Below are 57671 nucleotides of genomic sequence, written 5' to 3'. Positions count from 1 at the left end.
CTCCCGATCTGATCGACCCGCCTGCGGGATGTCCGTTCCAGGACCGCTGTCCGTACGCGTTCGGCAAATGCTCGGAGCTTCCGCCGATGGCGGACCTTGGTGAAGGCCACCGCTCCTTGTGCTGGCTCGTGCAGGACAAAAGCACGCTGAAAGAAGCGCTCGGGGAGGAGGAAACCGGTCAATGAACGAACATATCATGGTTGATGTGCGCAACCTGAAGAAACATTTCACGAAAGGCGGCGAAGTGCTGAAAGCCGTCGACGGCGTCAGCTTCCAAATCCGCAAGGGCGAGACGTTCGGCCTCGTCGGCGAATCCGGTAGCGGCAAATCGACGGTCGGACGCTGCCTGATCCGGCTGTACGATTATACGGAAGGGGAAGTGTTTTTTGACGGGCAAAACCTGTCCAAGCTGCGGGACAAGCAGCTCAAGCCGTTCCGCCGGCGGATTCAGACGATTTTTCAGGACCCGTATTCCTCGTTGAACCCGAGCATGAGCGTGCTGGATTTGATCGGGGAACCGATGGATATCCACGGCATATATAAAAAAGCGGATGAGCGCAAGGAGTTCGTGGCGGGGCTCTTGGAAAAGGTCGGGCTCAAACGGGAGCATCTGTACCGTTACCCGCATGAATTCAGCGGCGGGCAGCGGCAGCGGATTTCGATCGCGCGGGCGCTTTCCGTCCGTCCGGACTTCGTCGTATGCGACGAGCCGATCTCCGCGCTGGACGTGTCCGTGCAGGCGCAGGTGGTCAACATGCTGGAGGATTTGCAGGCCGAATTCGGGCTGACGTACCTGTTTATCGCGCATGATTTGTCCATGGTGCGCCACATTTCCGACCGGATCGGCGTTATGTACAGAGGCCGCCTGGTCGAAGTGGCGGAAAGCGACGAGCTGTACGACAACCCGCTGCATCCGTATACGAAGGCGCTGCTGTCGTCCATTCCGATTCCCGATCCGCGCGCGGCCAACGAAAAAATGGCGGTGAAATACGAGGTGCCCACGGCCGGTGACGGCGTGGTGCCCGAGCTGCGTGAAGTGAGCCCGGGCCATTTCGTGGCAGACCATTAAAAGATTAGAGGTGCTGATTGAAGCATGGAGAAAAATGAGCGCGTCAAACTATCCCAATGGGATGCATTAATGCTGGAAGGCCTCCGCGCATACGGCTGGTCCGACGAAGAGCTGCTGCGCAGAGTCCGCGAGCGCGATTTGCCGAAGGATACGAGCATGTTTGAGTTCGATTATCAGGCCTTGGCCGAATGGGCCGCGGCCGAACCTGAGTTGTTCCGGTCTGCGGTAACGAACGGTTATTCCATCAAGTACAACACGCTTGGCGGCCTCCGCTCCTGGATTTTGGTTGCCTGCGGCTTCGAGCCGGAGGTCATTCGCGAGCCGGGGCACGAAGCGGTGATCGCCGAGCTGACTCCCGAACAGAAGGAACGCCTTGCGTCCGTCATGTCGTTCGGCTGGGTCATTCGCGAAGAAGCCGGCAAGCCTGGCGTGTACCGAATCGAGCCGCTGCAAAGAGGATAAGGACGCAAACCGCAAAAAACCTGCTCATAGGCGAGCAGGTTTTTTGTGTGTTTAAGCAGGACGAGTTCCCGGTGCATGCGGACGTCCAAGCATCGCTCCTTCGCTTTTATGGGACATCGACTTCGACAACCCGATCCTTGGCGTTGTTTGCGAAATCGGTAAAGCTGCTAAGCGCAATCCGGAATTTGCCGCCGGACTTAAGCTGGTTTTCCATGAAACTCGGCTTTAATATGATCGCAAATGCAGTATCGCCGTTGGAGACGCCGTAGAGGTAATCATCTTCAAATTTCAGATCGGGGAGCGAGTCCGTGATGACTCCATCGGGAGCATATTTTATACCGATTTGCGGGTAGATGCCATTGTATTGCCACCATACGGGCTCGCTCAACGACAGGCTGATTTTCCCGTCCCCGTAAGTCGCGCCGGTCACGGTCGGAGCTTCCTGGTCGAAACGGATCGGCAGCGATACGATGCTGGTAACGGTACCGTTCTCGTACAGCTTGAATACAAGGGACGCGTTGTCGGGTTGACTCTTGGGTTTTACGATCAGTCCGGCGTTGCCGCTTGCGTCTTTTTCGACCGCAATATTCGCCGGATCGGATGATTCGATGGCGATGAAGCCGACCGTTTCGTCATTTTTGATTAGTTTGAAAACGCCTTGTTCCGGGTCGTAGGAATGGACGTAATCCAAATTTTCGCTTTCTCCGCGGGTGATCTGGATCAACTTTTTGATATTCCTTTTATTGTAATATTCGGGATCGGAGCTTGCACCAATGTACACGCCGGTATCCGTCCCGTTCAACACGAACCCGTCTGCCGCGAGCTTCAGCGCCAACGGCCGAACCTGGGCGTTGTTCAGCTCGATAACGGTGGTTTGCAAGCTGTTGTAGGCGTTCGCGATCGTCTCTGCGTCCGCTTCGGGATTCGCATTCACTTCTTTGGCATGGGCTAGTTCTTCATTCAAGTGTTCGACCGCGATTTCGGGATATTTCCCGGTCGTCTCCCCGACGTTCTCCTTCGCGTGGTCGTACAACGCTTGCGCTTCCGCAATAAGATTGCCGAACAGCTGTTTATCCGAAGCAAATGCCGCTTGAACATGATCGAAGGTTGCGGCCAGTTTGCCGGATGTGCTCCGGATCGAGGCATCCGGCGACTGCGGATGGTAGGACACTTCATAGACATCCCCCATTCTCAGCGGTGAATCCGTGATGATTTGCACCGTTTTGCCTGCGACGGCGACCGATTTGACGGCTCGCTTAAAGGAAGAGGAACCTTCTTTCGCATAGATGTGGAAATCGGCTGCGGAAGGAACGCGATTCGAATCCAGCTCTTCGTCATAAGCAAGCACGAGGGTGTCGCCCTTGGCAAAAGAAATCGCCGGCATGCCGAGCGCATGGGATTGAAGAAGGATTTTCGCGGAAGGAGCGGATACGTTGCCGGCCGGGTCCACGGCGTACAGCTTGTATTCGCCTTCGAACAATGCCGATGTCGGGACGGCGGTTTCCGTGTTGGCGGCGGCGGAGGCTTTGGAGGCCATATTCACGCTGACCAAAGAGTCCAACAATTCCCGGCTGGTCGGGTTCTGGCCGAAAGGCACGAGATAGATGCTGCCGGCTTCGCTGCTTTTCGCGATCACGTTTTGGCCGATCTGCACAGGAGAAGCGGAGACGAGCGTTACGGTCGGCGCGGCGGTATCCGGTTGGATCGGCGTGCTTGGGCCGGAGTCGCTGCCGCCGCCGGACGAACCCGGATTCGTTGGCGTAGGGGACGGCTTTTGATTTTCGGGCTGCTTAACTGGAGGTTTTTCTGGAGGTTGGGATGGCGTCGTTCCGTTGTTCTTGATCTGTTCCTGAGCTTTAAGGAGACGGCTTGCCACCGCCGCAACGGCTTGCCTGTCCGCGCTTCCCGTCGGATTGAAGGCACCGTTTGCGTCTCCCTGCAGCAGGCGGAGCTCGACGGCCGCGGCTACGGAATCTTTGGCGTAACCGGCAATTTGGTCTCTGTCCGAAAATTGAAGAGACCAGCCTTTGCCCGCCGTTTCGACGTAGCCCATGGACTCTAGTGCCCGCATGAACAGGACGGCCATATCTTGACGGGTGAGATTCTGGCCGGTGCCGAACTTGCCGTCGCCCATGCCTTTGATGATCCCTGCTTTTACGGCCGCTTCCACGAAATTGTAGGCGTAATTCGAGGCGGGCACATCCGAGAAAGTCGCATTGGCCGGCCCCGATGCCGTTTCAAGCTTCAACGTTTTGGCCAGAAGAATGGCGAAGTCCTGTCTTTGGATCGCTTCCGTCGGATTAAACTTTCCGTCTCCTTTGCCATTGACGATTCCTTTGGCGGCAAGCTCCAGAATCGCGTCTTTGGCATATGAGCCGCTAATATCGGTAAATTCGGCCGGCGCGGCTGTGACCGGCAATGCGGCGGCACTGAGCAGCGCAGCCGTGGTCATGACTTTGAAGATGAACGTTTTCTTCATTTTTTCCCCTCTTTAGCCCAGAATAAAACCAAGATTTCCCATGCGGATGGATTGGTGACTCTATCATATATGCCGGTATATGCCTTGGCAATCGATTTTTTTTCGCCGGGAGAACGGCATGATTCGGAGCTGGTAAACCGAGGTGGCGGAAGAACGGAAACAGCTGGATGAAATGCATGCCGGATTTGATATATTTCTACCGGTTTATCATTTTCCACATCGCTTAAAACGTTGATATACCGCCATTTCTTCGGGTTTTCCGCCTAAAACGGACGCAAATTCGAAGGCGGGGGAAATCATGGGGTTTACCAATTTTGAAAGCGTTTTTATGATGGAATCCAACGGGCAACAGTCAGACGAATGGGAACAACGGCGGCAAATGCCTGGAGCATGCACCCGACAAAACGAGGAGGAAAAAAAAGAATGCCAAAAAAGCGGATCCGTATGTCTGTCATCCTTTCCGTGCTGATGCTCATGCTCAGCGCCTGCGGCGGAGGAGGTGGCAAAGCCCCCGCTGAAGATCAGGCCGAGGCGCCTGCTTCCAATAACGAACCCCCTGCTGCCGCCAGCGCTGCGCAATACGGGGATACCGGGGGGCTTAAGCTTCCGTTGGTGGACGAACCGACAACCATCAAGTTCATGCTGCCCAGCAATTCCTCCAAGATCGGCGACGACAAGCTGATCGTTCAGGAGCTGCTGAAGCGGACGGGAATCAAGGTAGAGTTTCAAACCTATTCGCCGCAAACCTATCAGGACAAATTAAAGGTGGTCGTCGCCTCCGGCAAGCTGCCCGATATTTTTATCGGACTGAAGCCGGCGGAGCTCAAAAAAATCGGCCAGCAAAAGGGCGTGGTCGCCATCAACGAATACGCCGACATGCTGCCGAATTTCTCCAAGCTGTATTTGCAGGAAAACGACTGGGTCATCAAGTCCTACGGCGACCAAAACGGGAATATCTATACGTGGCCGATCTATGACCTCAACCGGGAAGTCAATCACGGCTTCCTGTACAGGAAAGACATTTTCGATAAAAACGGCATCAAGGAATGGACCAATACCGAAGAATTTTATCAGGCGCTGAAGAAGCTGAAAGAAATTTATCCGGATTCCTATCCGTATGCCTCGAAAGGGCTGGCCCACATTTTCGGCGACTGGTCCTTCGGCTGGGGGCTCGGGAATAACGACAATTATCCGGCCTATTACGACGAGAAGGACGGGACCTGGAAATACGCCTCCGTGCAGCCGGAGCACAAGGATATGCTCGATTTCATGAAAAAGCTGTACAACGAAGGCTTGATGGATCCCGAATTTTTGACCGATACCCAAGATTCGTGGACCACGAAAATGACGACCGACAAGTCGTTCGTCACATGGGACTGGATCGGCAGACTGGACTTATTCTACAACCAGGTCAAAGAGAAAAATCCGGATTACAACCTGAGATATGCCAATCCGATCGGACCTACCGGCCATGTCCGCACGCTGCCTAAAGTTTCCGACTTCAGCGTGGCCGTTGCCAACAACAAAAACAAGGAAGCGGCATTAAAGCTGCTGGACTATTTGACGAGCCCGTCCGGGGGCGAGCTGATGACCGTCGGCGTGGAAGGCGTCAACTTCAATTGGGGCGAGGACGGCCGGCCGGTGTATCCGGAGCTGAAAGACCTGCCGCTGGTAGACATCGGCGTGCTCGAGGACCGTTACGGCATGTGGCTGGAAGGCGCTTATCTCAGACCGGACAAACGCAGCGTGTATTACAAGTTTTCCGAGAAGGAGCAAGAGGCCCAGGACAAAATCATGAAAGAGGACAAACGGGAGCCGTTCGATCCGATCCTGAACTTTACCGACGACGAAATTTCCACGCTGGCGGAATTGCAGACTTCGCTGCAGAAAGCGTCCGAGGAGTTCAACGCGAAGTATATTCTGGATAAATCTTACGGGGACGCACAGTGGGAAGAGTTCAAAAAGTCGATCTCCAAGCAGGGGATGGATGACCTGATCAAAATCTACAACGACGCCCAGAAGCGGTACGACGCGGCCAAGTGATGAAACGGGGAACGACACATGATGAATAAACCGTTAAAATCCCGGTCCAAGGAGATGCTGAGGCATATCCGGCGGGACCGGGAGCTGCTGTTACTGTTTATCCCGTGCATCCTTTTTTACGTCATTTTCCGTTACGGTCCGCTGTACGGACTCATCATCGCCTTCAAGGATTACAGCGTGTTTACCGGCGTGCTGGGGAGCGATTGGGTCGGGCTGAAGCATTTCATCAAGTTTTTCGGCAATCAGGATTTTTGGATGCTGTTCCGCAACACGCTGCTGCTCGGCTTTTACACGCTCGTATTCGGATTTCCGTTTCCGATCCTGCTGGCCGTATTGCTGAACGAGGTCCGGGTTCAATGGTTCAAAAAGTCCGTGCAAACGCTGAGCTATCTCCCGGCCTTTTTATCCGTCGTCATCATCAGCAGCATGATCATCGATTTCCTCTCGCCCACGAACGGGCTGCTCAACCAGCTGCTGGCGGCGCTCGGGTTCGAGAAAAAATATTTCCTCGCCGATTCCGGGTGGTTCCGGCCGATTTACGTCATCTCGGAAATTTGGGGCACGGTAGGGTACGAATCGATCATTTATCTTGCGGCGATCGCCGGCATCAGTCCGACGCTGTACGAGGCGGCGAAAGTGGACGGGGCAACGCGGTTTCACATGATCCGGCACATTACGATTCCGGGGCTGATGCCCACCATGCTGATCATGTTTATCCTGAAAACCGGTTCCATGATCCGCGTCGGGTATGAAAAGGTGCTGCTGCTGTACAATCCGATGACCTACAACGTAGCCGACGTGTTTTCGACGTACGTTTACCGGAAGGGCCTGCTCGAGTCCAACTACAGCTACGCGGCGGCGGTCGGAATGTTCGAGGCGCTGGTGGCCATGGTGATGCTGCTGGGCGCAAACGCCGTCAGCCGGAAGATCGGAGGGAAGGGATTATGGTAGGGGCACGCAGATTATCCGTTTTTGGCGTCGTCAACGCCCTGATCCTGGCCTGCGTCGCCATCGCGACGCTGTATCCGGTATGGTACATTGCGGTCACCTCGTTAAGCGATACGGCTTCGGTCGTCCAAGGGAAGGTGTTATTGTTCCCCAAGGGCTTTAACTTCGACGCCTACGCGGAGGTGCTCAAAAACAAATTGATCCCGCGGGCGTATTTGAACTCCGTTTACTACACGTCGCTGGGCACCTTCATCAATCTGTTGTTTACGGCGGTGGCGGCCTATCCGCTCTCCCAGAGAACGTTTTTCGGCCGCCGGTTTTTCATGCTGGCCATCGTGCTCACGATGTTCCTGAACCCCGGCATCATTCCGACGTATCTCGTGGTCCAGAAGCTGGGACTGACGGATTCGGTATGGTCGCTCGTGCTGCCGAACGCGATTTGGACGATGGAGCTGATCATTTTAAAAAGCTTTTACGAAAACATGTCCTCCCAGATCCGGGAGGCGGCCCTCATCGACGGCGCGTCGGAAACGAGGATTCTTTTCAGCATCGTCATCCCGCTCTCCAAACCCGCGCTGGCTTCCATCGGTTTGTTTTATTTCATGGGCCATTGGAACAGCTTCTTCCTGCCGCTCATTTATTTGAACGACAAGGACATGTATCCGCTGCAGGTCGTTTTGCGGGATATGCTCATCTTCAACACCGAAAATGACGCCGGGCTCGTGGACCGGGCGGCCCTGGCGCCGCAGGCGCTGAAAAACGCGACGATCGTGCTGTCGATGATTCCGGTGCTGCTGATCTATCCATTTGCCCAAAAATATTTCGCGAAGGGGGTTATGCTGGGGGCGGAGAAGGGTTAGGCGGCGGAATGTGGAATAGTTGTCATCATGAGAGGTGACGCCAATGAATCGGTTAATCGCAAGCCGGGGACTGCTGCAAATCTTTTTCTCTCTGCTGCTGGTCATCGTGATCATGTCCGTGTCCAACTACGTCGTTTACCGCAATTCGATTTCCGGGATTTACGAAAAAGTGACGCAAAACAATCGGTTGGCCGTCAAAAACATCATTCAGGCGTTCGACAGCAGCCTAACGACGGTGAACAACCTCATTTTCACGATCCACGGACTTCCTTACGACCGCTTGAAATCCGGGGGAAGCTCAACCCTCGACATGTCCCAGGTGTATTCCCTGCAGGACAATTTGGCCAGCCTGGTGTCGTCGGTGGATTACATTGAGGACGTGGTTGTGTTCTACGATCAGGTGGATTTGGCGATTACCGCGAGCGGGACCAGCGACATGAAGCTGCTGTTTCAGAATAAATACAGGCATGACATGTACAATGCGGCCTACTGGAGGAATTTCGCCAAGTCCAAACGTCCGTTCACCGTTTTCCCGGCTTCCGATTTCTATGCGCAGGCCGAAGGCTCGAAGCCGAGAAGCGAACGGCTGATGGTCGTCATGGACGGCAACAAATACAAGCTATCGGACAAAAACGTCATGGTCCTGATCAACGTGGAAAAATGGCTGCAGCACGTGAATCTGCAGGCGATGGTGCCGGGTTCTTCCTTGATCGTGCTGGATGCCGACCGCAACGTCATTCTCAGCACCGACAAAAACCTGGATCTGGTCGAGGTGCTGAACGACGTATACTTCAAGCAGCCGCAGGGGAAATCGCTGACGCGGGGCGACTTCGAGTACAGCTTTTACCAGTCGGACTACAACGGCTTCATCTACATCGATAAAATGCCGTACCAATTCCAAAATATCGACTCCGTGGCGAGCGGAAGCAGGCTCATCATGATCGTGGCGATCGTAAGCGCGGTGGTTCTCGCCGGACTGCTCAGCGTCTATTTGTACCTGCCGGTCAAAGGCATCCTGAAGCTTCTGGGGGGCGGCCGCGTGAAAGGGAACGACTTCCGCAAAATCCACAGCGGCATCGCCAAGGCACAGCGGGAAAACGAAGAGCTCCGGAGACAGATCCAATCCGCGGATGCGGAGCTTTGCCGGGCGGTTTTCCTTCAATCGCTGCTCGAAGGGCGGCACGCCGGGGATGACGGGGCGCAGGCGCGGAGATTTGAACGGTCGTTGTTCCGCGAAAAGCAGTTCGTGATGGCGCTGTTCCAGTTCAAAAGCAAGGAGGAGACCGGGGAAAACGCCGGCCTGAACCCGGAAGACATGGCGGAGGAGATTCGCGGCGGCCTGCAATACGTCGCCGGGCATGCGGCCGTATTTCACGTGCAGGATTTGCGGTTTGCCGCTTTGATCGGCATCGTTCCCGGGGCCGGGAGGAAGGAAATCATCGACGGCGTCCGATCCTTTATGCTCCATGCGGGGCAGGGCGTTTTTGCCGGCTTTACGGTTCGGGCTTGCGTCTCCAAAACGTATGAATCCCGGCTTCAGCAGTGCAGGCCGGCATATCAGGACTTGCTGAACGGGCTTCGCTACCGGAACACCCATGACGAAGCGCAGGCCGTGATCGATACCGAATCGATCCGTTACGTGGCCGACGTCTATTTTCCGCTGGAGAAGATGGATAAGCTGACCCGCTGCCTGACCGGCGGCAGAACCGAGGAAGCGGTTCACATCGTAAGGGACATCATTTCGGAAAATGCGGCCCGGAACATCCACCACTACCATTTGGCCCATGTCGCCAAAAGCATCTTTCTCTATATCATCAAACCGGTCGAAGCGTCCGTATCGGACGACAAGGAGCTGCTGCGGCTCGAAGCCCGGTTCATCCGCCAGGTCGACGAGGCGTTCGGCCACGACGAAATCGGCAACGCGCTGGCCGAGCTCGTGCAAAGCATCGCGGACAAACGGAGCCGGGAGCCGAAAAGCAAGCTGAATCCCGCCTTTATCTCGCAGTATATCGAACTGAATTACATGCACAACTTGTATTTGGACCGGATGGCCGAGGTGCTGGATACCACGCCCAAATATTTCTCCAACTATTTCAAGAAAACGTTCGGCATCAACTACGTCGAATACCTGAACAAGGTCCGGCTGGAGCATGCGCGGGAATTTCTGAAAAATACCGACTTCAATATCGCCGAGATCGGGGAAAAAACAGGGTATGCCAATGCCTCCACCTTTACGACCACGTTTAAAAAATATTACGGCATCTCTCCCAGCGAATACCGGAAAACCGCGGGCGAGGGATAGAAGGAAGGGGTACATGAAAGCCGTCGCCGCTTTTAAAGGAAACATCGTCATTACGGAAACGGAGGAACAAATCACCGTGCCGGAGGGGCATGTGCGGATCCGCACCGAACTGTCGGCCATCAGCCCGGGGACGGAATTGTCCTTTTTGAAACGAGGCCCCGAGATGCCCTCCCTTCTCGGGTACAGCGCCGTCGGAATCATTGAAAAAATCGGGGACCGGGTAAGCGGATTCCGGATCGGCCAGCGGGTGGCCTGCTACGGCGCCCCTTATGTCCGGCATTGCGAACGATTGACCGTGCCGTCCAATTTGATCGCTTCGGTGCCCGATCACGTCCGGCCCGAGGAAGCGGCCTTCGGCGGGTTGGGAGCCATCGCGATTCATGCGCTCCGGACCGCTGATCTCCGGTTCGGGGAATCGGCCGTAATCGTCGGCTTGGGCATTCTGGGACAGATGATCGCCCAGATCGCGGCGGCAGCCTCGTTTCGCGTCATGGCGCTCGACGTGAATGCCAGCCGTGCCGACATGCTGCGGGCTCAAGGCATGGAGCATGTCTTCACCGAGCACGACGGGCTGCAGAACCGGCTTGAAGCCGTTACGGACGGACATGGCGCGGATTGCGCCCTCCTTTGCGCCGGCGGGCCGGGTGAAGAGCTCATTAACCGTTCCTTAAGCTGGATTCGCGACCGGGGAAAAATCGTCGTGGTCGGCGACTTGTCCACCTCTTTTTCCAGGGCGCAAATGTTCGGGAAAGAAGCGCAGGTCCTGATCTCGCGGGCCGGCGGACCCGGCAGGTATGACCCGGGCTACGAGAGGGACAACCGGGATTATCCGATCGGATTCGTGCGCTGGACCGAAGGGAGGAACCTTGAGGAGTACATCCGCCTATTGGCCGAAAAACGGATTTCGATTTTGCCGCTTATTTCGCATCGTTATCGGCTGGACGAAGCCAAGGCCGCTTATGACAACTATTTGAATACGCCGGGTGTCATGGGAACGTTAATCACATACGGGGACTGAGGGAGGAAGTTCGATGCGCAAAACATGGTTTGCGGTTGCAGTCGTCATCGTATTGTTGTCAGGGATTGCCGGTTGGGGAGGTGCGGCAAGCGCCCAGGAAAGCCGCTTGGGGCAGAAGGTCTACGGTCCGCCCGAGGAGCTGCTGCCGCCGCTGAATTACACGGTCTCCGTCTTTAACGGGACGGTCGGCCGGGAGGAAGGGCGTCCGGTGCTGTATACGACGTCCAAGGGCAAGCCGGGCCGGCTGAACGTCATCGATTTGGCGGATTACAAGCTGCTGCGCAGCATACCGATCCCGCCTTCGGAGAGTTCGTGGGCCCATACGGTGGCGCCGGACGGGACCTTGTACGTCGCGGCCGAGGGGGGCGGAGCGAGGCTGTGGAAATACTCTCCGGTGACGCATACGGTGGAGCAGGCCGCGGTGTTCGACGGCGAATCATGGCCGATCTGCGTTACGACGGACGAAGCCGGACGGGTGTACGTGGGCACGTATCCGGGCGGCAAAGTGATCCAGTATGATCCATCTACCGGACAGATCAAGGATTACGGCCGCGTGATCGGCCATATAGCCCAGGAATACGTCCGTTCCATCGCTTATCAAGGGGGCTATATTTATGCGGGGACGGCGCATCATCAGATTGTGCGCGTCAATCTGGCGACAGGAGAAAAAACCGACATCGCCGCGTCCCTCCATGTTCCGGAAGGCGACGATACGGTATACGACCTCGATACGATCGATAACCGGTATTTGTTCGCGCGGTATACGGACGGAAGCGGCGTGCCGGGGCCAGCTTATATCTATGATACGTCGGCGAACGCCTGGCTCGATACGGTCATCGATCATGTGACGGGTCTTCATGAGACCGACTCGCTGAACGGCAAAATTTACTTTATGTCCGATAAAAAGCTGAAGACCTTTGACTTGACGACGCATGAGGTTGCGGAGACGGGCATGGAGTACGGAAGCGGCTTCCGCGGCGCGGATTGGGTAGAGTTTCCGGACAATCCCGACCTGCCCGGCAAAAACCTGGTTACGGTCCGGTACGACGGCGGCGTGGCCATTTTGAACATCGAAACGAAGAAGGTGCATCTATACCCCTCGGTCGTACCGGGAACGCCGGGAGTCGTTAACCGCATACAATCGTCGCCGGACGGCGGACTGTTCGTAACGGGAGTGCAATCCAGCAGGGGGTCGATCATCGACCCGAACGCCCTAACGTCGGTTCCTTTTTCGATCGGCCAGGCGGACAGCGTGTATCCGCTCGGCAACCGGATGTATATGGGAGTCTATCCCGAAGGAGCCCTGTACGGATACGACATGAATCTTGAACCGGGCGCCGAGAATCCGAAAAAGCTGTTTGTTCTGGGAAATCAGCAGGAGCGGCTCGTCAATATGACGTCCGGCGGCGGCAAGCTGTATGTCGCCACGATTCCCGCCTATAATACGTTGGGGGGAGCCGTTACGGAATATGACCCGGCAACGGGGGAAGCCCAGGTATACCGGAACATCGTGCAAGACCAGAGCGTGCTGAGCCTTGCTTACAAGGACGGCAAGCTGTTCGGTTCGACGACGATCCGCGGCGGCCTCGGTTCCGAGCCTGCTGCGGACGAAGCGAAAATCTTCGTGTGGGATACAAAAACGAAACAAAAAATCACGGAGTTCCCGCTGCGGATCATCGGGCTGGATAAACCCGTTTTTATCGGGGATTTAAGCGTCGGGCCGGACGGTCTGATTTGGGGAGCAGCGTACGAGTACGTTTTTGCGATCGACCCGGATACCTATGCAATCGTCAAAAGCAAAAAGATCCAGTCGAACCTCAGCTACACGCAGTGGGCGCATCATCCCATGCGCTGGTCGGACGACGGGTTGTTGTACGTGTTGTTTAACAACAAATTGACCGTAATCGACCCGGAAACGATGGAATCCCGCATGGTCACGACCGCCGCACGGTTTGAGCTGGGCAAAGACGGCCATCTTTATTTTACGGATCAAGCGACCAATACGATTTTATACCGCATTCGGGCGGGCGGAGAGATCGTTGAATCTCCCCCGGGAACTCCGCTGCCGGTCACGAATGCCGGCTTTGAAGAAGCGCTAAGCGGCGGCATGATTCCGGGCTGGGCGTCGCTGTTCGCAGTTGGCTCTGACGTCAACCATGCCGTCAGCACGGATCGCAGCTTCTCCGGCGGCGCCAGCCTGAAATTGGGCGACGGCACGCGGACGGCATCCGTGGCCCTCCAAAGCGATAAAATTCCGGTCACTCCCGGCAAAAAATATACTGCCGGCGTTCAGGTCTACGTCGAGTCCGGCCAGCCGGGAGTCATGCTCCGGTTCTTCGACGCCGGGAACCGCACGCTAAGCACGCTCGAAACGCATTTGGACGAGAGCCGGCTGGCACAATGGCAGGAGGTCACGCTTTCCGGCGCGGCACCGGCCGATGCGGCCTATGCCAGACTCATCGCGGTGGTCAGCCGATATAACATGGCTTCCGCTTACTACGACGACTTTGCCCTTTCAGTGGAAGGGGCGGAACAGCCGAAAGATACGGATGCGCCGGTTTCCGTCGCGGCTATCGTGCCCGACGCGAATGAAGCCGGGTGGGTCAACCGCGACGCAAGCGTTCGGATCGATGCTGCAGACGGCGAGGGCAGCGGCGTTGCAGGCATCACGTATGCCGCCGCCGGAGCGATGCGGCAGGATCCCGTCAGGATCGAGGGGAGTCCAGCATCTTTCGCGATAACCGCCGAGGGCATAACGAAAGTGACGTATTGGGCGGAAGACCGGCAAGGCAACAAAGAAATACCGCGCGAGCAGACGGTAAAGATCGACAAGTCCCTGCCGGACATCGTTTTTGCGGGGAAGGACGTTTACACGTTGGATCAGACGGTGTCGATCCGCTGCGAAGCCTCCGATAGCGTGTCCGGCATCGCCTCGGATACCTGCAGCGAAGTGAATCTGCCCGCCTATGCGCTTCTTCCCGGCATCAATACGCTATCCGCCGAAGCCGTCGACTTGGCTGGGAACATATCTACGAAGGAATTTTCATATCAGATCGCTGCGACCTGTGAGGGCTTGGGCGTGCTTGTCGATTCGTTTGCATCCTCTCCCGGCATCGCGAACGCTTTGGGCGTAAAACTGAAAAATGCAGAGGAATCGGCTGCAAGGGGCAACGAGCAAGCCAAACAGGGACAGCTTCAGGCTTTCGAACACGAAGTGAATGCCCAAATCGGCCGCGGTCTGACGGCGGAACAGGCTGCCGTTCTGCTGAAGTGGGTGAAGGAGCTGTAAACGGGACCTAAAAAGCTCAAGCCGACGCGTTAAAAATCGCGTTCGGCTTGAGCCTTTTTTTGCGAATCGCAGCACTGCGGTTACTTTTTCAGCAGCAAATAGATGAAATACGGCGCGCCGATGAGCGCGACCACGATGCCCGCCGCCAATCCGTCCGGACTCGCGACCTGGCGGCCGATCGTATCGGCCAGCACGAGCAGCCAGCCCCCGGTCAGGATCGCCACCGGAATAAACAACTGGTTCCGCGGGCCGACCAGCGCTTTGGCGATATGCGGCGCCATCAGGCCGATAAAGGCGATGCCGCCCGTGACCGACACGGCGGAAGCCGCCAGGGCAACGGCCGTCAGCAGCAGCACGACGCGCTCTTTGTTCAGCGATACGCCGGCGCCGATGGCAACGGGTTCGCTCAGCGACAGCATGTTCAGCTTGTTGGCCTTGTACATCGTAAAAGGAATCAGCACGACGAGCCAAGGGAGAAGCGCCCAGATAAACGGCCAGTCGGTCCCCCAGATGCTGCCCGCGATCCACTTGGAAATGAAATCGACCTTCTCCCGGTTGGCGGACGAAATCAGCACGACCATGACGCCGGATAGCGCCATGGAGAAGCCGACGCCCATCAGCACCATCCGCACCGGCTGCAGGCCGGATTTGCGGCTGTACGAGCTGACATAGATCAGGAGGGCGGTTACCATCGCTCCCATGAAAGCCATCAGCGGCAGCAGATAGATGAACGAGCCGGCCTCGATCGGAGCAAAGAGAAAGAAGATCGACACGGCGACGCCTGCGCCGGAATTGATGCCGACGATGCCGGGGTCGGCCAGCTCGTTGCGCGTAATTCCCTGCAAAATCGAACCGGAAAGGGCCAGCGCCATCCCGGCCAGCAGCGTAATGACGATCCGCGGCAGCCGCACGGAGAACAACACGAAATTTTCCTTGAACGTGCCTTGGCCAAGCAGCGTCGGAATCAGCCGATCGAAGGATAGGGAAGCGTAACCGAGCCCCATGCCGACGACGGCCGTCAGTACAATCAGGATGAGCAGAATCAGCAGAATCAGGCGCTGCTTGCGGATCAGTGACGGATGGATCATGAGCTTGCTTGCCCTCCTTTCCGCGCAATGACGAGGAAGAACGGAAGTCCCAGCACCGCCACAATGGCCGCGACGGGCGCCTCGTACGGGGCGGTGATCGTTCGCGCCAGCGTATCGGCGATCATCATGAAAGCTCCCCCCATGACGGCCGCCATCGGGATCGCAAACCGATAATCGGTGCCGACGATGGCGCGCACGATATGCGGAATCATCAGCCCGAGGAAGGTGAGGCTGCCGACGAGCGCGACCGAAGCGCCCGCAAGCAGGAACGTCACCACGAACAGGATCGCTTTGATCCGCGCCGTTTTCTGGCCGAGGCCGACGGCCACTTCCTCGCTCAGGCTAAGGATCGTCAGCTGCTTGGACAGCAGCATCGCAACGATGATGCCGGCGACGATAAAGGGCACGATCACCTGAAGCTGGCTCCAGTTCGCCCCGATCAGGCCGCCGGAGGTCCACATGGAGACGCTTTTGGAAATTTTGAAGGTAATTCCTACCCCGTCCGCAACGGCGTTCAAAAAGGCGGAGATGGCGGCGCCCGCCAGCACGATCCGCAGCGGGGAGAAGCCGCCCCGCTTGACGGAGCTGATCCCGAAGACGAGCGCCGCGCCTGCGGCCGCGCCGATAAAGCAGGCGATCATCAGGCCGAAATAATTGACGGAGGTCAGTAACGCCAGCGTGACAGCCAGCGCGGCATTGGCGCCCGCCGTCAAGCCGAGGAGCCCCGGGTCGGCCAGCGGGTTGCGGGTCATGCCCTGCATGATCGCCCCGGCGACGGCCAGCGCCGCCCCGACGAAGATCGCGGCAACCTCCCGCGGCAGGCGGATTTCCCGGATCATCGACAGCTTTTCCCCGGCGCTTTTGCTGGTCAAGGCCATCCATACGTCCCTGGCCGAAACGTCGGCGGCTCCGACCAGCATCGCCAGCACGAAGACGGCAATCAGCAGCAGCAGCGCCGCAAGCATTTTATACGTAAATGGGATTCGTCCAGTTTTCTTGTCCATCGCGCACTACTTCCCGAGGAAATGTTTGATAAAGAAATCGAGCTGGTAGTCCAGCGTGATCGGATCGTTGAAATAAAACGCTTTGGCATCCGCGACGAAAACATGGCCGTTTTTTACGGCAGGCATATTTTTGTACGTCTCCGTCTCCTCCAGGGAATTGCCGGAATCCTGATCCTTGCTGAAAATGACGTAATCGCCGGCGAATTCGGGCAGAACTTCGGGAGAAAGCGCGTAATACCCTTCCTTCAGAGCGGTTTCCTTGACCTTCTCGGGCATGTTCAGCTTCATCTGCTGATACAGAATTTCGGTGCCGCGGCCCCAGTTGTCGCCGTAGACGTACAGCTGCTTGTTGAAAACTTCCATGACGGACACGGTCGCCTTGTCGCCGATTTTGGCTTTGATCTGTTTGCCGGCCTCATCGGCGCGTTTTTTGAAATCGTCTATCCAGGCCTGCGCCTCTTTTTCCTTGTTCAGCAGTTTGCCGATTTCCAGCTGCTGCGTCAAATAATCGACTTTTCCGTAGGTGTAGGTGACCGTAGGCGCAATCTGTTTCAGCTTGTCGACGTTTTTGATGTTGGACAGTCCGATGATGAGGTCGGGGTTCAGTTCGATGATTTTTTCCAGGTTTTCGTCCGAAACTTCTTCCGCATCTTTCAGCTTGTCTTTGAAGTTCGGGTTCATTTTCGACCAGGAGTCGGCGCCGACCACGTTGACGCCAAGCGCCAATACGTTGCCGGTGAAGCTGGAGAGAACGACGACGCGTTTCGGATGGGCCGGCACCTTCACGGGGCCGTTTTCGGATTGGTAGGTGATCGTTTCGGAGCTTGCTTGTTCCGCGGCGGCGTTTCCTTCCACCTTGCCGTCGGCTCCGTTTTTGCTGCTGCAGGCGCTTAAGGCGAGGATAAGGCATAATAAAAGGGGTAAAAATGCTTTTTTCATTGGATTGACGCTCCTTCTCAAAATATATGTTTGGATTCCGCTAAGTTTTGATCAAATCATAGGTGACGCACATCGGTTTCCCGGTCCGCGGGTCGCGGCCGACGGCCGCATCGATCGAATAGACCTGCTTCAGCACTTCGGGGCGGATCACTTCCTCGCCGCTGCCGGTTTTGACGATTTCCCCGTCCTTCAGCGCGATGAGATAATCGGCGAAACGGGCGGCCTGGTTGATGTCGTGAAGCACCATCACGATGGTGCGCTGCTGCTCTGTGTTGAGATTCTGCAACAGTTCGAGCACTTCCAGCTGATGCGCCATGTCCAGGTATGTAGTCGGCTCGTCGAGGAAGATGATATCGGTTTCCTGGGCGAGCGCCATCGCGATCCATACCCGCTGGCGTTGTCCGCCGGAAAGCGTATCGACCGAGCGGTACTTGAAATCCTTCGTGCCCGTCTCCGCGAGCGCCCAGTCGATCACCTCGACGTCGCGCGGCGTCAGGCGCCCGAAGCCTTTTTGGTACGGAAAACGCCCGTACGACACCAGCTCGCCGACGGTCAGCCCCGCAGCGCTTTCGGGCGTTTGCGGCAGGATGGCCATTTTTTTGGCCAGCAGCTTCGTATTCTCCTTGGCGATGTCCTCTCCGTCGAGAATCACCGTGCCGCCCTGGTGCGGAATAATGCGGGTGATCGCTTTCAGCAGCGTCGATTTGCCGCATCCGTTGGAGCCGATGATGGCGGTGATTTTTTTGTCGGGAATGCTGACGCTGAGATTTTTGACGATAGAGCGTTCGCCGTAGCCGATGCTGAGTTCCGTAGTGTACAGCCGAACCATGAGTGGCCCTCCCTTATATAGCAAAATATTTTTTAGAGACAAGATATGATTGCCGAAATAAACCCTCCTAAATGGAGCATAATATGTTCGGACATGACTGATAATGATTCTCAATATCGTTAAAAGAATAAGTTGATTTTGCGTCGATGTCAATAGAATCTTGAAAATCAAGGAAAATCCATGTATATTTTTATTGAGAATGAGAATTGTTATCATTAATAAGAATGATTATAAATAAAGTTGAGGAGCGAGCGGGTATGGGTCAGGAAGAAATTTTCGATATGACAGTGGTCGGCGGGGGGCCGGCCGGGCTTTATTCCGCTTTTTATAGCGGGCTGCGGGAAATGAAGACCAAAATCATCGAGTTCCAGCCCGAGCTGGGCGGCAAAATACATGTGTACCCGGAGAAAATGATTTGGGACGTCGGCGGCTTGACGCCGATTCCCGGAGCCAAGCTGATCGAGCAGCTGGTGCAGCAGGGGCTGACGTTTAACCCCGAGGTCGTGCTGAACGAAAAGGTCGAGTCCATTACGCGGCGGGGGGCCGGAATTTTCGAGCTGCATGGCAGTTCGGGGCGCGTCCATCTCTCCAAGACGGTCATCATCGCCGTCGGCGGCGGCATTCTGAATCCGCAGAAGCTGGAGATCGAAGGCGCAAGCCGTTTCGAGATCAGCAACCTGCATTATACGGTCAAATCGCTGAAGCGGTTCAAGGATAAAACGGTAATCATTTCCGGCGGGGGCAATGCCGCGGTCGACTGGGCCAACGAGCTGGAACCCATCGCGAAAAAGGTCTACGTCGCCTACCGCAAGGACGCGCTGAACGGGCACGAAGCTTCCGTGGAACAGCTGCTGAACAGCTCGGTGGAATGTTTGTTCCATCGGACGATTACCAAGCTGCATGCCCGCGCAGACCATGAAGCGATCGAACGCGTCGAACTGACCCATCAGCAGACGGGCGACGTGATGGAGCTGTACGTGGATGACGTGATCATCAATCACGGATATGAACGCGACACGACCTTGCTGCAGCAAAGCGACCTCAAAATCGACATTGCCGACGAATATTTCATAGCGGGCACGCCAAGCAGCGAGTCCTCCGTTCCCGGATTGTACGCGGCCGGGGATATCCTCAAACATGAAGGCAAGCTGCACCTCATTGCGGGGGCCTTCCAGGATGCGGCCAACGCCGTCAACAAGGCGAAACGGTTCCTTCAGCCGGACGCCGACGCGGTCGCCATGGTCTCCTCGCATAACGAAGCGTTCAAAGACAGAAACCGGGATCTCGTCAAAAAAATGATGGGGTAAACCGCGAACCGATAGAAAGTCCTTTTGTCGCAAAGCGAGGGGGCTTTTTTTCGTATCGTCAAGAAGTCGCGGGTATGATTCCATTAAACAATCCCCGATCAGGAAGAAGCGCAACCAATGTACCTGCATCGCAAGAGCTCTTTCCCGGAAACGTCTTCCTTTAAATTACATGATTTCTTGTATTCTCCGCGAGTTTTCAAGCTTTCCTTTTTCAAAAATCGCCCTTACCCGACGCATCTACCCCTTTTAGCGCCTCAATTTCGCTGATCATAGGGGAAATAACTAAAAATTACTATTTTTTTTAGTATTCGATATATAAAAAAGATACCGTTCTGAGTTAAAATAAGGAAAATAGGACCTTATATTTTTTCATCACGCATGACGGAAGTCTAGGATAGGGAGATCATACGCCTATATAACATAAATAGTTCATATTTAGCAGGACCATACATCGATGTCAAACGAAGATGACAAGGGGAGAGCGTGTGATGGTTAAGGAGCAAACGAGGTATTCCCGGCTCGCGAATATTACGAAACTGATCAACACCAAATTGGAATTGCGAGAGGTATTGCAGCATGTAACGACAGCTATTTCGGAGGAGATCGTCCAATGCGATTCGGTTGGCATTTATCTGCCGCAAGGCGATGGGACCTTTAGGGGGTATGTCGGCAAACCCGAGATCATCAACGGGATGACGCTGGACATGCATATCATCGACACCAACCGCGATCAGCTCGCCAAAGAAGTGATCGAAACGCAAAAAACGATCTACATTCCGGACACATCACAAGATCGGCGCCCCGACTCCTGGGCGATCGAAGGCTTCGAGATCAAATCGCTGCTCGTTCTTCCCATCTCGTATGAGCAGGAGCTGTTTGGGCTCGTGTTTCTTTTTGATTACGGCATTCCGATGAATTTGACGGAATCGGAGATTCAGACGGTCGAGGCCTACGTCAATATGGCGGCCGTGGCCATCCGCAACGCCAACAATTTGACGCATAAGGAAAATCTGATCGCCGAGAAGCAGCTTCTGCTTGACGTGACACGCAACTTATCGATGTGCTCGACCATGCAGCAGGGGCTGGACACAAGCTTTTATTATATCGCCAAAGTGCTGAACAACTACAACATCGGGGCCCATTTGCTGGACCCGCTCGCCGGGAAAAGAATCAAACCCGCCAAGCTGAGCAAGGACAGCGACTGGTCCGAGGAAGACTGGATGCGAACGCATCAAAGGGTGAAAATCGACCCGGAAAATGATCGCGTTTTCCACGAGGTCGTGCGCACGAAAAAAGTGATCATCATTCCGGACGTTTCCAAGGACGACAGGCCTAACCATGAGGCTTGCCGGGATTTCGGGATCAAAGGGATGTACATGTTTCCGCTGGTTTCGATGGGGGAAGTGCTAGGCGTCATCGCGGTGGTCAATCTCGGCGAAAAAATCATGACGTATTCGGAAGCCACGATCCAGCTGTGCCAATCCATTGTGGAAGCCACGGCTTCGACGTTGTCGAATTTGCTTTACATGGAGAAGCAGGAAGTCATCATCGAGGAAAGGACTTCTGAAATTACGTTCAAGAACAGGGAACTGGAGCGGGTCGTGGCCGAGCTTCAGCATCTGAGCCGGGAGAAGGAGCTCATCCTCAACTCGGCCGGCGAAGGGATTTTCGGCCTGGACCTTCAGGGCAACATCACCTTTTGCAACCCCGCCGGCGAGGCGATGCTCGGTTATGAAGCCAGGGAGCTGATCGGCCAGCCGGCCAGCGTTATTTTTTACGGCAAGGGTGAAGATAGGGAGCGGGGGGACGGCATGGATTACCGCAAATGGGATAAATGCCATGCGGACGACTGCTTTTACCGCAAGAACGGCTCCAGCTTTCCGGTCGAATACGTCATTTCATCCATCAAGGAAGGGGACGATATCGTCGGCGACGTCGTGACTTTCAAAGACATTACGGAACGAAAGCAGATGGAGGAGGAAATCAGATACCATGCCTACTTTGACAGCGTGACGGGCCTGCCTAACCGGGTTTTGCTCAAAGACAGGCTCGATCAGGGCATTAAATACGCCCAAGCGAACGGAGGGAAAATAGCGCTTCTGTACCTGGATTTGGACCGTTTCAAATTCATTAACGACACGCTGGGGCATACCTACGGCGATTTGCTGCTGCGGGACGTTGCCAAACGGCTCGTTGACTCCATTCCGAAAAGCGCGACCGTTTCGCGCCAAGGCGGGGATGAGTTTACGATTTTCCTGCCGAACATCAAAAGCAAAAAAGAGATTTCGAAGGTCGTTAACCAGGTCATCGCTTCGTTCGAGGAACCGTTTTACGTCAAAGACCATGAAGTGTACATCAAAACGAGCATCGGCATCAGCCTGTTTCCGGATCATGGGGACACCAGCGAAACGCTGATCAAAAATGCGGACACCGCGATGTATAAATCGAAAGAGATATCCGGGAACAGCTATCACTTTTTCAGCACGGGCATGGACACGAGGACGTTCGAAATCGTCAAGTTCGAAAACGCGTTATACAAAGCGCTTGATCAGGACGAGCTCATTCTCTACTACCAGCCCCAAATCAATTATAAAACGAATACGATCGTCGGCGTGGAGGCGCTTCTGCGCTGGAATCATCCGAAAGAGGGCATGGTGCCGCCGGACGAGTTCATTCCGATCGCCGAAGAGACGGGGCTCATTGTCCCGATCGGGGAATGGGTGCTTCGGAACGCATGTATGCAGATCAAGAAGTGGCATAAAAAAGGATTCCCGCCGATCAGCGTATCCGTCAATTTGTCGGTCAGGCAGTTCGAGCAGAACAACCTGTTCACCGTCGTGAAAAACATTTTGAAAAAAACCGACCTGTCGCCGGAATTTCTGCACCTGGAGGTCACCGAAAACCAGATCATCAAAAACACCGACGTGACGCTCAGAACGATGGAGCAGCTTAAGGGTCTGGGCATTAATATTGCCATCGATGATTTCGGGACGGGCTATTCCTCCCTGGGGTATTTGAAAAACTTTCCGATCAGCACGCTGAAGATCGATAAATCCTTCGTGCAGGACATCATCAAGGACGACGACAATGCGGCCATCACGAACACGATTATTACGCTGGCCCAGAATTTGAACCTGAACGTCATTGCCGAAGGGGTCGAGACCAAGGAGCAGGCCGAGTTTTTGGCTGCCCGCAGCTGTTATCTGATGCAGGGCTATTATTTCAGCCGTCCGATGAAGGCGGAGGACATCGCTCAATTGTACCTATCCTGCGGAGTGAACTGAGCCTTCTTTTCGGCCCGGTCACTCTTTACACCATAGATAAATAGAAATTTATTAGGAGGTTTTTTTATGAAAGCAGCACGCGCAGTATTGGAGTATTTGAAAGGATTAGGCGTAAGGCATATTTTCGGCATTCCCGCCGGTTCCGTTAACGTCCTGTTCGACCAGCTGGTGGAGATGCCCGAAATCACGCCGGTCGTTACCAAACATGAAGGGGCTGCGTCCTATATGGCGGCGGCCTATGCCAAATATTCGGGCCAGCTTAGCGTGGCCATCGGCTGCAGCGGGCCGGGGGGAACCAATCTTGTCACCGGCGCGGCCAACGCGATGCGCGAGCATCTGCCGGTATTGTTTTTGACGGGTGCGGTTCCGGTCAATACGGTGGGGTTGAACGCGTCGCAGGAATTGGACGCCGAGCCGGTATACCGGTCGGTCACCAAATACAGCGTGACGGTGCGCGAATCCAAGGATCTGCTGGCCGAGGTGGCAAAAGCGGTTGAAATCGCGATATCCGGCGTGCCCGGGCCGGTCCATGTAGCGATGCCGATCGACGTGCAGCAGGGCGAAGTGCAGGTTACGATTCCCGAGCCGCCGAAAAGAACGCCGATCGTGCCGGAACTGGATACGATCAAGAAGGTTGCGGAGGAGCTGGCGAAACGCGAGAGCGGATATGTTTTCATCGGGCAAGGCGTCCGCGGTTCGGTGGATCAGGTGCTTGAGCTTGCGGAGCTTCTCAACTGGCCGATCGTGACCACGCCGCAGGCGAAGGGACTGATTCCCGAAGAGCATCCGCTTCTGTCCGGGGTATTCGGTTTCGCGGGTCATGAAGGGACTTCGGCGCTCATCAATGACGGGGATGGACAAGCCCTGCTGATTCTCGGCTCCAGCTTGGGCGAAACTGCAACAAACAACTGGAATATGAATCTGACCAAAAACCGGTTCTGCGTGCAGATGGATTTTGACAAGACCGTATTCGGCCGCAAATACGAAATCGACATCCCGGTTCTTGGCGACATCAACCTGAGCCTGATGTTCCTGCTCGAGGAACTGAAAGCGCTCGGACTGCCCAAGCAAGGCGCAAAAGCGTTGGAAAAACCGCAAAGTTACGTCGCGACAGAGGAATACAACACGCAAAACGTGCTGAAAAACCTGCAGAAGCATCTCCCGGCGGATACGCGCTACACCGTCGATATCGGGGAGTTCATGTCCTACGTGATCCATTACATGAACGTTCTGGATTACAACACGTTCGACATTAACGTCCATTTCGGGGCGATGGGCAGCGGCATCGGCTCCGCCATCGGCTCGAAATTCGCCGATCCGGACCGTCCTGTGGTATGCATCACGGGAGACGGCTGCTTCTTCATGCACGGCATGGAGATTCTGACGGCCAAGGAATACAATTTGCCGATCCTGTTCGTCATCATGAACAATGCGCGGCTGGGCATGGTATACCACGGGCATGAGCTGCAGTACAAGCGGTCGCACGCGACCTTTGCCCAGAAGGAAGTCAGCATTGCGGCAATGGCGGAAGCCATGGGCATCCCAAGCTATCGCGTACAGGAGATGAGCGACCTGAACAAGGAAGCGCTCAGCGGACTGCTGAATGCCGGCGGACCTGCGCTTCTCGAAATCGCATTGGTGGACAACAACACCCCTCCGATGGGCGACCGCGTGAAATTTTTGTCCTCTTTCGGTAAATAATGATCCGTATGATAAAAAGGGCTCTGATCTTCGATCAGGGCCCTTTTTTTGGCGCGGCAAAAGCGCTGAACGCAGCCGGGAAGGCGGCTGAGTGAACGCCAATGAGGAAAGCGCGGGTTATAGATGGCTGTACGCATTCCGGATGGAGGCCATAATCGCACCCATCGTTTGGCCTTTAAAGGCGTCCGGCACGGCTTGTCCGTCCGGATTGACATAATAATATCTCTGCCCCTCCGCAACAGGGCTGTAACCCAGATCGGCCAAAGCCTGTCCCAGGTCCTCCGGCAGTTCGTCCTGTCCTGTCCGCTCCCGGAAATATGCTGTGGGATACACGCTGACGTCGATGTCCCCTTCGCCCGTATACACGACGAACAAATCCCGATCTTGCCGCACGATCCATTGGCCTTTGGAGAACAGCGATATTCTTGCTTTGTCCAAAGCCGATATGGCGTCAAGATTCACGCCGAACAGCTGGTTCAGCAGGCGGCGAACTTCAGGTCCTGCCAGCCGCCTGCCGCATTCGGCCAGCTGCAAATCGATGACGTCGCGGGGAGGGATCGGGCTGCTGCCAGCTTGCATTCCCCCTAGCCTGCGTTCGGCAGCGGCGCGGATTTCGCGTTCGGCTTCCGGGAGCACCAAGGCATGATCCAGATCCAAACCAAAAACCCGCAGCACGACCTCATGAATGACCTGCCCCGTCAAGTCCTGATCGAACGATAAAAGATAGGCGTCCATAAGTTCTGCTTTGCTCATTTGCTGCCGCCGATGTTCCAGCTCGTCCGGGCCGGCGTTTGGCATGGCCTTGGCGAGCGTCTTGTCGATTCCTTCCGTGATGATGTCCGATAACGATGCTGCGTTTTGCTGCTTCATAGAACCCTCCACCATTGTTAAAGATATCCATCCCGTGCTATGAGTTTTATTATAGCGGATTCCGGCGGCCGACAAGAAGCGATTTTTTTAGACTATGCCTAGCAAAGCGCAGGAGCATGAGGAGGAACCTTCGCATACATTAGGGTAGACATTGACCCAAGGATTGATGACATGATCCTGCGGAGGGAGGCTTCGGAAGTGGCGGTTGACTTAACATCCCCATCCTTGAACTTAAGCGCGGATTCGAACGAGGTGGTGACTTATCGCCGGGATTCGCGGAATTACATTACCCAGCTTTTTTCCCCGCAGTTGCCTGCGGCCGAGACCGGGTTTTTTAATATCCGCATGAGCCGGGGCGTGATGATTACGCCGCATTGGCATACGAACTCGAGCGAAATGGTCGTGGTAATTGCCGGCGAAGTGACGACTTCGGTCTTTAACCCCAATACGCAGCGGTTAATGACATACCGGCTCGGGCCGGGAAAGGTTGCCCAATTTCCGAAGGGGTGGTTCCACTGGATCGTTTCGTTGACGGACGATACCTTTATCATGGCGATCTTTGACCGTCCGAATTCGGATATCGTATACGCGGCGGATTTTCTCCGGTTTACGCCCAAAGAGATCATGGGACTGGCTTACGGCGTCAATCCGGAGGAGTTCGCGCAGGCGGTGGCGCCGATCCGGCAATCCGTCGTCCTGGGCCCGTCCGTCGAATCCCGGAATCGGGAGAACGCTCCCGGCGTTTCGCAGGGTTCGTTTTATGAAGGGGATGATGCGCGCTCCTATCCGGGACTGCAGCCGGGTTATGGGCAGGAGCAGCGGCCTTCAGGCCCGGAGATTTCGCACCCGTGGCGGATGGAGCCGAACCGGTTCTGGTGGTAAATCATCGTGGAGGGGGATGCTCCCCTCTCTTTTTTTGTTCATCAAAAATGTTACCGGTGATAGGTGTTCTGCCGCTTCCCGGTTGATCGGACATTTTATCGGAATAAAGGTTGTCGCTATCATATTTTACTCTTATAATATGGTAATACGGTACCATAATAAAGCGAATAAACGGCGAATAGAGGAGCACATCATGAAACGAATAGCGGTCATCGGCAGCAGCGGCGGCAATTTATATAATTTGGGGGGCAAAGACCCGGACAAGCTGGTCGGGGAAATTGCGGCCCAATGCAACAGCGCCGGCATGGAATTGGGCGCAGTGCAATTTATCGCTGCGTCGGAATCGATGGATACGGCCAAAGAAACGACGTCGGCCGTTTTATATGGTTGGAATACGGAAGAACGCCGATTGGCAAAACGCCTGGAAGGCACGTTAAAGGAGGTCAACGAGGCCGCCTTTGAGCTGGACGCCGATATGGCTGCGCTGATCGGGTCCGGACAAATCGACGGCTTGATCGTCATGAGCGCCGATCCCGAAGGCGCCAACGGCCAGGCGATCCGGGCAGCGGCGGAGAAGTCCATCCCCGTCGTCGGCACGGGCGGGACCTCCATGGCGCTGATCGGCTCGAAAGGCGCGAAGGTCATCGCCGCTTCGGGTACGACGGGCACGACCAACCGCACGCGAGCGGTGTCGTTTATAACGTCGTTATGCAAGCATTGGGGGATGAAATACGTTCCTGTGCTTGGAAGCCCCGACGGCTACAAGCAGCCTGCGGGCAATCCTTGGCGGAGGATCAATCTGAAAGGGATCATGCAGTCATCCCTTCCCGGTTTTATCGCCATGGCGATCGTGCTTGCGCTTAGCCAAATTCCGGCCCTTAAAGGTTTAAGCGCCGTGTTTGACATCATGCTGAAGGCTTTGCCGGTCGTGCTGGCGGTGATCGCGGCGAAGCAAATATCCGATATGGACGAAGTGTCCATCGTAGCCGGCGTCATCGCCGGAACGCTGTCCATGAACGGCGGGATTATCGGGGGGATTCTCGGCGGAATCGGGGCGGGCCTGCTGGTGCAGTTCCTGTTCGTCAAATGCGTGCAGTGGCGTTTTCCGATGACCACGGTCAATATCGTTGCCGGAGGGTTCGCGGGTCTGGTTTCCGGGCTCATCATGTATTATTTGGTGGCTCCGTTTGCGCTGCAGGCCGGAGAATTCATCAAGTACCTGATCAATCTGGCGATTTCATTCAACCCGATCGTGGCGGGCGTGATCGGAGGCCTGCTGATCTGGCCGGCGATTCTCGGCGGAGTGTACCACGCCGCGATTTTGCCGATCGTACTCCTTGAAATGGAGAAGACGGGCAACAGCTTCCTCGGGGCCATCGATATGGTCGGGCTGGTCATGGTATCGGCAGGCATTACATTGGCGAATCTGGTGGCGCCGAGAGACAAAGGCGAAGCGGCGGTGGCTGCCCCGGGTTTCCTGATTAACATGGGCTTCGGCACCTTTGTCGAGGCAGCCTACCCTTTCATGTTTTCGAATAAGTGGGTATTCGGGGGAGCGATTGCCGCAGCCGGGATCGGCGGCGGTTTGGTCGGCGTGTTTCAAGTCCGCGGCACGGCCTACGTCCCGTCGTTCATGGGGCCTCTCTTGTCCAATAACGTGGTGGGATTTACGATCTCCATGGCGGCTGCGCTGCTGCTCGCGTTTGCGGTTACGCTGGTGGCGAACAAAACGTCCCGGGGACGCAAAACGGCGGATCGAAACTTGCCCGCCCAGCAATCCGTCTCCTAAACGGAAAGACCCGGGTCGGCTTGGAAAAGGCCGGTCGGGTCTGTTTTTCATATCAACCCGCTCTGGTTTTTCGGGAATTTCGTCGCTAAACCGTCCGGGTTTTTGCCGGGAGCCGGGAAGTCCGGCGAGCGATCCATTTTACGCAAGTTCGCCGGAAGTTATCCGAACCCAAAGAAATCCCCTATGACGGGGGTTTTTGAGTTTTAAGGGCGGTGGCGTACCGCTTATATGATTTAAAGCCTAGATGCAAGACGTCCGTTAACGCCGTTTGGATCCGTCGACTTTTTTTCGGAGCTTGTTGACGGCACGGCCGCCTTTTCTTCCTCCTACGGCCTGCTGCTGCTTGGTGTACGGGCTTTCGATGGCGGCGTTGGTGCCGCCGGTGCTGAATTTGCCGGCTCCGCTGGCCAGCTGCGTGGCGGAAGACGTTCTGCTGCGTCTCGGCAGCTTGGCGACTTGATGGTTGATGACGAAGACGGCTTCCTTACGGCTGCTGCGGGTTTTTCCGGAGTGGGAATACCGATGGTGGCCAGGGGAAGGGGGGATCATTTTGTCTAAAATATTTTTGGCGCGTCCCTCCGGCTAATGTTAAGATGTTGCTAAAAACAATAAAAAGTCGGGAAAAGGAGCGGATGTTCATGAAATATCGCCGTCTTGGAAGCAGCGGGCTTGAAGTGTCTTTGCTTGGTCTCGGGACCAATGCGTTCGGCAAACGCGCGGACCAGGAGACTTCGACCCGGATTCTCCATCATGCCCTCGATCGGGGCATCAACTTTATCGATACGGCCAACATTTACGCTGGCACGGAGTCGGAACGGATCATCGGGGAGGCTCTGGCCGGGAGAAGGCATGAAGTGGTGCTGGCGACGAAAGCAGGCATGGTTCGCGGCGAAGGTCCGAACGAGCGGGGCTCCTCGCGGTATCACTTGATGCGTGAGCTCGATGGCAGCCTGAAACGGCTGCAAACGGATTACGTGGATTTATACCAGATCCATACGTTTGATCCGTACACGCCGCTTGAGGAGACGCTTCGGGCGCTGGACGACATGGTGCGTGCCGGCAAAGTGCGTTACATTGGCGCTTCCAACTATGCAGCCTGGGAGCTCATGAAGGCGCTTGGGATCAGCGAGATGAAAGGGCTCACCCGTTATGTATCCCTTCAAACCAGCTATTCGCTCGCCGATCGTACGCCGGAGCAGGAGATGATCCCCCTCTGCCTGGATCAAGGCGTAGGCATCATTCCGTATTTCCCGCTGGCCGGGGGCATTCTGACCGGCAAATACAGCTTCGCCGACCGGGCGCCGCTGAAGTCTCGCGCGCAAACGGACCCAAGCTTTGGCCGGTTTATCAACGATCAGACGTTGACGCTTTCCGAGCAGGTGAGCCGGATTGCCGGAGAACACGGCTGTACGCCTAGCACGCTATCGCTCGCCTGGCTGATGGAACAACCTGCCGTTTCGACCGTCATCGTCGGGGCGACCCGTCCCGAGCAGCTGGATGAAAACCTGAAGAGCTTGGAGCTGAATCCGGACGCGGAGGCTTTGAGCCGGCTGAACGAGATCAGCGAGCCCTTCCGGTACGGCAAGCCCTTTGCGACGTATCGGTTGACTTAACCCTATTGCCGTTACAGACGGTGCGGATAGACGCGCCTTCCGTGACGGCATATTTTTTTTTGCATTTATGACATTCGGTGACGTAGTTCCCCTGTATGATCAGTATAAACAATGACAATGAAGGAGCTGATACGATGGAAAGACCGCTCGATGGGAAAATCGCTTTAGTTACCGGAGGGAGCCGCGGAGCGGGACGGGGAATCGCGATAGAGCTTGGGAAGGCCGGAGCGGTTGTTTACGTTTCCGGAAGGAGCTTGCGCGGCGAGTCCACCAACGGCTTTCCCGGAAGCATCGACGAAACCGCCGAAGAAATACGCCGTTTAGGAGGCCAGGCGGTGCCATGCCGGTGCGATCATACGCGGGACGAGGATACAAAAGCGCTGATCGGGAGAATCCGCCAAGAGCAAGGGCGGCTTGATATTTTGGTAAACAACGTTTGGGGGCTGCATGATTTCGAAGCAAATTTAAAGCCCCGGGCTTTTTGGGAATACCCGTTAAAGATGTGGGATGCGGTATTTCAGAGCGGCGTGCGTGCGCAAATAGCGACCAATCACTACGCTATTCCGCTGATGCTGGAAACCGGCAGGGGCATCATCGTGCATACCACCTTCCGGGATCAGGACAAGTATTTGTCGACCTTTTATTACGATCTTGCCAAAAATGCAATCCATCGAACCGTGTTCGGCCTTTCTCACGACCTGAAAAATACCGGCATTACGGTGGCGGCGGTTTCTCCCGGTTGGATGAGAACAGAGCTTGTGCTGAAAAACTTCGGCACCGACGAAGATCATTGGCAAGAGGTGGAGGCCCTCGGCCGTACCGAGTCGACCTATTATATCGGGCGGGCCGTATGCGCATTAGCTGCAGACCCTAACAGGCACGATAAACACGGGCAGGTGCTGCAGGTAGGCGACCTTGCGCTGGAGTATGGTTTTACGGATATTGATGGGAGATATATCCCTCCATTTGTAATATAGAATGTTGCTTTTAGCAGTACCCCTGATTTTGCCCAAGCTTGCTTGGACGCCCGAAAAGCCAGGCCATGAACCCATGCCCAGGCCCCTGCATAACATATAACACACTTTGCAGCAGGGGAAGGGAGTGACCCTGACATGGTCATTCATTTAACGGCAATTCATTACGTGTACCTGGCGTTTATCGTGTTGATTATGGCGCTGCTTATCCGGCGGCGGGATACGACGATGATTTGCGTCGCGGGCATTTTTGCGCTCGGCATACTGGCGACGGGCACGATCAGCGGCTCCGTATCCGGGGTGTTCAATTCATTCATTTATGCGACCAAAGAGCTGATGGGGACGATCATGATCATCTCCATTATCGTGGCGATGAGCCGCGTGCTGATCCGAACCGGCATCAATGAGGCGATGGTGGCGCCGCTCACGAGGTTCCTGCGGACGCCGGCATTGGCCTACTGGGGCATCGGGATCATCATGATGGCGACGTCCTTTTTTTTCTGGCCTTCGCCGGCCGTCGCGCTGATCGGCGCGGTGCTGCTTCCGGTTGCGCTTCGGGTCGGCTTGCCCGCCTTGGGCGCGGCGATGGCGATGAATTTGTTCGGCCACGGCATCGCGTTGTCCGGCGACTATATTATCCAGGGAGCGCCGAAGCTCACGGCCGACGCGGCCGGAATTCCGGTGGCGAGCGTCATGGAAGCCAGCGTGCCGCTTGTGATCTGCATGGGGGTCGTCACGACCGTAACGGCATTTTGGATGATGCGAAAGGACCTGAAAAAAGGAACGTGGAGGGACGGATTGGTGACCGTCAAAAGCGCGGGCAACACCCTCGCCGCCAGCGGCGAAGAGGATGAACAAGGCGTGAAGCTGTCCGCCGGAACCAAAAACATGCTGGCCGTCGCGATTTTGCTCCTTTTTCTGGCCGACGTCGCGGCCATGTTCGTGCTTAAGCTCCAAGGCGGCGATGCGACGGCGCTCGTCGGAGGCACGGCAGTGCTCATTCTGGTCGTGATATCGCTTATTGCCCATCAAAACCGGGGGCTGGAGAAAATCACCTCTTATTTGATCGACGGATTCGTCTTTGGTTTTAAGGTGTTCGGCCCGGTCATTCCGATCGCCGCTTTCTTTTACTTGGGCGATTCGGCGTTCACCGACTTGTTCGGGAAGGTTTTGCCTCAGGCGTCGCATGGCATCGTCAACGACCTCGGCGTAGCGCTGGCCGGCTTGGTTCCCCTCAACGGGGCGGTCGGAGCCGTGACGCTGACGATTACGGGCGCGATCACCGGCCTGGACGGCTCGGGCTTCTCCGGCATCTCGCTTGCAGGCTCCATCGCCCAGCTGTTTGCGGCTGCGACGCATACGGGTGCGGCAACGCTGACGGCATTGGGCCAAGTGGCGGCGATTTGGGTCGGAGGCGGCACGCTGATCCCGTGGGCGTTGATCCCGGCGGCCGCCATTTGCGGGGTCAGCCCGTTCGAGCTCGCCCGCCGCAATCTGAAGCCGGTGCTGATCGGACTGCTTGCGACGACGGTTTTAGCGATATTTCTGCTGTGAACGAATATGGCCGAATAGCAACGGCCCCAAGGAGTTTAGGGAATCGGCGTCGAATGATTTGTCAGGGCTTCATCGCCCTGATTTTTTTATGAACGCAGGGCCCATTCAAAGATTGGAGGCGACTCACCATGACCCAGTCCAGAACGGAACATGAATCAGGGAACGGGCAGCAGGCCAAACCGGTCGGTTTGACGGCCGCCGCGGGTTTTCAAATCGGAGTACGAAGAACCTTGCCCTTGTCGGTGCAGGAGGCTTGGTCGCTTTTGGTCTCTCCCGAGGGAATGAAGCTGTGGATCGGCGAGGCGGACGGGCTGGACCTGAAACCGGGAGAAACCTTTGCCGCGGCAGAGGGAGTTACGGGAGAGCTCAGGGTGGTCAAGCCGCCGGAGCAGCTGCGGATGAGATGGCAGCGTCCCGGTTGGAATCATCCGTCCACGCTGCAAATCCGCGTGCTGCCTGCCGCGCAGGGGAAGGCGACCGTCAGTTTTCATCAGGAAAAGCTGGAGGACATGCATGCCAGGGAAACGATGAAAAGCCACTGGGAAGGAGCGCTTGAAGGCCTTCGCGCACTGGCGGACCGCGCCGGAAAATAAGCCGAAATTGATGAGCAAGGAGCCGACATCCCTATGAACAGAACAGACCGGCTGCTGGCGATCGTGCTGGAGCTGCAAAGCCGAAAAATCGTTCGGGCCGAAGAGCTGGCCGAGCGGTTCGAAACAAGCGTCCGCACGATCTACCGCGATATGCAAGCGCTCAGCGAGGCGAACGTGCCGGTTGTGGGCGCTCCCGGGCAAGGCTACTCCCTGATGGAGGGATATTTTTTGCCTCCCGTCAGCTTGACGGCCGCTGAGGCGGTTGCCCTGCTGCTGGGCGCCGAGTTCGTTCAAAAGAAGCTGGAGCCGAATTACGGCATTCATGCCGCATCCGCCAACGCCAAAATCGAAGCCGTTCTCCCCCAACCCGTACGCGCCGAAGCCGGCCGGATCCGGGCTACCATGCGCCTGCTGCAGATCCCGGAAGCGGACGCCGGCAGGATGGAGCGGGAAAACTTGGAGCTGGTGCGCGGGGCGCTCCTGGAGCGGAAGAAAATCCGCTTCCGCTACGCCAAAGCCGGTCCGGGGACGGAGGGGAGCCGGGTGAGCGAACGCACGGCGGCCCCTTATGGCCTGATCTATGACCGGGGAGCCTGGCTGCTGGTCGCGGCCTGCGAGCTGCGCGGGGATATTCGCCATTTCCGGGTATCCCGCATGTCCGAACTTCGCGTGTTGGCCGATGGCTATGAGCTTCCGGACGGATTCGACCTGGAGAAGTACAGGCCGGCCGATGACCGCGAGCTTGTGATTCTCCTGTCGGCCGACCGCGCGATCGAAGGCCGAATCAGAGAGTCGGACAACTACTATATCGACGCTTTGGAGGAACATCCGGACGGACTCCACATCCGGATGCGCGTCCGTCGCATCGAGGAGGTTCTGCAATGGATCATGGGCTGGGGGTCGGCCATGACCGTGCTCGAGCCGGAAGCCCTTCGCGAGCGGATTCGGAATGAAGCCGAAAAACTCCTGAAACGCTACTGACATAACGGTGTCAGTAGCGTTTTGTTATGGTTATTCCAGAACCAATAACCAAGGAGTGATTGCGATGAATACAAAAGAAACGATCCGCAGCCTGGAGAACATCACCGGGCATTACATCGGGGAGCTGGAACGCTTTAGCCTGGAGGAATTGCACCGCAAGCCCGGCGAAGAGGAATGGTCGCTTGGGCAAATGTACATGCATTTGATTCAGGCATCCCTGCATCTGCATTTAAGGAACGTCCGGGCATGCGCCGAGTCCGCGGAGGGCGTCGCCAAGGCCGGAGAGAAGACGGAACGGGGGAAGATTGCCTTCTTAAACGGGGAGTTTCCGAACATCCGGATCCAAGTCCCGCCATCCCCGGCGTATACGCCGCCGCAACCCGCGAGCAAGGAGCAAATGATCAGCGGTTTGCGGTCGGTCCTTGACGGCATGAGAGACGCAGAGCCTTTGGTGCATCAGGCCCCGCTGCAAAACAAGCTGGTCCACCCCGGTTTCGGCGCTTTAAATGCAGCCGAGTGGTTCATGCTGGTTGAAATGCATTTCCGGCATCATTTGCGGCAAAAGGAGCGGCTCGAACGGTTTTTGGCAATTTGACGGTCGAAATCTATGCACCTGCAGCTGGCTGACAGCTGCAGGTTTTCTTTTTCATAAGCCCCATTCGCGGGAATCCCTTTTTCGGCATCCCTATTGGCAAGCAAAGCATCCGTTCCAGGGCAGTTGTATTGCGCCGGGAATTACGGGCAAGGTTGGACAAGCGCAAGGGTTGCCGTAAATCCTGCCTGTCTCCCCTTGTTTTGCTAATGAAATTTTGGGACAATAATGACAGATTTTCGTTCCAATCTGGTAAAGTAGAGAGGGACGAGAATTTTACGCTTTTGGAAAAGAGGAACGTAAACCAATGAGCAAACCATCCATTTATGGACTCACTGTGGACCAGTTGGCCGCTTGGCTGGCTGAGCATGGACATAAAAAATCGCGCGCCCAGCTTGTTTGGGAAGGACTGTACCGCAAACGCGTGACGGCATTTTCCGAGATGCCGGAGCTGAAGCCGGAATGCCGGACGCTGCTGGAGGAGCATTTTGCGATTCAAACGTTGGAGGAGCATACCCGCCAGGAATCCGCAGACGGCACCATTAAGTTTCTGTTCCGCCTGCAGGACGGCAACCTGATCGAAACCGTGCTGATGCGCCATAAATTCGGCCTGTCCGTATGCGTGACGACGCAGGTGGGCTGCAATATCGGATGCAGCTTTTGCGCGAGCGGCCTGCTGAGCAAAAGCCGGGACCTGACCAGCGGCGAAATCGTGGAACAGGTGATGAAGGTCCAGCTTTTCCTGGACGGCCGGCAAAATAACGAGCGGGTCAGCCATATCGTCGTGATGGGCATCGGCGAGCCGTTTGACAATTTCGAGCATATGTCGAATTTCATCCGGGTCATCCGCGACCCTAAAGGTCTGGCGATCGGTCCGCGGCACATTACGGTGTCGACCAGCGGCCTGGTGCCGAAGATCCGCGAATTTGCCGACAGCGATCTCGGAACGAATCTGGCGATTTCCCTGCACGCGCCGAACAACGACATCCGCACGCGAATCATGAAGATCAACCGGGCGTATCCGATCGAGCCGCTGATGGAGGCGATCGATTATTACCTGGAGAAAACGAACCGCCGAATCACGCTGGAATATATCCTGCTGAAGGACGTCAACGACCAGCCGGAGCATGCGCAGGAGCTGGCGGAGCTGGTAGGCAGCCGCCGGAACCTGGCGAACGTGAACCTGATCCCGTATAATCCGGTCGACGAGCACAGCCAGTATCAGCGGAGTTCCAAGGAGACGATCACCGCCTTCTACGATACGCTGAAGAAAAACAATATCAGCGTCAGCGTGCGGCTTGAGCATGGCACGGACATCGATGCAGCCTGCGGCCAGCTGCGCAGCAAGCAGATCCAAAGCGACCGCGCGCGCGGCGCAAAGGCAAACCGGGCAGCAAACGAGTAATCTTGTCGGACGAATCAAAAGAGCGCAATCCCTTACTTCCGGGATGCGCTCTTTTTTCGGTCAAAAACGGCCATTCGTTAATTTTACCCTTGCGCCGCCGCAACGATAAACAACACCCATCCGGCCAAAAAAGCCACGCCGCCCAGCGGCGTGATGGCGCCGAGCTTCCGGATGCCGGTGAGGCTAAGCGCGTACAGGCTGCCGGAGAACAAAACGATCCCCGCAAAAATAAACCAGCCCGCCAGCACCGCCAGGGAAGATTGCTCCGCCATGCCCGCATAAAGACCGATCAGCACAAGGCCAAGCCCGTGGGCCAAATGGTATTGCACCCCCGTCTGGTATGTTTTCTGCTGGCTTTCGTTCAACCGTTCCTTCAGGGCATGCGCTCCGAAAGCGCCAAGCGCTACCGCAAGAAACAGCATGATCCCGCCAAGAATCAGCATCGTGTCCAAGTCATATCACCTCTTAAGCCCATATTACCGATGGCATGGCGCAGGAGTCAATGTTGGGCTCCACCGCGAATTCGGCCGGGAACGTTTTATAGTCTCCGTTTGCCCGAATTATTTGTTAAAATGGTTGAGAAAGGAAACCGGAATACAGGGCAGTTCCAATTTCAACATACACTCCCTCCATGTTGCAAGCGCTTTTATAGATTTGGCGCCGGCTTCGATTGGAATCGAAGGCATCAAAATGGAGGCAAGGAGGAAGGACGGGGATCGATATGGAGATCGTTCATCAGCTCGGGCAAAAATTGAAGCAAAACATCGCTAACGTGATCGTCGGCAAGGAACGCGAGGTCGATCTGCTGCTGACGGCGCTCCTGGCGTCGGGGCATGTGCTGCTGGAGGACGTCCCGGGGACGGGCAAAACGCTGCTGGCCAAAAGCCTGGCGGCGTCGCTCAGCCTCAGCTTTCAGCGGATTCAGTTCACGCCGGATTTGCTCCCTTCGGATTTGACGGGAATTCATTATTTCAATCAAAAGGACGGGGAATTCCACTTCCGGCCCGGGCCGCTGTTCGCCCGCATCGTGCTGGCCGACGAGATCAACCGCGCCACGCCCCGGACGCAGTCCAGCCTGCTGGAATGCATGGAGGAGCGGCAGATCAGCATCGAAGGGCGCACGATGCCGCTGGAAAGCCCGTTTATGGTGCTTGCGACGCAAAACCCGGTGGACAACCAAGGGACCTTTCCGCTTCCCGAAGCCCAGATGGACCGCTTTTTGATCCGGATGAAGCTGGGATATCCATCGTCGGCGGAGGGCGTCGAAATTTTAAAAAGAACGGCGGCCGCCGCGGGCAGCCTGAAGCCGGGGGAACCTGCGCGGACGGCAACGGCCGAAGAGGTGCTTGAAGCGCAGCGGCTGTGCGGACAGGTCCGGGTGGCCGATGATTTGCTCGGTTATATCGTCGCTTTGGCCGAAGCGACCCGGAGCCATGACGAAACGGCGCTCGGCATCAGCCCGCGCGGGACGCAGGCGCTGCTTCGGGCCGCCCAGGCTTATGCGGCGCTGCAGGGAAGGGACTACGTGCTGCCGGACGACATTAAGCAGCTTTTGCTGCCGGTATGGTCGCACCGGCTGGTGCTGAGAAAGCGGCATGAAGCCGGAAGCCATGCCGAGCGCATTTTGACGGGGATTTTGAACGGCATCCCGGTTCCAAGCGAAAAAGAACTCGAAAGCGGCGTGAAGTAGATGGCGGTGTTATGGCTGTTCCTTGCCTGCGGAGCCGTCATGGTGCTGCAGGGACTTGTTCTCGGGAAATATGCGCTTGGCAAACTCAACTACGACCGCCATTTCAGTACCCGGACATGTTACGCAGGGGACTGGATCGAGATGGTGGAGGTCATCGAAAACAAACGCCGCGTGCCGATCCCTTGGCTGCGGCTCGAAGCGATGCTACCGGCATCGCTCGGATTCAAGCGCAGCAAGGAAACGTGGGTCAGCGAAGGCGAGATTTACCAAAACCATACGAGCTTTTTCTCGCTGCCCGCCCGAACGCGGATTACCCGGACGCACCAGATTCAGTGCCGTGGACGGGGCATCTTCCGCATGGATACGGCAACGATGACCGGCAGCGATTTGTTTGCGATGTATACGCCGTCCCTGAAAGTGAACTTGAACAAACGGCTGGTGGTTTACCCGTCGCTGCGCAGGGACGAAGAGCTGCCGTCTTCCTGGAAAACCTGGCAGGGCGAGCTGGCCGTCCGCCGCTGGATCGTCGAGGATCCGTTTCTGTATACGGGAGTCCGAAGTTACGCGCCGGGAGACGCGATGAATCGCATCCACTGGAAAGCCAGCGCCAGAAGCGGAGAACTCCAGGTACATCAGCACGGCCACTCGGCCGATCCGAAGGCGATGATTCTTCTCAATATCGAGGTGTCGGAGCAGATGTGGAACGTGGTGACCAAACCTGAGGTCATCGAAGATGCGTTGTCCTATGCGGCGACTTGCGCCGCGGCGCTCATCCGCCAGGGGATGGCTGCCGGGTTTGCGAGCAACGCCTGTCTTTCGCCCCATGCCGACGCCAGCCGGTCGGAGCTGATGCCGGATTACGGCCAAGCGCACCTGGAGGCCGTGCTGGAGGCGATGGCCGCCGTCGAGATGAAAGTCCAAATGCCGTTTCACGAGCTTCTCCGGCTTGAAGCCGAAGCGGAGAGGACGGATGCGATCGACTACTTCCTTGTCACGCCCCATGTCTCCCCCGCGATCCGGGACGCCGTTCGGAAGTTGGAGCAGCGGGGCCATCGCGTATCGATCGCCGATGTATACGATGGGACCAAGGAGGCGGGGGCATGATGAAGCAAGAGAAAGGCACGGCCATGCGGCGCGTGCTGTCCGTGCTCGGGAATTCGCTCCTTGAGACGGCGGCCTGTTATCCGTTTTTGCTGCTTTACATGGCGTTTGCGATGGATCTCGTTCCCGGCTGGCTGCTGCCGCTTATTTGGCTGCTGCATGCTGCGGGGACGCTGACGGGCATCCGGCAGGCCCGGGGAGGAAAAGCGCTGCTGCCTGGAGCGGCCCTGATCGCCGCCGCCTTGATTCCGCTGGCGGCAACCGGCCTTCGGGCGGGCGTTCTGGCGGCGCTCGTTTCGTTCATCGCCGTGTTTCGCGGACTCGTCGTCGGCCGCAAGGAACTGTGGCGGGAAATCGATCTGAAGCTTCCGTTGGCCGGGCTTGGGGCCGCTTTGATCGTGTACGGCTTTTCCTCCAGGGTGGGCGCCCTTGAGCCGTACCGCATCTCGCTTTATTTCATGAGCCTGTTTACGTTGTTTGCCGTTCTGCTCCGCTGGAACGGAGATCGCGTCCGCGATGCCTCCAACGCGCAGGAGACCGACCGTCAGCTTCTCCGCCGGATTGTGGCCAGAAACCGCCGGATGACGTGGCTGACCATTGCCGTTATCGCGCTGCTAAGCTTATGGAACGGTCTCGGCGAGGGACTGGCTTATGCCAGGCGTTGGCTGGCCGAGTGGCTGCGCGGCTTGGGCGGCGGGGAGAAGCCGCAAGCGGTGCAGGAACCGCCGGCTCAACCCCAGCAGCCCGATCTTGGGCTTCCTCCAGCGTCCCCCACGCCGCATTGGGTACAGGTCGCAAGCCAGCTCCTGTTTTACCTGCTGGCAGCAGCCGTGGCGCTCGTCCTGTTGTTCCTGTTATACCGTCTGCTGCGGCGCTGGCTTCCGGAAAGCCTTCGCGCCTGGCTGGCCCGGCTGGCGCAGCGGCTGCGGCTGATGCGCGAGATCCGGCGGACGACGCTGGATGAAGGGGATTACGTCGACGAGGTGGAGAAAATAGAACCCGTGCAGAAGCGGCCCGGAAGGCGGTGGAGAAGGCGTAACGACGATGCAGCTGGGGCCGGGAGCGGGGACCCGCGCCGGGCTTACGCCAACCTGATCCGCCGTGCCGTCAAGCAGGGGTATGCTTTCCGCCCAAGCCTTACCCCGTCCGAAAACGCGGATCTGATCTCCGCCAAAACCGAATATACCCATCTCGCTCCCCATGAGGTGGAGCAGGTGGTCAGACGTTATAACCAGGTCCGGTACGGGGCTGGCACGAAGCCGGAGGATGGTTCAAAACGATAGTCCGTGTATATCCAATGATTTTAAACCGCCATGTACGGGAAATGGCCCGATTCGGATGCGTCCGAGTCGGGTTTCTTGCTGATGCTTGAAAAGGAAAGCTCCGGCAGGCAAACCCCTTTTCAACATGGAAGCCGATTGTCTTCAACCCGTCATTCCTCGAAACGCCCGTGCGAAGGTTCGGTTTTTGGGGTAAGCTGAGGGTAGGAACGCCTTATGACCTAGATGCCTCAACGGGGGCTTCATAGTCACTAGGGCAGAGAACGTAGGAGGCTGACGGCTTGAAGTTCGCACCGTTTTTTCAGCATTATAAGCAGGCGATCGGATCGCTGCCATCCGGACGGAGCCTGGGGAAAGAGGATCTGCTGACGGATGTTTTTCTCATGGCGACGGAGGGGCAGCTCGAAATGTTTTACGCACCCCATAACGAATGCCTGAACCGTTCCGCGCGAATCGTCATCATCGGGATTACGCCCGGCTGGACGCAAATGAAGACGGCGTTTCAAGCGGCGCGGACGGCCCTCGCCGAAGGTCTGCCGGACGAAGAGGTTTGCCGCCGGGCCAAACAGGCTGCCGGGTTTGCAGGTTCGATGCGCAGCCACCTCCAAGACATGCTGGATCGTCTGGGGCTGCCGGAATATTTGCAGATTTCATCCAGCAGCGCGCTTTTTGGGGAGTCCCGGCATTTGCTGCATACGATCTCCTTGCTGCGTTATCCGGTGTTTGCGGAGAAGCGCAATTATACGGGGGCCCACCCCGACATATGGTCTTCGCCGCTGCTCCGGCAGCAGGCTTTATCCGTATGCGAAGAGCTGAAGGAATTGCGTGAAGCGCTGATGATCCCGCTGGGCAGGGCCGTGGAACGGGTTCTTCGGCGGTTCGCGGAACAGGGAAGGATCAGGGAGGAGCATGTTTTATGGGGATTCCCGCATCCTTCAGGGGCCAACGGGCACAGGCACCGCCAGTTTGCGGAAAATGAAGTGCCAATGCGGCGTAGATTATCGTTTTTTTTCGAAGGCCCGGAAGCAGGGATGACCTAGGAAGGAGCAAAAGCGCATGAAAATAGACCGCGTATTAGCCATGACCGTCCTGCTGCTCAACCGGGGGAGGATCAGCGCCAAAGAACTGGCCGATCGGTTTGAAGTATCGACTAAAACCATATATAGGGACATGGATACGCTAAGCCGGGCGGGCATCCCGGTCGCGGCCTATCCGGGGGCGAGCGGCGGATTCGAGCTGATGGAGCATTATACGATCTCGAGACAGCACCTGACCTTCGACGAGATCGCCTCCATTTTTGCAGCCGTCAAAGGCGTCAAGGTTGCCCTCGATGACCGCGCGCTGGACGGGCTGCTGGAAAAGGTAGGGGCGCTGCTTCGCAGGCCCGGTTCCGGGCAGGGCGCGGCTTATTCCGAAAAGCTTTTGTTCGATTTGAACCCTTGGGGCCAAGGAAAAGATGCCCGAGGCAAACTGGGCCTGCTGCGGCAGGCGATGGAACAATCCAGGCGGGTCCGGCTGCAGTACATCAACATGAACGGCACGGACAGCGGACGGGTGGTGGAGCCGGGACGGCTGATTTTAAAAGGGAACGTGTGGTACGTACAAGCCTATTGCCTGCTTCGCGGGGATTTCCGGTCCTTCCGCCTGTCGCGCATTCAGGGCATCGAAGTGCTGGATGAACGGTTCGAACCGCGGGAGCTGCCGCCGCAGGAGCAGTATGATTGGAAGCCCGATTGGTCCGAAGCTGCCGCGGTCGGCGTCACCCTCCGTTTTTCCGCTGCGGTGAGGCACCGGGTTGGAGACGCCTTCGACCATCATCAGGTCCATGTCCTGGAGGACGGAAGCCTGCGCGTGCAGGGGGATTTTCCGCTGGATGAATGGTTTTATGGCATGATCCTCAGCTATGGCGGCCACGTCGTCATTGAGGAACCGGCGCAGGCGGCCGAAGAAGTGGTTCGGCGTGCGGAACATATTTTGCGGCTGTATCGGAACGCGGACACCCTGTTGTCCACTTCGGCCGGGTACAATGGGTGCATCTGATCCAAAGGAGATGTAACCAAACCATGCATGAAACCATGACGCATATGCCTGCCATGACGCTGACAGGGGTCGCCGTTCGGACGTCCAACCTGCGGGAAAGCGGTCCGGAAGCTCAAATACCGTCCTTATGGGAGCGATATTTCGCCAGCGGGCTTCAGCAGAAGCCGGGACTTAAAAATCCGTCTGTTCTATACGCCTTATATACCGACTACGAAAGCGACGTAAACGGGGAGTACACGCTGCTGCTTGGCCATGAGACGGAACGGGCCGTAAGCGGACGGGGAGAAAATTCCGCGGCGGTCCCGGAAGCGGCATACATCAAGTTTACGTCGAAGCGGGGACCGGTACAGCGGGTGGTGATCGAACTGTGGCAGGAGATCTGGGCGTTTTTTCAAAACGCGGAGCTGGAGCGGACGTATTCCGGCGATTTCGAGCGGTATGAGGTACGCGATTTTCATTCGGCGGATGCCGTCGTGGACATTTTTGTGGCTGTCAAAGAATCGCGTTGATGTTATGGCGTGCAGGAAGTCTTGCAGACTTGCCGGGCACGCTTTTTATTTTGCTTTTTTAAAATTTACAATTGTAATAGCTTGGGATATCCGTTATATTTACATTTGTAATAGTTAAACTCCATCGGAAAGGAGGTGAAGAGGATGGAGGCAATGCCGAAAATTTCGGAGTCGGAATGGGAAATCATGAAAATCGTCTGGAAGGAGAACCCGCTGACCGCCGAGCAAATCGCGCACAAGCTGCCGGAAGGCATGGGATGGAGCGATCAGACCGTGAGGACCTTTATCAATCGGCTGGTGAAAAAGAAAGCGCTTGGCTATGAAAAGTCGGGGCGAAGCTACCTGTATTCCCCGCTCATTTCGGAAAAGGAATGCGTGAGGGCGGAAAGCCGGTCTTTTCTCAACCGCGTCTTTAACGGGGCGGCCGGGCTGATGATGACCAATTTTTTGGAAGAAACCCCGCTTTCCGATCAGGAGATCGAACGTTTGCAGCGGATTTTGACGGAAAAGCAGGGAAAAGGTTCGCAGGACGCATCACGGCCAAAACCGTGAAATTTGAAATCAAATGAGGTCATTCCAAATGAGTGTAGCCGAAAGCCTCTTCGGATGGTTCGCCCTATCCACGTTGACGGCAAGTCTCGCCGCTGTGCTGGTCATGGCGGTCCAGCATGTCCTGCGCAGGCGTATTGGCGCCCGTCTAAGGTATGCGTTATGGCTGATCGTTCTGGCCAGGCTGATGCTGCCGGTAGTTCCGGAAAGCCCGGTCAGTTTGTTCAACATGATGCCCGAAGCCGCAGACATAAAAAAGGCTGTTTCCGGGCTTTTGTTTTCGCAGGACGAACCTGCTCCCGAAGCCGAAAACAGCAAACAAAGTACATTGATCCAACCACATTATACAACGAAAGCACGTGACGGGAACATCCCGCAAACCTTCGTGCCGCAAGACTCCCCAAAGAGAGCGGCGGCCGCCGGAACCGAATCGCATCCCATGGTGCGCGTATGGTCCGTCGTTTGGCTGGCGGGCGTTGCAGCCTTTTTATCCTATCATTTGATGTATTTGCTGCGAATGAAGGGGAGGCATAGACATTTCCTTCGCGTCGCCGACCCTGACATCCTGAACGTAGTGGGGGAATGCCGCCGTTTATTTTCGATCAAGCGGGAGGTTTCCGTTTATTCGGGAAGGTCGGTTCGCAGTCCGTACATCACGGGAATCCGGCGTCCTGCCGTTTACCTGCCCGAAGGGTTCGGTCATGAACCGGAAGATGCTGCCCGGCTGAAGCATGTCATCGCGCATGAACTGGCCCATTACAAAAGAAAAGATACGGCCTGGAACATGCTGGGCAGCCTGGTCCTTGCCGTTCATTGGATGAACCCGTTTGCGTGGCTGATCATCCGGAGAATGAAGGCCGACCGCGAGCTGGCATGCGATGCCTGCGTCCTCGAGGCGCTGGGCGAAACGGAGGCCGTGGCCTACGGCATGACGATCATCAGTTTTTTGAAACGTTACTCTTCACGGGGAAGCCAGACTCAGCTGCTGTATTTTAAGGGCTTGACCGGCGAAAAGGACATTGTGAGGAGGATTCGGATGATTCAATCTTTTAAAAAGGGTTCTTATAAATTTTCCATGCTGGCGATCCTGCTTATGCTGCTGATCGGCACCTTAACGCTGACCAACGGAAAGGTAACGGAAGCGGACGGTGCCGAGTGGGTTCATGCCGAAAGGGGCGGGAATGAGGTACTGTTTCCGGAAGAATTTCGCGAATATGATAACCTGGAGAAAGCGGCGCGTATGGCGCCTTTCCCGTTTAAGGTGCCCGCGAAGCTGCCGGAAGGCTATCATTTTGACGCCGTGACGTTTGATTCAAAACCTCACACGTCGTCGGCCGGCTCCGAGATCCGGTTCGATTTCTTAAAAGCGAACGAGACGACGACATTTGGACATATTATCTTGAACATGACGCGCAGCTCCGGTTTGCAGGAAGCCTATGAAAGGATCGCCGAAGGCGAAAAAGGCAACTACGATGAAAAGGCCGGTCTCGTCGTCGAAAAAGAGCCGATTGCGCTCCCGGGCGTAAACGGCCTTAAAATTACTATCCGCATGACCGGGTGGAAAGGGCAGCCGGAGCAGTACTACTACGTCTGGAAGGATCAAGGCGTCACGTATCAAATGGAGTGCTTAGATCGGCTGCCGAGCAGCGACCTAGAGGCGATGATTTCATCCATGAAATCCCCGGATGCGGAGCTGAACCATCGGTATGAAAACAATGACTATCACGGGAAAACCATCAACTTTCTATTTGATACCGAAGATATCCGGCGGGCGCAAAAACTGATCGGTTACAACGCCGTTTTTCCGCGCCGGCTGCCCGGAGGTTTCATCGCCACCGGATCGTATGTTTCGAGAAAAGTAAACTTCAACTATCCGGAAAATCAAGCGGATTCCATGCGGAAGCTGCTTGCAGTAACCTACAACCCGAAGGACCGGGACAAAACGGATAAAGAGAAAAAGACTTCGGGCATTAAGAGCGTCAAATTCACGCAAATGCTGAACGGGCAGATGTACGAGGATATGAAAAAAGGCAATACGGTCTCCTTCACGCGAATCGACGGCGAGCGTAACAAGGTGAAGCTGCAGCCGATTCTCATTGACGGCAGGGAAGTTCTCCGGTCGGACAAATACAAAGTGGACGGTCCGTTAAGCAGCCCGAACGAAACCGATCTGGTCAGCTATTTCTGGTTGGACGAGGGCGTATGCTACCAAGCACAGTTCACGGGCCAGGGTCCGGAGGAACAGAAGATCGTTCAATATTTGATGGAACGGAAATAAGCAAGAGTAAGCGACGCACTCCTATATCGATAAAACTTAGCGGCGGCCCTTGAGGCACATTGGATGTCCCGTCAACCATAAAAAGGAAGCCTTGGCGGTTTGACTTCTTCCAAAGCGGGTACTAGTATAGTTGTATGACAATCAAACTATCAAAAGAAGACGAAAAGCGGGCCAAAATTTTCAAGGCGCTGTCGGAAGTAAAACGGATTGAAATGATTCGTTACCTGCGTGCCCACCGCAGCAACAACACCTGCGGGACGATCGGGGAAGCGATGGGAATGGACAAGTCCAACGTGTCGTACCATCTCAAAATTTTATACGAAGCCGACTTGATCGACGTGAGCCGTGCGGGCCAAAATCGGCTCAGCCAACTCAAAGAGGATACGTTTAACGAATTTTTGCCGGGTTTCCTGGACACCTTATGATGGACGGGAAACCCTTATTTCCGGCAGATAGTTTTAAAGTTTTAAAACTATCTGACTCAAGACTGTCAAAGCCATGGAGTTTTGCGCGCCATCTGCTGAAGGTTTTCTTTTGAATGAAGGATCTTATACCATCCTTGAACCACAAAATAAGAACATAGGAGATGTTTCTTTTTCATGAGTCAGCTAATGAATAAATCCATCGTTTTTGTATCCCGTCCGGTCGGCATGCCTTCCATGGACAATTTCGAATTCCGCGAAGCGCCCGTTCAGGCTCCAGCCGAGGGGCAAGTCGTGGTCCGTTCCATCTACCTGTCCGTCGATCCCTACATGCGCGGCCGGATGAGCGATGCCAAATCTTATGTCGAGCCGTATCGTCTGAATGAAGTGATTAGCGGAGGCATCGTCGGGGAGATCGTCGAGTCCAAATCCGATCAGTTCAAGCCGGGAGACAAAGTGATCGGCATGCTGGGCTGGCAGCTGTACAACGTGGTGGACGCGAAGCTTGTCCGCAAGGTCGACGAATCCATCGCGCCGTTGTCCGCTTACTTGAGCGTGCTTGGCCTAACGGGGCTCACCGCCTACTTCGGACTGCTCGACATCGGCCAGCCGAAGGCGGGAGAAACCGTCGTCGTCTCCGGCGCCGCCGGCGCCGTCGGCATGCTTGTCGGCCAAATTGCGAAAATCAAAGGCGCGCGCGCCGTCGGCATCGCCGGAACGGACGAAAAATGCGCTTATCTCGTGAACGAGCTTGGCTTTGACGCTGCGGTCAACTACAAGACGGCGGATTTGGACAAAGCGCTGGCGGAAGCCTGCCCGAACGGCGTGGACGTTTATTTCGACAACGTCGGCGGCCCGGTATCGGACGCGGTCATGAACCTGCTGAACGACTATGCGCGGATTCCGCTTTGCGGCGCCATCTCCTCCTACAACACCACGGACGCGGATGTAGGTCCTCGCATTCAAACGAAAATCATCAAGACCCGCTCGCTGATGAAAGGTTTTGTTCTTGGAGACTATGCTTCCCGGCAGCAGGAAGGAATGGTGGAGCTTGGCAAATGGCTGTCTGAAGGCAAGCTGAAATATGAGGAAACGGTCATCGAAGGGTTCGATCATGTCATTGACGCTTTCCTGAAGTTGTTCGAGGGCGCGAACCTCGGCAAAATGCTCGTTAAAGTAGGGTAAGCTGCGCGTCGTGAGCTCGCGGGATGCGGAGAAAACGGCAAGCGTACCGTTAAAATCGATAAGCTCGCGCGAAGGCCTCTTCCGGAAATCCGGGAGGGGCTTTTTGCATTGGCCGGAGGGCAAACCTGCGATACGTGCTACGTGCTCCCCTTTCCCGGATGCAGGCGGGGGGCTTTTTTTAACGATCGACTTGTGCAGGCACGTCAAATAGGGTTATAGTGAAGACCTGTTCCCATATTTGGGCAGAAAAGAAATCATAGGATAGGGATGTTTCAAACGATGACTGCACAATTTAAAGGCAACAAGATGAACATTGCGCTGTTTGGACTGCTGCTGCTGGCGGCATTGACTCGGCTCCTGCTGCAGTGGTCCTCGGACTATACCTGGACGGAGGGCGTCTGGAACGTGATTCTGATGGCGGCGCTCGTACTGCTGTCTTTCCGGTTCTTGCACGTTTATGCCCGTTATATCCGCATTCAGGACGGCAAGGTCACGATCGCGAATGTTCAAGCAACCCGGACGCTCGAGGTCAAAGACGTGGAGAAGGTACAGATTTACGATCATTGGATCCGAATCATGATGAAGGCCGACCGCGACGTATTTATTCATTTGAAGGATTTGGACGTGCCGGGACGTGTTCCGTTTATGGCTTGGGTAGCGGAACATTTAGATATCGAAAAGGATTAGGGCGGGAGAGTCGCACCTAATCCTTTTTTGCATCCTGCATTGGCTATGAAGCCGCAGGCGCCGCTTTACAGGGGCGTTATGTCTAGGCTCTGATATAAAACAGAAGCTCGCGGCCGTTTTTGACCGGCTCCCGTTCCAGCGTGTAGCCGTGTTTGACGACCTCCTCCGGCACGTTGCGGAATGCCGCGGGGCAATCGGCAATGACTTGCAGCAGCTCCCCTTTTTTCATTCCCTGCAGCGTTTCCAGGGTATAAATGACCGGGTAAGGACACGATTCCCCGCGAAGATCAAGCGTATAATCAATGGACATGATGCGTTTCTCCTTTCTTGAAACCGACGCCGAAGCGGTAATTTTTTTGCCAAAGGACGGCCGTGACGAAGCCCGCCGCCAGCAGGACAAGCGTAAGGATGAGCGCCCAGGCGGGGCCCATGGCTTCGATCAGGTTGACCGGTTTGCCCATCGACACCAGCGCCTTCTGAATGCCGAGATGATCCCATCCGTACGCCAGCGCGGTGGCTCCGGCAATGTTGCCGATAAACACCGGCAGGAACACGACCTGCCCCTCCATCAAACGGTACATCATCCCGGTTTCGCAGCCGCCGGCCATGACGATGCCGATGCCGAACAACAAACCGCCGATCAGCGTGCTTGGCGCCGCTATTTTGGTGACGGGGTCCATCCCGCCGGCGACGATGATGATCAAGGTGACGACCGAGCTGACCGCCATGCCCAGCGTAATCGCTTTGGTCATCGTGGCGCGCCCGCTGATCCACAAATCGCGGAATGCGGAAGTGAAGCAAATTTGCCCTCTTTCAATCAAAATGCCAAAACCCGCGCCGAACAAGGTGGCGGTGCCGAGCATCGTTTTGCCGTCCGCGTAAAAATAGATGATCAGTCCGGCATAAGCCAGCCCGATGAGGCCGCCGATGTAGGGCTGGATTTTTTTGCGTTCCTTGACGATGTGGGCCGTGTTGCCCTTTTGCAGAACCGGCTTGCCCTTCCACCACGACGTGCCGACGATTTTGGCGCCCGCGAAGGTGCCGACGGCCGTCGCCACGATAAACAACCAGGCATGCAGCGAAAACTGCGGCACGCCGGTAAAAAACGCGGCGAGGTTGCAGCCGAGCGCCATGCGCGCCCCGAAGCCGGCCACGAACCCGCCGATCAGCCCCTGCAGCAGGCGGCGCTTTTGGCGGGGCATCCGGATTTTGAAATTGTTGCTGAGCAGCACCATCAGCAGCGCGCCGATGAACATGCCCCAGACGATCCAGCCGTCCGTGCGGGTGAACGTCGTTCCTTCCATATGGACTAGGTTAAAATAGGCCCAGCCCGAAACGTCCACGCCGAACCATTCGAGGATATGTCCTCCCAGACGGGTAAATTCGCCGGTCACGGCCCAGACGGTGCCGGTGATGCCGAAGTACAGCGCGCTCAGCACGCCGGCGATCGCCATCACCAGGTAAGGACTCCAGTATGTATCGATTGCTTTTTTGAACACGATGTTGACTCCTGCCTTCCTCTTGCCGAAATTCTTTTTCTCTTGGATGTTCCCATTTTACATGATTTTTCGGATGATGTGGGCGCTTTTCGCGTTTGCGCGGAATACAAGTCACTGAATGGGAATAGCTCTCTGCCAATCTTATGAACCTCAGGCTGCTTAAAGAAGCGATGAGATGGGAAAACTACAGATTGATGCATTTTCCTCTGCATCGCTGGCGGGTGGGCCGGATTCTCCGCCGGGTGATCTTGTGAGCCGGACGGTCCGGATTCCTGTTAAAGTTTTGTAAATTTTGTAAAAATGCTGCATGAAAAAATGGAAACGGACGCTTTTTATGTTACAATGTTCCCTAGGACATGAAATAAGGAGATGAAAAGCCATGAGCGGCACAATCAACGAGCAGGAGCTTGTGCAGTACATAGCGGCTGAGACGGGCGCTGAGCCCGAGAGCATCAGGGTTGTCCTGAAACATGAAAAGACGTACATCAACACTGCCGAAGCGAATGAACATGGCGAAGTGGAAATCGACAGCGACGATTTGGTCGACTATGTCATGAGCCGCAAAGACGTCAAATTGGATGAAATGACCGTCGAAGCCGTGCTCGATGCCGAGATGGATTATCTGATGGATAAAGGAATTGCCGTGGACGAGGATTAATCGCGGCGTTTTTTCGGAAAATGAAGCCCATGCCCCCTTTTGCCGGGAGGCGGGGCTTTTTCTTTTGCCCAAGGCAGCGCTTGTCGCTAATAGAAAAAAATCTCCCATAATAAAATTATTATTGGAGAAAATCTCTAATCGCTGCTATAATGAATGCGAACAAGGTGGAAAAAAGTTCCGCTTTACTTGCGAGTAGAGCGTTAGGAGATGAAGCCATGAGCGATCATTTTTTCGAGAACATTCGGGGCGGACTGATCGTTTCCTGCCAGGCATTGGAGGATGAGCCGCTTCACGGGAGCGACATGATGGCCAAAATGGCGTTGGCCGCCGACCAGGGCGGGGCGGTATGCATCCGCGCCAACAGCGTTCAGGATATCGCCGCCATCAAGAAGGCAACGAAACTTCCGGTCATCGGCATCATTAAACGGGATTATGAAGACAGCGAGATTTATATTACGCCCACCTTGCGCGAGGTGCGCGAACTGATGGACGTCGGCGTGGACGTCATCGCCCTGGACGCGACGGGCCGATCGAGGCCGGGCGGGGAAACGCTGGAGGAACTGGTAACTTTCATGAAGAGCCATGGACAAAAAGTCATGGCCGATATTTCGACGCTGGAGGAAGCGCTTTATGCCGAATCGATCGGCGTGAGCTGCGTTTCAACGACGCTCTCCGGATACACGCCTTATTCGCCGCGGCAAAAGGACCCGGATTTCAAGCTGCTGCAGGAGGCCGTGCGGCAAATCCGCATTCCGGTGATCGCGGAGGGCAGGATCCATACTCCGGAGCAGGCGGCGTACAGCCTGGAACTCGGGGCCCACGCAGTCGTCGTCGGGTCGGCGATCACGAGGCCGAAGCTGATCACGGAGAGGTTTGCACACGCGATTCGCGACGTGCGTAAAGGACAAGTGCATTAGCGTGCCATCAAACGCGAAAGGATGGGGAAGGATGAAGGTCATCGGCATCGATATCGGCGGAACTTCCATCAAAGGCATGGTCGTGGATCGTACGGGGCGGCTTTTCGATCAGGGGAAAATCGAAACCGATGCCAGGGAGGGCAAGGATCGGATTTTGGCAAACCTGTTGTCGCTTCTGGATCGGCTGCTCGCTCAACATGCCGACATTCAAGGGATCGGAATCGGCACGGCAGGCCGGGTGAACGTCCGGACGGGCGAAGTCGTCTATGCCACCGATAATTTGCCGGGCTGGCAGGGGACGAACCTCAAGGCTTATTTGGAGGATGCCCGCAGCTTGCCGGTATTCGTGGACAATGACGTCAATGCGGCGCTTGCCGGCGAGGTCTGGCTCGGAGCGGGAAAAGATTTGGACGACGTGTCCATGCTGACGCTCGGAACAGGCGTCGGAGGAGCCAACATGGTCGGCGGCCGGCTGTATCGGGGGGCGCGCTGGAACGGAGGCGAGTTTGGGCACACTATTCTGATGCCGGGAGGACGTCCCTGCAATTGCGGCGTGCAAGGGTGCATGGAGCAGTATCTGTCCGGAACCGCCCTGATGCGGCTGGCGAGCGAAGCCGCGGGCAAATCCTACGCGTCTGGGATGGAAGTGCTGGATGACTACGTTAAAGGCGACCCCCAGGTGATCGACGTCATGAGGCATTTTGCGGAACATTTGGCCATTGCGGTCAACCATCTTCACTTAGGCTTGAATCCGCAGGCAGTCATTCTAGGCGGGGGGCTGATCGACTCCAAGCAGCTCTGGTGGCCTTTGCTGTTGGAAGCGATGGCGGACCTGAAGCTGGACGCGGATGTGCGCCCTGCACAGCTGGGCAATGAGGCGGGTGCCGTCGGCGCGGCCGGGTTGATTTTGGACCAACTGCAGGCAGAATGACGGTTAATCTTATATGAAACGGCGTTATTGGGTATCTTACGCGTAAGACCAAAAGGGCAGCTTTTGAAGCTGTTCTTTTTTGTGGGGATTATATTTTGCTTTTGGCGCTTCGATTAGCGCTTTCATCCCGGAACTTTAGTTATCACGAAAATAGTTTGTATACATAAGGCTCTGAACGCAAAGAGTCGCCGGAAACGCTGCAAAGTCTGAGGCAGTTCTTCGATGAGATGTCGCTGGCGGTCGCGCGTTCGGAGTCTCCTGCACGGGTTCGTGTCCCGGAGATCCCGTCCTCTCCCTCTTTTCGTGATGCACTGATGGAGCTGCAACATGCTCTGCAGGTAGGGGAAGGCACCGCGCCGTTGAAATAAGCTTATGTAACGCAGTATTTTAGATATGTTAGAGGGGCAGCAGACCTCTCACGATAAAAACAAGCCTCGGACAATTCCGAGGCTGTTTTGAATCATGCGGAATTTGCAGGCGAAGCTGATCATGCCTTTCGGTTACCGGCCAAGAAAATCTTAGGCAAATCCCGGTTCATTTTTTTGTAGTAGGATCAATTTCAATGAGAGTTCCTTCTTTTTAACCTTATCTGTGATTTCGAATTTCACAAAATATTGATGATTTACAGTAATGAGCTTGCTTACCCCTTTAGGGATCATAACGCGAGACGAGTCCCGCATTTTCGTCTGCACACGCAGCGGCCTCAACCCCGATCATATCATTGAACCGGCCTTCCTCAGCAAAATCCATGCAGATGCCGAACATTTCCCCGCCCTCTTTCAACGCGCCCAGCTTCATGGCCGTTTTCGTCTTGGGCGCACTCCTGCCAAAATGCCGGGATCTCCCTCAAATTGCTTTCATCCTGCGTAGCAACTTCGCGAATTTTTCCCGTTACGGTAAAAGCGTCTTTTTTCAATGATCCGAAATTCCATGCGAAAGCCCTCGATCAAAGCATTGGGTTCCAGCCGCCAGTTCGCTCAAATCCGGCCAAGTTATGATGTATGCATTCGTGTTTGAACTGAAGTATTCCTTCCTGGGCCAAACCGCGAAAAAACGACCATTTTGATGGAATTTGGCGAGCGTTGTTCTGATTTGTACGACGCTTTTCAAGCCGCGAAAGATTTAAAATATCCGGTCAAGTATCATGGCTGCAGAAAAGAGAAGCGTCGTAATGGCGTAATGCCGCCAATGAGTGCGGCCGAAAAGAATACGCCCGTTCATCCAGCGTGACAGCAAAATCATAATCAGACATCCGATAAACCATCGATAGGCAAGCGGGTATAGAGCGTGATAAAGAGCCAGGATCGCCAGAATCAGATGGCATAGCAGGAAGAAGAGCGCAGAACACCAGGCTGCGGCACTGCCAAAACCGCTGCAGGAAACCGGCCTCCGGTAGAGAAGAACAATAGAGGCAGCCAAGCTTACCAGACTGTAAACAAACAGAATAACGCTGAGAACCATGTAGAGAAAACCTCCTTCGTTTTACATATTTGAAGCAGTTATCGCCAAAAGAAGTAAACAATACGGGGTTGACCCCGTGTCAAACTGAATTATGATTCATGGCAGGGAGGGGAAGAATCATGCGGATTGGTGAATTCGTGGTTCAAGCGGGAACGACCAAAGATACGGTTAGGCATTACGAGGACTTGAAGCTGATCGAGTCGTTAAGACCTGATGGGAGGAGAGAGTATACGGAGAGGCACTTAGAAGACTTTAGTGTCATTCAAGAATTAAAAAGCTATGGTCTGGCCTTGAGTGACATTCAGGCTGTGTTTGAATGGAAACGTCATGGTGGCTGCGGCAGCGAAGAATTGATCCTTTTCGCAGAGAAGGTGCTGGAAAGGCAGCTTACCCTCCTTCAGGAAAAGGAGGCAAGATTAAGGGAGAGCCGCCAGAAGCTAGAGGAAACTTTGCGGGAGGTGAAAAAAGCGAAGCGGCTATTCCCGTGACGGATTACCCATTGAAGCTCCGGGCCAGCGCCTCGAAAAAAAGCCGGGCAACGGGGGGAAGAGGCTCCTTGCGGGTATATGCGGAGATCGGGTTGCCCAGCTTGGCATCCTGCACCTGGACCTTGGCCAAGCGTCCCTCCGTTATAAACGATTCGATTTCGAGGGAAGAGAGAAGGGCCGTGCCGTAGCCTTCCATCACGACGCGCAGGGTCTCATGCAGCCCGTTCATCCGCAGCCCGACCGCCGGGGCTGGCAGGCCGCGGACGCTGCACAGCGCCAGAAGCTGCTCCCGGGAGAAGCTTCCCTCTTCGCGGTAAATGAAAGGCTCCCGGAGCATCTCGGCGAGCGGGACATCCTTGCCGGCCAGAGGATGTTCCGGGTGGACGACAAAACACATGTCGTCCTCGAGAAGCGCCGTTTTGTAGAGCTGCGGATGTTCCCCGCGAATGCCGCCGACGACGGCGATGTCCGCTTTGTAATGGAGCAGGAGCTCGAGCGCCCGGGCGGAGTTGGTCGTCGTCCATTCCAGCTCCACGGCGGGGTGCCGTTTTTTAAATTCTGCAACGAGCCTTGGCAGCAAAAAGTTGGCCGGCAAATACGTCGCCGAAAGATGCAATTTGCCTTCTTTGCCTTCTTTTATTCCTTCGAGACGTTCCTCGATCGACCGTTCCAGGTCAAACAGCCTTTGCGCTTCGGAAGCCAGCATTCGCCCGGCATCGGTCAAGGCCACGCCGCGGCCCTGGGGAATCCACAGCCGCATGCCAAGCTCCTGCTCAAGCCTTTTGATTTGTGCCGTTACCGCCGGTTGGCTGACTCGAAGCAACTCGGAAGCAAGCGTCACGCTGCCGGTTTCGGCCACTTTGCTAAAAAACCTCAGGGCATGTAAGTTCATCGGGGTTCCCGTCCTTTCCTGCAGTTTGGGTGGTCAATTCATAACAAAATATTATGAAAACGTAAATATAATATATTAGATTTATGGGACGTTTCTGCTTATTCTAATCCTGAGAAGGGCTTGGGGCAAGGGTATCTTGGAGCCAAAGCCCAAAACGGAGAGGATGAACCGGCAAATGAAACTGGAATGCGTTCACTGCGGCCAAACGCGGAATTGGCAGCAATTCATCATCAAATGCCCATGCGGCGGCAGGCTGGAGGTCAAGCAGGACGTGACCGGGCTGGACGGGGAGAAGCTGAAGGGGATTTTCCGGGAACGGTTAGGGGAACGGATGTCGGTATACGCAAGCGGCGTATGGCGGTATAAGGAGCTGATTTTTCCGGAACTCCCCGAGGACCGGATCGTGACGAAATACGAGGGGAATACCGGCCTGTACGCGCCGGAAACGATCCGAAAAAGCCTGGGGATTCGCGGGCTGTACTTCAAAGCCCAAAGCGAGAACCCCAGTGGTTCTTTTAAAGACAACGGAATGACCGTCGCGGTTTCCCATGGCCGGCATCTCGGATATACGCGATTTGCCTGCTCGTCGACCGGCAACACGTCGGCGTCGCTGGCCATGTATGCCGCCATGGGGGAAAGCTCTTCGTACGTATTCGTGCCGGAAAGCGGCATTTCCCAAAATAAGGTGCTGCAAACGTTGGCGTATGGGGCGAGGGTGATCCGTTTTGACGGCACGTATGATGACGGCATTGCTTTTTTGGAGCGGCATGCCAAGGATTTGGGGCTGTATGTCTGCAATTCGATCAATCCGTTCCGGATCGCAGGCCAGAAAAGCATCATCTATGAAGCGGCCCAATATTTGAATTGGGAGCTGCCGGACTGGATCGTCGTGCCCGGCGGCGCGCTCAGCAACGTCACCGCGATCGGCAAAGGGATCGAGGACTTGTGGACGCTCGGGATGATCCCGAAGCGCCCAAGGATCGCGCTGGTTCAGGCCGAAGGGGCGAGCCCCTTTCATAAGATGATGGCGGCGGGGGCCGAGGAGCTGCGCCCCGAACCTCAGCCGCAGACGGTCGCTTCCGCGCTGAATATCGGGAACCCGCCAAGCTGGAAGGCTGCGCGCCGCGTATTGGAATTTTGCCGGGGCGTTACCTGCAGCGTGACGGACGAGGAGATTTTGGCGTCGAAGCAAATCATCGACCGGAGCGGGATCGGCTGCGAACCGGCGTCGGCCGCTTCCTTGGCGGGCCTCCGCAAGCTTATGGCGGAGAAGGTCATCGACAAGGAGGAGACGGCGCTGTGCATATTGACGGGCAACCTGCTCAAGGATACGCAGGTGCTGTCCGGGATGATGGAACATGAAAGAATGGTAAGATCGGATCTGACGGTGAAAGGGACGGAAAGATGGTTGTGACGGAGGCTGAACACCGCGTATAATCAAATTAATTTGGGGGCGGTTTGCCAAAAAAGCAAATCATTTTGCTTTTGATGGCAGAGTCCTAATATCAGAGGGGTTCCTGGAATCCCGACAGGAGGTTATTGAAGTGTCTCAAAAACGATATGGAAGCAACGCGCAAACGGAAGCGGTTTTCGAAAAAAACTACAGGCAGCGTGATGCGCACGTCATAGCAGAGGTGTTTTCGATCTTTGAATAATCAAAGATATTCGCGATATGTGTTTACGTGACGCACCGCCTGCCGGAAGGGCGGAGTCTGTCTTGAATTTTAAATCTGCGTCACAAATTTATGTGTTTATGAGTTTTATGATGGCATTGGGCAACAGCATCATGTTTACGACCAGCGGGATTTACCATGTCGCGTCTTTGGGGCTAAACCCGTTCGAATTGGTGCTGATGGGGACGATTCTGGAGTTGACCGTGCTCATTTTCGAGGGCATTACCGGGGTGGTGGCTGACACGTACAGCCGCAAGGTCTCCGTCATCATCGGCATGTTCATTCTTGGCGCCGGTTTTGCCGTGGAAGGGAGCATTCTGTGGCTTCATGGCCTTGTTTCGGTCATTTCCGTTTTTGCTTGGGTGGTCATCTCGCAATTGCTGTTCGGGATCGGCTGGACGTTCGTCAGCGGCGCCAACACCGCTTGGATGGTGGACGAAGCAGGCGAGGAGCGCGCGGGGACCATATTGATGAAGTCGCAGCGCATGTCGCTGGTCGCTTCGCTTATGGGCATCGCATGCAGCGTAGGCCTGTCCACGGCCTCTCCGAACTTGACGTTTTTGGCCGGGGGCTTCCTGTATGCCGCGCTCGGGGTCGCCCTCGTCTTTTGGATGAAGGAAACCAAATTCATGCGAAAACAGCATGCCCTCCAAGAGTCCCATTTCAAACGAATGTTAGGCACTTGGCTTGAAGGGGCCGGCGTAGTGCGCAGGCAGCCGCTGCTCCTGGCGATGGTGGCGGTAACCCTGCTCGGCGGCGCGGCTTCGGAGGGATACGACCGGTTGTGGCAGAGCCTTCTGATCACCGGCATCGGATTGCCGGATCTGCCTGTGTCGCTGGCCGCCTGGTTCGGCATCGTGTCCGCGGCGGCAACGCTGCTCGGATTGGCCGGGGTTCGCCTGGCCGAGAAAAAAATGGACATGGCAAGCCGGCGCATGGTATCGGTCGCGATGTTTTGGTTCACCCTGATCCGCGTAGCGGCGATCCTGTCTCTGGCAGCCGCAACGAATTTCGTTTGGGCGCTCCTATCGGTGCTCGTCGTTAGCGCGGCGCGTTCGGTTAGCGAGCCCGTATACGATACATGGCTGAACATGAACCTGGAAAGCAAAACGCGCGCTACCGTGCTGTCCATGGTCAGCCAATCCGACGCGCTCGGCCAAACCGCGGGCGGCCCCGTGGTCGGATGGATCGGCAGCCGGTTGTCCGTGCGGGCTTCGGTTTTGACCGCGGGCGTGCTGCTGCTCCCGGTTTTGGGCGTCTTCGGACGCATGGCCCGCCGCAAGAAAAGCCATCAACAAAACCAAAGCTAAAATTTTTCAATATTTTTACAATCGGGTAACTTTTTTCGGTTTAAAGCCGTCCTGTTAACAGGATGGCTTTTTTGATGGGCCAAATGGAAGATAAATCAACCTGAATTTCGAAAGCCCATAATGGTGGCCAGTTTGTAGCAGGATTAGTAGGCAACAACTGTAATAAACAGGGAAATACCCAGTGGATTACGCGACGATTCTGAAAAGAGGGTAGTCTTTCCCCCTC

Annotated in this window: 52 protein-coding genes (1 of these 52 running past the window's edge); 38 read left to right on the top strand and 14 right to left on the bottom strand. The window is 55.9% G+C overall.

Going from position 1 to position 57671, the window contains the following annotated elements; all coding sequences use genetic code 11:
• The 3 genes in view from KI367_RS18535 to KI367_RS18525 are tightly spaced (at most 24 nt apart) and all read left to right on the top strand, a layout consistent with a single transcriptional unit that may run on beyond the window.
• Positions 1 to 185 carry the 3' end of an ABC transporter ATP-binding protein gene (locus KI367_RS18535; protein ID WP_212951467.1) on the top strand. Its footprint begins 829 nt before the window's first position, so the window shows 185 of its 1014 coding nt (coding positions 830-1014); its start codon lies beyond the left edge, outside the window; the stop codon is at positions 183 to 185.
• The gene (locus KI367_RS18530) at positions 182 to 1069 is read left to right on the top strand and encodes an ABC transporter ATP-binding protein (protein ID WP_036706126.1); all 888 of its coding nucleotides are present in this window, start codon (positions 182 to 184) and stop codon (positions 1067 to 1069) included. The genes KI367_RS18535 and KI367_RS18530 overlap by 4 nt, the downstream gene beginning before the upstream one ends.
• Positions 1070 to 1093: 24 nt before the next feature.
• Positions 1094 to 1531 carry a hypothetical protein gene (locus KI367_RS18525; protein ID WP_212951465.1) on the top strand — a complete coding sequence of 146 codons (438 nt, stop codon included), beginning with the start codon at positions 1094 to 1096 and terminating at the stop codon, positions 1529 to 1531.
• 106 nt (positions 1532 to 1637) lie between these two features.
• On the opposite strand, the gene KI367_RS18520 is transcribed toward KI367_RS18525, so the two are convergent.
• Complete coding sequence (locus tag KI367_RS18520; RefSeq protein WP_212951463.1) at positions 1638 to 4010, bottom strand: S-layer homology domain-containing protein; 2373 nt, start codon at positions 4008 to 4010, stop codon at positions 1638 to 1640.
• Positions 4011 to 4433: 423 nt separating this feature from the next.
• Here KI367_RS18520 and KI367_RS18515 point away from each other — a divergent pair, with 423 nt between their 5' ends.
• The 6 genes from KI367_RS18515 to KI367_RS18490 are packed head-to-tail and all read left to right on the top strand — an operon-like array spanning position 4434 to position 14470.
• On the top strand, positions 4434 to 6053 hold the full coding sequence (locus tag KI367_RS18515) for an extracellular solute-binding protein (protein ID WP_212951462.1): 1620 nt from the start codon (positions 4434 to 4436) through the stop codon (positions 6051 to 6053).
• Between the two features lie 18 nt (positions 6054 to 6071).
• Positions 6072 to 7004 (top strand): ABC transporter permease, encoded by a 933-nt coding sequence (locus tag KI367_RS18510; protein ID WP_036706135.1) that lies wholly within the window; start codon positions 6072 to 6074, stop codon positions 7002 to 7004.
• Positions 6998 to 7861: a carbohydrate ABC transporter permease gene (locus KI367_RS18505; RefSeq protein WP_036706136.1), complete on the top strand. Its 864-nt coding sequence runs from the start codon at positions 6998 to 7000 to the stop codon at positions 7859 to 7861. Before KI367_RS18510 ends, KI367_RS18505 begins: the two co-directional genes overlap by 7 nt.
• A 43-nt stretch (positions 7862 to 7904) precedes the next feature.
• Positions 7905 to 10163: a helix-turn-helix transcriptional regulator gene (locus tag KI367_RS18500; protein WP_212951460.1), complete on the top strand. Its 2259-nt coding sequence runs from the start codon at positions 7905 to 7907 to the stop codon at positions 10161 to 10163.
• A 13-nt stretch (positions 10164 to 10176) separates the two neighbouring features.
• On the top strand, positions 10177 to 11181 hold the full coding sequence (locus tag KI367_RS18495; RefSeq protein ID WP_212951459.1) for a zinc-dependent alcohol dehydrogenase: 1005 nt from the start codon (positions 10177 to 10179) through the stop codon (positions 11179 to 11181).
• A gap of 13 nt (positions 11182 to 11194) precedes the next feature.
• Positions 11195 to 14470, top strand: a complete 3276-nt coding sequence (locus tag KI367_RS18490; RefSeq protein WP_212951457.1) for a carbohydrate binding domain-containing protein — start codon at positions 11195 to 11197, stop codon at positions 14468 to 14470.
• Positions 14471 to 14550: 80 nt separating this feature from the next.
• Here the strand turns inward: KI367_RS18490 and KI367_RS18485 are convergent, their stop codons facing one another.
• Genes KI367_RS18485 through KI367_RS18470 form a run of 4 tightly spaced genes read right to left on the bottom strand, consistent with a single transcriptional unit; the run spans position 14551 to position 18330 of the window.
• The gene (locus KI367_RS18485) at positions 14551 to 15558 is read right to left on the bottom strand and encodes a FecCD family ABC transporter permease (RefSeq protein WP_212951455.1); all 1008 of its coding nucleotides are present in this window, start codon (positions 15556 to 15558) and stop codon (positions 14551 to 14553) included.
• The gene (locus KI367_RS18480) at positions 15555 to 16562 is read right to left on the bottom strand and encodes a FecCD family ABC transporter permease (RefSeq protein ID WP_212951453.1); all 1008 of its coding nucleotides are present in this window, start codon (positions 16560 to 16562) and stop codon (positions 15555 to 15557) included. The genes KI367_RS18485 and KI367_RS18480 overlap by 4 nt, the downstream gene beginning before the upstream one ends.
• A gap of 6 nt (positions 16563 to 16568) precedes the next feature.
• Positions 16569 to 17501 carry an iron-hydroxamate ABC transporter substrate-binding protein gene (locus KI367_RS18475; RefSeq protein WP_036706141.1) on the bottom strand — a complete coding sequence of 311 codons (933 nt, stop codon included), beginning with the start codon at positions 17499 to 17501 and terminating at the stop codon, positions 16569 to 16571.
• Between the two features lie 40 nt (positions 17502 to 17541).
• The gene (locus KI367_RS18470) at positions 17542 to 18330 is read right to left on the bottom strand and encodes an ABC transporter ATP-binding protein (RefSeq protein ID WP_036706143.1); all 789 of its coding nucleotides are present in this window, start codon (positions 18328 to 18330) and stop codon (positions 17542 to 17544) included.
• A 257-nt stretch (positions 18331 to 18587) separates the two neighbouring features.
• Here KI367_RS18470 and KI367_RS18465 point away from each other — a divergent pair, with 257 nt between their 5' ends.
• The 3 genes from KI367_RS18465 (at position 18588) to KI367_RS18455 (ending at position 24622) form a co-directional block, all read left to right on the top strand.
• The gene (locus KI367_RS18465) at positions 18588 to 19637 is read left to right on the top strand and encodes an NAD(P)/FAD-dependent oxidoreductase (RefSeq protein ID WP_036706145.1); all 1050 of its coding nucleotides are present in this window, start codon (positions 18588 to 18590) and stop codon (positions 19635 to 19637) included.
• Between the two features lie 488 nt (positions 19638 to 20125).
• Entirely contained in the window at positions 20126 to 22921 is a 2796-nt protein-coding gene (locus tag KI367_RS18460) for a sensor domain-containing phosphodiesterase (protein WP_212951452.1), read from the top strand.
• Positions 22922 to 22987: 66 nt separating this feature from the next.
• Complete coding sequence (locus KI367_RS18455; RefSeq protein WP_212951450.1) at positions 22988 to 24622, top strand: thiamine pyrophosphate-binding protein; 1635 nt, start codon at positions 22988 to 22990, stop codon at positions 24620 to 24622.
• A gap of 117 nt (positions 24623 to 24739) precedes the next feature.
• On the opposite strand, the gene KI367_RS18450 is transcribed toward KI367_RS18455, so the two are convergent.
• The gene (locus KI367_RS18450; RefSeq protein WP_212951448.1) at positions 24740 to 25492 is read right to left on the bottom strand and encodes a hypothetical protein; all 753 of its coding nucleotides are present in this window, start codon (positions 25490 to 25492) and stop codon (positions 24740 to 24742) included.
• 198 nt (positions 25493 to 25690) lie between these two features.
• On the opposite strand from KI367_RS18450, the gene KI367_RS18445 reads away from it, so the two are divergent.
• Both KI367_RS18445 and KI367_RS18440 read left to right on the top strand, forming a co-directional pair.
• Positions 25691 to 26374, top strand: coding sequence for a cupin domain-containing protein (locus tag KI367_RS18445; RefSeq protein WP_246537073.1), 684 nt, complete (start codon positions 25691 to 25693; stop codon positions 26372 to 26374).
• Positions 26375 to 26567: 193 nt separating this feature from the next.
• Positions 26568 to 28163, top strand: coding sequence for a PTS sugar transporter (locus KI367_RS18440; protein ID WP_246537072.1), 1596 nt, complete (start codon positions 26568 to 26570; stop codon positions 28161 to 28163).
• A gap of 258 nt (positions 28164 to 28421) precedes the next feature.
• On the opposite strand, the gene KI367_RS18435 is transcribed toward KI367_RS18440, so the two are convergent.
• Complete coding sequence (locus KI367_RS18435; RefSeq protein ID WP_212951444.1) at positions 28422 to 28712, bottom strand: hypothetical protein; 291 nt, start codon at positions 28710 to 28712, stop codon at positions 28422 to 28424.
• A gap of 89 nt (positions 28713 to 28801) precedes the next feature.
• Between KI367_RS18435 and KI367_RS18430 the strand changes: the two genes are divergently transcribed.
• From KI367_RS18430 to rlmN, 7 genes are all read left to right on the top strand, one after another.
• Positions 28802 to 29776, top strand: a complete 975-nt coding sequence (locus KI367_RS18430) for an aldo/keto reductase (protein ID WP_212951442.1) — start codon at positions 28802 to 28804, stop codon at positions 29774 to 29776.
• A gap of 134 nt (positions 29777 to 29910) precedes the next feature.
• The gene (locus tag KI367_RS18425) at positions 29911 to 30753 is read left to right on the top strand and encodes an SDR family NAD(P)-dependent oxidoreductase (protein WP_212951440.1); all 843 of its coding nucleotides are present in this window, start codon (positions 29911 to 29913) and stop codon (positions 30751 to 30753) included.
• A gap of 135 nt (positions 30754 to 30888) precedes the next feature.
• A complete protein-coding gene (locus KI367_RS18420) occupies positions 30889 to 32304 on the top strand; it encodes a hypothetical protein (RefSeq protein ID WP_212951439.1) in 1416 nt (471 codons plus the stop codon).
• A gap of 128 nt (positions 32305 to 32432) precedes the next feature.
• Complete coding sequence (locus KI367_RS18415; RefSeq protein ID WP_212951437.1) at positions 32433 to 32897, top strand: SRPBCC family protein; 465 nt, start codon at positions 32433 to 32435, stop codon at positions 32895 to 32897.
• A 33-nt stretch (positions 32898 to 32930) separates the two neighbouring features.
• The gene (locus KI367_RS18410; RefSeq protein ID WP_036706155.1) at positions 32931 to 33878 is read left to right on the top strand and encodes a helix-turn-helix transcriptional regulator; all 948 of its coding nucleotides are present in this window, start codon (positions 32931 to 32933) and stop codon (positions 33876 to 33878) included.
• Positions 33879 to 33942: 64 nt separating this feature from the next.
• Positions 33943 to 34473 carry a DinB family protein gene (locus tag KI367_RS18405; RefSeq protein WP_081991946.1) on the top strand — a complete coding sequence of 177 codons (531 nt, stop codon included), beginning with the start codon at positions 33943 to 33945 and terminating at the stop codon, positions 34471 to 34473.
• Between the two features lie 304 nt (positions 34474 to 34777).
• Positions 34778 to 35875, top strand: coding sequence for a dual-specificity RNA methyltransferase RlmN (gene rlmN, locus KI367_RS18400; protein ID WP_212951436.1), 1098 nt, complete (start codon positions 34778 to 34780; stop codon positions 35873 to 35875).
• An 83-nt stretch (positions 35876 to 35958) separates the two neighbouring features.
• Here the strand turns inward: rlmN and KI367_RS18395 are convergent, their stop codons facing one another.
• Positions 35959 to 36327, bottom strand: coding sequence for a DUF423 domain-containing protein (locus KI367_RS18395; RefSeq protein WP_036706160.1), 369 nt, complete (start codon positions 36325 to 36327; stop codon positions 35959 to 35961).
• Positions 36328 to 36596: 269 nt separating this feature from the next.
• Here KI367_RS18395 and KI367_RS18390 point away from each other — a divergent pair, with 269 nt between their 5' ends.
• The 11 genes from KI367_RS18390 (at position 36597) to KI367_RS18340 (ending at position 47616) form a co-directional block, all read left to right on the top strand.
• The gene (locus KI367_RS18390) at positions 36597 to 37565 is read left to right on the top strand and encodes an AAA family ATPase (protein ID WP_212951434.1); all 969 of its coding nucleotides are present in this window, start codon (positions 36597 to 36599) and stop codon (positions 37563 to 37565) included.
• Positions 37566 to 38669 carry a DUF58 domain-containing protein gene (locus KI367_RS18385; protein ID WP_052146717.1) on the top strand — a complete coding sequence of 368 codons (1104 nt, stop codon included), beginning with the start codon at positions 37566 to 37568 and terminating at the stop codon, positions 38667 to 38669. It abuts the gene before it with no gap.
• Positions 38666 to 39949 (top strand): DUF4129 domain-containing protein, encoded by a 1284-nt coding sequence (locus tag KI367_RS18380; protein WP_036706162.1) that lies wholly within the window; start codon positions 38666 to 38668, stop codon positions 39947 to 39949. Before KI367_RS18385 ends, KI367_RS18380 begins: the two co-directional genes overlap by 4 nt.
• 278 nt (positions 39950 to 40227) lie before the next feature.
• Positions 40228 to 40986, top strand: coding sequence for a hypothetical protein (locus tag KI367_RS18375; RefSeq protein ID WP_212951433.1), 759 nt, complete (start codon positions 40228 to 40230; stop codon positions 40984 to 40986).
• Positions 40987 to 41002: 16 nt separating this feature from the next.
• Positions 41003 to 41986 carry a helix-turn-helix transcriptional regulator gene (locus KI367_RS18370; protein WP_212951431.1) on the top strand — a complete coding sequence of 328 codons (984 nt, stop codon included), beginning with the start codon at positions 41003 to 41005 and terminating at the stop codon, positions 41984 to 41986.
• A 23-nt stretch (positions 41987 to 42009) separates the two neighbouring features.
• Positions 42010 to 42495 carry a GyrI-like domain-containing protein gene (locus KI367_RS18365; protein ID WP_212951429.1) on the top strand — a complete coding sequence of 162 codons (486 nt, stop codon included), beginning with the start codon at positions 42010 to 42012 and terminating at the stop codon, positions 42493 to 42495.
• 144 nt (positions 42496 to 42639) lie between these two features.
• Entirely contained in the window at positions 42640 to 43047 is a 408-nt protein-coding gene (locus KI367_RS18360; protein WP_212951427.1) for a BlaI/MecI/CopY family transcriptional regulator, read from the top strand.
• 28 nt (positions 43048 to 43075) lie between these two features.
• Positions 43076 to 45322 carry a M56 family metallopeptidase gene (locus KI367_RS18355; protein ID WP_212951425.1) on the top strand — a complete coding sequence of 749 codons (2247 nt, stop codon included), beginning with the start codon at positions 43076 to 43078 and terminating at the stop codon, positions 45320 to 45322.
• A gap of 134 nt (positions 45323 to 45456) precedes the next feature.
• The gene (locus KI367_RS18350) at positions 45457 to 45747 is read left to right on the top strand and encodes an ArsR/SmtB family transcription factor (RefSeq protein ID WP_036706172.1); all 291 of its coding nucleotides are present in this window, start codon (positions 45457 to 45459) and stop codon (positions 45745 to 45747) included.
• 174 nt (positions 45748 to 45921) lie between these two features.
• On the top strand, positions 45922 to 46929 hold the full coding sequence (locus KI367_RS18345) for an NADP-dependent oxidoreductase (protein WP_246537071.1): 1008 nt from the start codon (positions 45922 to 45924) through the stop codon (positions 46927 to 46929).
• A gap of 279 nt (positions 46930 to 47208) precedes the next feature.
• Entirely contained in the window at positions 47209 to 47616 is a 408-nt protein-coding gene (locus tag KI367_RS18340; protein WP_156124472.1) for a hypothetical protein, read from the top strand.
• A gap of 82 nt (positions 47617 to 47698) precedes the next feature.
• On the opposite strand, the gene yedF is transcribed toward KI367_RS18340, so the two are convergent.
• Both yedF and yedE read right to left on the bottom strand, forming a co-directional pair.
• A complete protein-coding gene (gene yedF, locus KI367_RS18335) occupies positions 47699 to 47926 on the bottom strand; it encodes a sulfurtransferase-like selenium metabolism protein YedF (RefSeq protein WP_036706176.1) in 228 nt (75 codons plus the stop codon).
• Positions 47916 to 49070, bottom strand: coding sequence for a selenium metabolism membrane protein YedE/FdhT (yedE, locus tag KI367_RS18330; protein ID WP_246537084.1), 1155 nt, complete (start codon positions 49068 to 49070; stop codon positions 47916 to 47918). Before yedE ends, yedF begins: the two co-directional genes overlap by 11 nt.
• Before the next feature lie 424 nt (positions 49071 to 49494).
• Here yedE and KI367_RS18325 point away from each other — a divergent pair, with 424 nt between their 5' ends.
• From KI367_RS18325 to KI367_RS18315, 3 genes are all read left to right on the top strand, one after another.
• Positions 49495 to 49773: a hypothetical protein gene (locus tag KI367_RS18325; RefSeq protein ID WP_036706178.1), complete on the top strand. Its 279-nt coding sequence runs from the start codon at positions 49495 to 49497 to the stop codon at positions 49771 to 49773.
• Between the two features lie 215 nt (positions 49774 to 49988).
• On the top strand, positions 49989 to 50690 hold the full coding sequence (locus KI367_RS18320) for an N-acetylmannosamine-6-phosphate 2-epimerase (protein WP_036706181.1): 702 nt from the start codon (positions 49989 to 49991) through the stop codon (positions 50688 to 50690).
• A gap of 31 nt (positions 50691 to 50721) precedes the next feature.
• Positions 50722 to 51621, top strand: coding sequence for an ROK family protein (locus KI367_RS18315; RefSeq protein WP_212951423.1), 900 nt, complete (start codon positions 50722 to 50724; stop codon positions 51619 to 51621).
• A 648-nt stretch (positions 51622 to 52269) separates the two neighbouring features.
• Here the strand turns inward: KI367_RS18315 and KI367_RS18310 are convergent.
• Together KI367_RS18310 and KI367_RS18305 are read right to left on the bottom strand one after the other, a co-directional pair.
• Positions 52270 to 52419: a hypothetical protein gene (locus KI367_RS18310; RefSeq protein WP_212951422.1), complete on the bottom strand. Its 150-nt coding sequence runs from the start codon at positions 52417 to 52419 to the stop codon at positions 52270 to 52272.
• A gap of 324 nt (positions 52420 to 52743) precedes the next feature.
• Positions 52744 to 53082, bottom strand: coding sequence for a hypothetical protein (locus KI367_RS18305; protein WP_036706183.1), 339 nt, complete (start codon positions 53080 to 53082; stop codon positions 52744 to 52746).
• A 119-nt stretch (positions 53083 to 53201) separates the two neighbouring features.
• Here KI367_RS18305 and KI367_RS18300 point away from each other — a divergent pair, with 119 nt between their 5' ends.
• A complete protein-coding gene (locus tag KI367_RS18300; RefSeq protein WP_212951420.1) occupies positions 53202 to 53570 on the top strand; it encodes a MerR family transcriptional regulator in 369 nt (122 codons plus the stop codon).
• Positions 53571 to 53574: 4 nt separating this feature from the next.
• Here the strand turns inward: KI367_RS18300 and KI367_RS18295 are convergent, their stop codons facing one another.
• Entirely contained in the window at positions 53575 to 54462 is an 888-nt protein-coding gene (locus KI367_RS18295; RefSeq protein WP_212951418.1) for a LysR family transcriptional regulator, read from the bottom strand.
• Between the two features lie 175 nt (positions 54463 to 54637).
• Here KI367_RS18295 and thrC point away from each other — a divergent pair, with 175 nt between their 5' ends.
• The gene (gene thrC, locus KI367_RS18290; RefSeq protein WP_212951416.1) at positions 54638 to 55876 is read left to right on the top strand and encodes a threonine synthase; all 1239 of its coding nucleotides are present in this window, start codon (positions 54638 to 54640) and stop codon (positions 55874 to 55876) included.
• A 303-nt stretch (positions 55877 to 56179) separates the two neighbouring features.
• Positions 56180 to 57445, top strand: a complete 1266-nt coding sequence (locus KI367_RS18285; protein WP_246537070.1) for an MFS transporter — start codon at positions 56180 to 56182, stop codon at positions 57443 to 57445.
• Positions 57446 to 57485: 40 nt separating this feature from the next.
• Here KI367_RS18285 and KI367_RS18280 read toward each other — a convergent pair.
• Positions 57486 to 57671, bottom strand: a 186-nt coding sequence (locus tag KI367_RS18280) for a hypothetical protein (protein WP_212951412.1), incomplete at its 5' end; no start/stop codon positions are given.

Source organism: Paenibacillus cookii (assembly GCF_018333375.1).
Lineage (GTDB): Bacteria > Bacillota > Bacilli > Paenibacillales > Paenibacillaceae > Paenibacillus_AQ > Paenibacillus_AQ cookii.
The sequence above is the reverse complement of the archived record's forward strand: the minus strand, read 5'-3'. Positions and strand labels throughout refer to the sequence as shown.

Bases quoted from the DNA above. Each gene is read 5' to 3' on its own strand.
- KI367_RS18310 (WP_212951422.1), bottom strand. From the start codon at position 52,419: ATGAAGCTGGGCGCGTTGAAAGAGGGCGGGGAAATGTTCGGCATCTGC.
- KI367_RS18530 (WP_036706126.1), top strand. From the start codon at position 182: ATGAACGAACATATCATGGTTGATGTGCGCAACCTGAAGAAACATTTC.
- KI367_RS18430 (WP_212951442.1), top strand. From the start codon at position 28,802: ATGAAATATCGCCGTCTTGGAAGCAGCGGGCTTGAAGTGTCTTTGCTT.
- KI367_RS18405 (WP_081991946.1), top strand. From the start codon at position 33,943: ATGAATACAAAAGAAACGATCCGCAGCCTGGAGAACATCACCGGGCAT.
- yedF (WP_036706176.1), bottom strand. From the start codon at position 47,926: ATGTCCATTGATTATACGCTTGATCTTCGCGGGGAATCGTGTCCTTAC.
- KI367_RS18370 (WP_212951431.1), top strand. From the start codon at position 41,003: ATGAAAATAGACCGCGTATTAGCCATGACCGTCCTGCTGCTCAACCGG.
- KI367_RS18460 (WP_212951452.1), top strand. From the start codon at position 20,126: ATGGTTAAGGAGCAAACGAGGTATTCCCGGCTCGCGAATATTACGAAA.
- KI367_RS18520 (WP_212951463.1), bottom strand. From the start codon at position 4,010: ATGAAGAAAACGTTCATCTTCAAAGTCATGACCACGGCTGCGCTGCTC.
- thrC (WP_212951416.1), top strand. From the start codon at position 54,638: ATGAAACTGGAATGCGTTCACTGCGGCCAAACGCGGAATTGGCAGCAA.
- KI367_RS18345 (WP_246537071.1), top strand. From the start codon at position 45,922: ATGAGTCAGCTAATGAATAAATCCATCGTTTTTGTATCCCGTCCGGTC.
- KI367_RS18455 (WP_212951450.1), top strand. From the start codon at position 22,988: ATGAAAGCAGCACGCGCAGTATTGGAGTATTTGAAAGGATTAGGCGTA.
- KI367_RS18500 (WP_212951460.1), top strand. From the start codon at position 7,905: ATGAATCGGTTAATCGCAAGCCGGGGACTGCTGCAAATCTTTTTCTCT.
- KI367_RS18305 (WP_036706183.1), bottom strand. From the start codon at position 53,082: ATGGTTCTCAGCGTTATTCTGTTTGTTTACAGTCTGGTAAGCTTGGCT.
- KI367_RS18470 (WP_036706143.1), bottom strand. From the start codon at position 18,330: ATGGTTCGGCTGTACACTACGGAACTCAGCATCGGCTACGGCGAACGC.
- KI367_RS18450 (WP_212951448.1), bottom strand. From the start codon at position 25,492: ATGAAGCAGCAAAACGCAGCATCGTTATCGGACATCATCACGGAAGGA.
- KI367_RS18515 (WP_212951462.1), top strand. From the start codon at position 4,434: ATGCCAAAAAAGCGGATCCGTATGTCTGTCATCCTTTCCGTGCTGATG.
- KI367_RS18510 (WP_036706135.1), top strand. From the start codon at position 6,072: ATGATGAATAAACCGTTAAAATCCCGGTCCAAGGAGATGCTGAGGCAT.
- KI367_RS18415 (WP_212951437.1), top strand. From the start codon at position 32,433: ATGACCCAGTCCAGAACGGAACATGAATCAGGGAACGGGCAGCAGGCC.
- KI367_RS18300 (WP_212951420.1), top strand. From the start codon at position 53,202: ATGCGGATTGGTGAATTCGTGGTTCAAGCGGGAACGACCAAAGATACG.
- KI367_RS18390 (WP_212951434.1), top strand. From the start codon at position 36,597: ATGGAGATCGTTCATCAGCTCGGGCAAAAATTGAAGCAAAACATCGCT.
- KI367_RS18295 (WP_212951418.1), bottom strand. From the start codon at position 54,462: ATGAACTTACATGCCCTGAGGTTTTTTAGCAAAGTGGCCGAAACCGGC.
- KI367_RS18485 (WP_212951455.1), bottom strand. From the start codon at position 15,558: ATGATCCATCCGTCACTGATCCGCAAGCAGCGCCTGATTCTGCTGATT.
- KI367_RS18420 (WP_212951439.1), top strand. From the start codon at position 30,889: ATGGTCATTCATTTAACGGCAATTCATTACGTGTACCTGGCGTTTATC.
- KI367_RS18495 (WP_212951459.1), top strand. From the start codon at position 10,177: ATGAAAGCCGTCGCCGCTTTTAAAGGAAACATCGTCATTACGGAAACG.
- KI367_RS18480 (WP_212951453.1), bottom strand. From the start codon at position 16,562: ATGGACAAGAAAACTGGACGAATCCCATTTACGTATAAAATGCTTGCG.
- KI367_RS18505 (WP_036706136.1), top strand. From the start codon at position 6,998: ATGGTAGGGGCACGCAGATTATCCGTTTTTGGCGTCGTCAACGCCCTG.
- KI367_RS18380 (WP_036706162.1), top strand. From the start codon at position 38,666: ATGATGAAGCAAGAGAAAGGCACGGCCATGCGGCGCGTGCTGTCCGTG.
- KI367_RS18365 (WP_212951429.1), top strand. From the start codon at position 42,010: ATGCATGAAACCATGACGCATATGCCTGCCATGACGCTGACAGGGGTC.
- KI367_RS18425 (WP_212951440.1), top strand. From the start codon at position 29,911: ATGGAAAGACCGCTCGATGGGAAAATCGCTTTAGTTACCGGAGGGAGC.
- KI367_RS18465 (WP_036706145.1), top strand. From the start codon at position 18,588: ATGGGTCAGGAAGAAATTTTCGATATGACAGTGGTCGGCGGGGGGCCG.
- KI367_RS18385 (WP_052146717.1), top strand. From the start codon at position 37,566: ATGGCGGTGTTATGGCTGTTCCTTGCCTGCGGAGCCGTCATGGTGCTG.
- KI367_RS18355 (WP_212951425.1), top strand. From the start codon at position 43,076: ATGAGTGTAGCCGAAAGCCTCTTCGGATGGTTCGCCCTATCCACGTTG.
- KI367_RS18435 (WP_212951444.1), bottom strand. From the start codon at position 28,712: ATGATCCCCCCTTCCCCTGGCCACCATCGGTATTCCCACTCCGGAAAA.
- KI367_RS18320 (WP_036706181.1), top strand. From the start codon at position 49,989: ATGAGCGATCATTTTTTCGAGAACATTCGGGGCGGACTGATCGTTTCC.
- KI367_RS18490 (WP_212951457.1), top strand. From the start codon at position 11,195: ATGCGCAAAACATGGTTTGCGGTTGCAGTCGTCATCGTATTGTTGTCA.
- KI367_RS18350 (WP_036706172.1), top strand. From the start codon at position 45,457: ATGACAATCAAACTATCAAAAGAAGACGAAAAGCGGGCCAAAATTTTC.
- KI367_RS18475 (WP_036706141.1), bottom strand. From the start codon at position 17,501: ATGAAAAAAGCATTTTTACCCCTTTTATTATGCCTTATCCTCGCCTTA.
- KI367_RS18325 (WP_036706178.1), top strand. From the start codon at position 49,495: ATGAGCGGCACAATCAACGAGCAGGAGCTTGTGCAGTACATAGCGGCT.
- KI367_RS18410 (WP_036706155.1), top strand. From the start codon at position 32,931: ATGAACAGAACAGACCGGCTGCTGGCGATCGTGCTGGAGCTGCAAAGC.
- rlmN (WP_212951436.1), top strand. From the start codon at position 34,778: ATGAGCAAACCATCCATTTATGGACTCACTGTGGACCAGTTGGCCGCT.
- KI367_RS18315 (WP_212951423.1), top strand. From the start codon at position 50,722: ATGAAGGTCATCGGCATCGATATCGGCGGAACTTCCATCAAAGGCATG.
- yedE (WP_246537084.1), bottom strand. From the start codon at position 49,070: ATGGCGATCGCCGGCGTGCTGAGCGCGCTGTACTTCGGCATCACCGGC.
- KI367_RS18440 (WP_246537072.1), top strand. From the start codon at position 26,568: ATGAAACGAATAGCGGTCATCGGCAGCAGCGGCGGCAATTTATATAAT.
- KI367_RS18340 (WP_156124472.1), top strand. From the start codon at position 47,209: ATGACTGCACAATTTAAAGGCAACAAGATGAACATTGCGCTGTTTGGA.
- KI367_RS18525 (WP_212951465.1), top strand. From the start codon at position 1,094: ATGGAGAAAAATGAGCGCGTCAAACTATCCCAATGGGATGCATTAATG.
- KI367_RS18360 (WP_212951427.1), top strand. From the start codon at position 42,640: ATGGAGGCAATGCCGAAAATTTCGGAGTCGGAATGGGAAATCATGAAA.